Below are 56797 nucleotides of genomic sequence, written 5' to 3'. Positions count from 1 at the left end.
CGCACGTCGCCGGTCCGGGGCGGCGGGTTGTGTCCTACGGAGAGAACCGATTTTTCTACCCAGAATCGGGCATAGAAACCCACATCGGAAAACCTGTGCACACCTGGATATCTCAGGTACACCCGGGGGAGACTGTAAGTCTGGCGACGACAGTCCTTCCCCCCGTGGCCGAGGAGGGTTCCATGTCCCTGAGAGAGCACGAGAGAAGAATCCTCGCGGAGATCGAGCGGCAGCTCAGCGAGGAGGAACCGGACCTGGCCGGACGACTGGAGTCCTTCGGGTCGACGGACCCCGACGCTCCGGCCGACCCCGGTCTTGGCGGCTGGAAACCGTGGGTGGCGTGCGGCCTGATCGCCGCGGTCACCGCGGGCCTGCTCGTGATGCTGTTCGTACTCACCCCGAGCACACCGCAACCGTCCGCGCCCACGGCGCCGGTCGACACCTCACAGACCACCGGCGATCCGGCGCCCGAACCGGACCCCGTTCCGGACGGGCCCGAGGCCGTCGGCACCTCCTGACCGGTGTCCCGAGCCGGAGCGGCTGGGCGTCGCCCGGGACGCGTGACGGGCGGTGTGCGTCGGGTGCACACCGCCCGTCACGGGCCCCGGGTTCCGCGCGTCCGGCTCAGTCGCCGTGGCCGAGGATGACGGTCCAGTAGGGGCCGTCCTCGCCCTTCACCACACCCACGCCGATGTGCTCGGCCCCGCAGTCGGCGAGCACCTGGTTGTGGCCGCGGCGCGTCCAGGCCTCCACCGCCTCCTCGGCCGTCTCGAAGCCGCTGGCCACGATCTCGCCGGAGGGGTGCGCGTACCCCAGGCCGCGGGCGCGGTCCCTGGCCGACGAGTTGTCGAGGAACCCGCCGCCGGGGAACCCGCTGTCGCCGGCCTCGGCCTGGCTGTGCTCCCGGGCGGCCCGGGTGAGCAGCTCGTGGGCGCTCAGCTTCTCGCACCCGTACCCGGGCCTTTCGTCGTTCACCAGCCGCACGACCTCGGCCTCGGCCTCGGGCCAGGGATCGGCCGGGTCCTCCTGCGTCCACGGCGGGGGCCAGCCGCCTCCGGAGCCCGTCCCCTGGGACGCGGACGGGATCCCGCCGCCGGCGAACACGTCGCCGGGGTCGGCCGCGCCGGTCACACCGGCGCAGCACACGGCCGCCGCCGCCATCCCCACGAGGACACGGCCTCGAAGCAGGTTTCGCATGTCTTTCCACCTTCCGTGCGCGGGGGCGCGTGTACCGCGCCGCGCCCGCGCACACCAGGGGCGGACAGCCGTGAAGACCGTCCGCCCGCAACCTCGCGGGAACTCAGTTCGCCTTGCTGGTGGTCCTGTCCACCGTGGCTCCGTGCATGGAGGCGGTGTAGGTCACGTACTCGTAGAAGACCTCGCCGTCGTCGCCGACGCGGCTGTGGACCACGGTCATGGTGGCACCTTCGGCGCTGGCGCTGCCGAAGTCCTTCTCGAAGACCGTGTCGGCCATCGCGACCGAGGGCGCACCCAGCGCCAGGCCGAAGGCCACACCGGTCAGGGACAGCGCTCGTCGTAGTCGGACCATCGTCCTTCCCCTCCTCGGGTTGGGTCGGGTCACGCCCGCCGGGCGCGGCGGCCGACACGGCCGCCGCGCCCGACGGAAACGGGATGCCTAGTTCGCACCGCTCACGATGCTGTGGGAGGCGGCGCCGTCGTGGCCCGCCCAGGTGGCGCTCTTCTTGTAGAAGGAGCCGCCGCCGTCCCAGTGGTCGTCGCCCTTGCCGTCCTTGTGGCCGTGGCCGTGACCGTGGCCGTAGTCGCCGCCGTCGAAGGCGACAGCGGTCACGTTGTGGCTCGCGGCGCCCTCGGGGCCGGCGGCGCTGGACTCACCCGAGAAGAAGCTGTCCGCCATAGCGGTGGCCGGGGCGCCGAAGGCCAGGGCCGGAACGGCGACGGAGGCGAAGGCGATCCGAGTGAGAGTCTTGCGGTTCATCCTGTGTCCTTTCGAGGCGGACCGACGATCTGTCGGTCCGGTGGCGCCGATCCCCCCAGCTCGACCCTCGGGGGAACCGTTCTCCTGGCGCCATCCGTAGATCTGCCCCGGGCGCCCGTCCATTAACTCTTAGTAGTCACTAAATAGCTTAAAGTAATAATTGGTTGTTTTGGGTCGGATTTTTCCTGCTTGGGGAGAGCACATGCCCCGCAGCGGAGACAGGGGGCTACCGGTCCACGAAAGGACGAGGACGGGTTCGCGGCGTGTGGCGGAGCCAGGGAGCATGGTAGACGCAGGGAAACCGGTACCGACACCGGCCACGCCGTCCCGGGCGCGCGCCGTCGGACCGCTTCCGGCCAGGCTGCCGCGGGCCGCACCGTTTCCGGGGACGGGCCGCCGCACCGCTCCGGGGCCGCGGGCTCACATCCCCTCGCGGGCGCACCGCGCGTCGCGGGGGCGCCTCAACGCCGACGGCGCGCACCGGCGGGGCCGGTACGCGCCGTCGCGGCGGATCCGCCTCAGAGGGCGTTGGTGAAGCTGGCGGCCAGGGGACCGGCCACGGACGAGCCGCCGCCACCGCCCTCGACCACCACGGCGAAGGCCACGTCGCCCTTGAAGCCGACCATCCAGGCGTGGCTGGGAAGCTCCCCGTCCTCGTCGGCGTCCTCGGCGGTGCCGAACTCGGCCGTACCCGACTTGGCGTGCACCTCGCCCTGGAAGGGCACGTCCTCGGCGGTGCCCTCGGTGACGACCGCGCGCATCATCGTCCGCAGCGCCTCGGCCTGGGCGATCGCCCGGGGTTCGGGCAGACCCTCCTGGGCGGGTTCGGTCACCAGCACCGGGTGGCGCCAGGAACCGTCGGCGACCGCGGCGGGCACCGTGGACATGTGCAGCGGCGAGGTGAGGATCTGGCCCTGGCCGATGCTCTGGGCGCCCAGCATGGTGGCGCTGTCCACCGGCGGGAAGGACGGTTCGAGCGTGGGCACGCCGATGTCCAGCGGCGCGTTCATGCCGAACTGCTCGGCGCTGGCCTGGAGCGTGTCCGAGCTGAGCCGGTCGCCGACCTGCTCCACCAGTGCGGTGTTGCAGGAGGTCGCGAACGCCTCGGTCACCGTCTGGGCGCCGTACTCGGCGTCGCCCGCGTTGACGAACGGCCACCCGCCCAGGTCGTACTCCTTGGGGCAGTTCATGGTGGAGTCCATGCTCATCCCGTTGTCCAGCAGTGAGCTGTAGGAGATGATCTTGAACGACGAACCGGGCGGGTACTGGCCCTCGAAGGCCCGGTTGAACCCGCCGGGCACGTTCGCCGCGGCCAGGATCTCCCCGGTGGAGGGGCGCACCGCCACCAGACCCGCCGGGTCGGGGGAGCCGATGATGGCGTTGGAGGCCGCGTTCTGGACGGCCATGTCGATGCTGGTGGTGATGTCCTCGCCGTCGGCGCCGTCCAGGGTGGCCACCGTGTTCTCCTCGGTGGCCTCCAGGGAGTCGCTGTCCTCGGCGGCGGCCGCGTCGACCATGAGGATGGTCGTGGCGGCCTCTCCGGCCAGCCGCTCCTCGTAGGTGCGCTGGAGGCCGCTGACGCCCACGGTGTCACCGACGCTGTAGGCCGGGCCGAGCCGCTCGACGTCCTCCGCGGTGGCCTCGCCCAGGGAGCCCGCGATCATCTGGAGCGAACCGGAGACGTTGCCGCCGTCCAGGGCGGTGCCGTCGGCGGCCAGGATGTTGCCGCGCTCGCCCCACACGGCGGTGCGGGCCAGGACCTGCCCCTCGCCCAGGCCGGGGTAGGCGACCTCGGGGGAGAACTCCACCCACCACTCGCCGTCCTCGCGGACCAGGGGCAGTTCGCCCTCCCATCCCCAGTCGTCGGCGTTGGTCAGCGACACGGTGACCTCGTAGGGCGCGCTGCCGGTACCGCCGTCGGCGGTCACCGTGCCGACCTCCACCGCGATGGAGTCGACGCCCAGCCCGGAGTCGATCCCGCCGAGCACCGCGGCGGCGTCGCCGCCCCGGGTGACCGCGGCCAGGCGCTCGTAGTCCTGCGCCTCCCAGGCGGCCTCGTACTCGGCGGTGGCCTCCTGGGGTTCGGGCAGCGTCAGGACGTACCAGGACGCGCCGCCGCCGACGAGCAGCAGCACCACGACGGCGGAGAGCACGCCGATGAGCAGGCCGCGCCGCGACTTGCGGGGCGGGGGACCGGGGTCGTAGCCGTCGTCTCCGTAGCCGTCGGGCTCGTCCGGTCCGCCGGAGCCCGGGCCGCCGCCGTAGAGGTACTCGAAGCCGTCCGGGGATCCCTGGCCGCGCTGGGGCCCGGTCTCCCCGTGGCCGCCGTGGCCTCGCGCCGGGTCGTCTAGTTCGCCCGGGTAGGGGGTGTCGCCGTGGTGGACGGGCTGACCCGGGTAGGGGTCGTCGTCCCAGGTGTCGGTGCGGCCGTCCGCGGGACCGTGTCCGGCGGCGGGCTCGCGGACGCCGTGCCGGGAGGCCGGGGTGTCCTGCCAGGAGCCGTGCGCCTCGTCGTCCCGGGCCCCGTTCCAGCCGCCGGAGGGACCCTGCGCCGAGGGGTAGGGGGCGTTCCAGCCCTCGTCGGCGGGTCCCCCGTGCGGGGGCTCGTCCCAGGAGGCGGGGGCGGGGGCGGGAGCGTCCCAGGACCCGGCGGACCGTTCCGGGAAGTCGGGCTGCGGGGGAGTGCCGGGAACGGGCGCGGACGGGGCCGCCGGTTCCGGGGGATGGGGACGTCCGTGGCCGCCGGTGTCCGCGGGCGGGGGCCCCTGGGTGCGCTGGGGGATGCGGTAGGGGTTTGCGGGGCGCGAGGGGTGCGCCGGGGACTCGTGCGATGCTTCGGGCGGCCCGGAGGAATCCGGTTGCCGGGGGGACCGTTCGTCCACGCCTGACCGTCCTTCACTGGGGATGGCTGGAGATACCACGATGCCCCGCTCCCACCTCAGCGGGAACGGGGCACGAGGATGAGGGTCGGCATGGCGGTCGCCTCTCGGCGCGGGGCACAACGGGGCTCCTGGCCGTACGGTCACCCACCCGGAGGCGGGGCCGGACGCGGTATTCCGCGAAGGCAGTTGTTGAGGCCCGGGGGACACTTGCTACCACACCGACCAACAGTGACTCTAACCCATCGGGCCGGGCCGTTGTTCCGCTACCGGCAGATGCGGCGCATGCGCAATCTCACGGTAGCCGCGGGCGAAGCGGGGGAATGCGGTGGCCGGTCCCGCAGAGGGGCGCGGGACCGGCCGGGAAGCCCGCGAACCGGAGGCTACTCCTGGCGCGCGATGCTGGTCTGCTCGTCACGGGAGAGGAGCTTGAGGCGCTTGCGCCCGCGCTCGGCGCCCAGTTCCTCCTCGCGGGCCTCGATCCGCTGCCAGCCCTCCCACGTGGTGTAGTGGACGCCGCGCGCCTCCAGCAGGGCGCGGAAGGCGACGGGGTCGGGCTCGGAGGCCGGGGTGAGGTCCTCGCGGTCGGCCACCAGGTTGGTGACCGTCTCCAGGGCGTCGCCCTTGGTGTGGCCGATGAGGCCCACGGGGCCGCGCTTGATCCAGCCGGTGGCGTAGACGCCGTCCATCGGCTCCTCGTCCAGGTCCAGGACCCGGCCCTCGGCGTTGGGGACGACGCCGCGCTCCTCGTCGAAGGGCAGGTCGGCCAGGGGCGAGCCCAGGTAGCCGATGGCGCGGTAGACGGCCTGGACCTCGTGGTCGACGTACTCGCCGGTTCCCCGGACGCCGCCGTCGCCGGCCAGCTCCATGCGCTCGGTCCGCAAGCCCGTGACGCGGTCCTCGCCGAGCACGGCCACCGGGCTGTGCAGGAAGTGCAGGTGCAGGCGGCGCTCGGCGCCGCGCGGGTCGCGGATCGCCCAGTTCTGCAGGACCTTGACGTTGGTTTTGACCTGGTTGGAGTCCTCGCAGGCCTGGAGGCTCCCCTCGTCCATGTCGAAGTCCTCGGGGTAGACGATGACCTCGACGCCGGGCTGCTTGTCCAGCTCGCGCAGCTCCATGGGGGTGGCCTTGCACTGGGCGATGCCGCGGCGGGCGAAGACGTGGACGTCGGTGATCTGCTTGGCGCGCAGCCCCTCGTACACGTTGTCGGTGATGTCGGTCTCCAGCAGGTCCTCGGCGCTCTTGGCGAGGATGCGGGCGACGTCGACGGCGACGTTGCCCGCGCCGATCACGGCGACGCTGGTGCCCTCCACGTGCCAGGACGGTGACACGTCGGGGTGGGAGTCGTACCAGAAGACGAAGTCGGCGGCGCCGTGGCTGCCGGGCAGGTCGATGCCGGGGATGTTCAGCGGCCGGTCGCGGTCGCTGCCCGTGGCGAAGACGACCGCGTCGTAGTGGTGGCGCAGGTCCTCCAGCTTGAGGTCCACGCCGTACTCGACGTTGCCGTAGAAGGTGATCTCCGGCTTGTCCAGGATCTTGTGCAGCGCACCCTGGATCTGCTTGATCCGGGGGTGGTCCGGGGCGACGCCGTAGCGGACCAGGCCGTAGGGGGAGGGCAGCTTGTCGAGGATGTCGATGCTGACGGACGTGCCGCACGCGGACAGGGTCTCGTCCTTGGTGAGCAGGTCCGCGGCGTAAATCCCCGCGGGGCCCGCACCCACGATTCCCACTCGCAGTGGTCGCGTCATCGCACAGCTCCAAGTCTTCGCGCCAGAGTCGGACGCCATCAAAAGGTAAGGCTTGCCTAATCTATCCGGTGTTGGCACCGGGAAAACCTACTATAAAGGTAGAGAATTCCGCTCCCCGCCCCAGGACCGCGTGCCCGGCCCGGAGGCCCTGCAGGGCCTCCGGGCCGGGCAGGACCCGGTAGGACCAGGTCGGGGGGCTGTCGCCGGTGCCCCGAAAGGTCCCTCAACCAGAGGTCAACGCCCTGTCACCGGTTCCCCAGTTCCGAACGGGCTGTGAAGAAAGTCACCGCGCGCCGGGGCGGTTCGGCGTTCCGGGGGCCACCCGCGGGGGAGGGGGAGTCCGCTCCCCCGAAGAGCGACCCTACTTGCCCGAGGGCCGGGCCTGCTCCAGTTCGGCCTTGACCGAGGCGGCGAACCGGGGCACCTGCTCCTGCCCGGACAGCTTGGCGATGGCGGCCATGATGGCGTCGGTGGCCTCACGGCGCGGGCGCGCCCTGTCCGCCTGGCCCTCCCACGGCGACAGGTCCACCGGTTCGCCGAAGCGCACGCCCACGCGGTTGAGGGAGGGCACCCTGCGGCCGGGGGGCAGGATCCGCTCGGTCCCCGCCAGCGCCACCGGCACCACCGGGGCGCCCGTGGTCAGCGCCAGCCAGGCCAGGCCCGTCTGTCCGCGGTAGAGGCGGCCGTCGGGGGAGCGCGTCCCCTCGGGGAAGATCCCGAAGACCTCGCCGCTCTCCAGCACACCGAGGCTGTTGTCCATGGCCTCCTGGGCGCTCTGACCCGGGCGCCGGTCCACCGAGAGCTGGCCGATGGCCCGCAGCGCGCGGGTGAACAGCCGCCGGGGCAGGGTCCCCTCGTCGAAGAGCTCCTGCTTGGCGATGAAGCGCACCGGCCGGGGGCAGGCCACGCCGATGAAGAGCGGGTCGATCAGCGCCAGGTGGTTGACGGCCAGGATCACCGGACCGCGACGGGGGACGTGGTGCGCGCCCTCCACGCGCTGGGGCCACACCACGCGTGTGGCGGGCGCGATGACGGTCTTGGCCGCTCCGTACAGGGTCACTCGGTCGCCTCTTCTCGGGGTGGGGTGGGTCCGCGGTGCGGGGGTGACGGACGTGCGGAGGGCTCCCGTGTCCGTGTCTTCCGAGCTTATCGGGGCCGCGGGGCGGAGGGCGTGGCCGGAGGACGTGATCTGGGCCGGACGCGGGTGCCGTGGCGCCGGTCACAGGCGCTAGGCTATGGTCTAGACCTCTGGTGCAGGTCAGGGGTCTTTCTCCGGACGCGCGAGCGAGGAAGAACAGCCATGCCGAAACTGGTCGACGTCAGCCACCAGATCACCGACGGGATGACCACCTCTCCGGGCCTGCCGGAACCCGCCGTCGAGGAGCGCACCGCCGTCCCGGGCGCGGTTCCCGGCCACGGCACCAGCAGCGGCCGCGTCACGATGGTCGGTGCCACCGGCACCTACGTGGAGACGCCCGCCCACCGCTACCGGGACGGCGCCGACCTGGCCGACCTGGACCTGTCCCGCGTGGCCGACCTGCCCGGCGTGGTCGTCTCCACCGACTCCGCACGGGTCGGGCCGGAGGCCTTCTCCGGCCTGGACGTGCGCGGACGCGCCGTGCTGGTGCGCACCGGCTGGGACCGGCACTGGCGCACCGAGTCCTACGGCCACCCCGAGCACCCGTACCTGACCGAGGACGCGGCCAAGGTGCTCGTCGACGGCGGCGCCACCCTGGTGGGCATCGACGCGGTCGGCGTGGACGACCCCTCGCCCGCGGCCGAGGGCGCACGCCCGGCGCTGGCCGTCCTGCTCGCCGCCGGTGTCCCCGTCGTCTCGCACCTGTGCCTGCTCGACCAGCTCCCTGACGAGGGCTTCACCTTCTTCGCGGTGCCCGCCAAGATCCGCGGGATGGCCGCCTTCCCCGTGCGGGCCTTCGCCCTCGTCGACTGACCGGCCGCGCCCCCGGCGGCCGGGGGCGGGTCCGGGGCTGTGTCACAGGTCGGCGTCCAGGTCCTTCTGGGCTCGGCGGTGCTCGCGCTGGGCCCGCCGCTCGGCCTCCTGGCGCGCCGCGCGCTCGTCCTGGGCGACCGCGCTGGTCATCGCGTTGGACAGGGCCCGCAGCTCCATGTTGATCCTGGGGTAGGCGGGCAGCCGGGGGATCGCGCCCATGCGGGGCGTGCGGCGCTCCCGCATCGAGGAGATGAGCTCGCCGAAGGCCAGGTCCACCCGTTGCAGGGTGATGGCGCCCGACGACTCGGGCCTGTCCCGGGCCAGCGCCGACAGCGCCAGGTAGCCGGTGCGCTGGGTGGCCACCACCACCGGCCACAGCGGCAGCGTGGACGCCGCGCGCGGCGCGTCCCCGATCGCGCTGTCGTAGACCCCGCGCAGGTTGACCAGGGCCGCCCGCATGTCCCTGCGCAGCCGGTAGCGCCGTTCGGGGCCGATCTCCACGTCCTGGTCCAGGACCGCCATGATGCACTCGCGCGAGGTCTCCAGCACGCTCGTGATGGCCTGGGGCAGGCGGGTCGCCGACGCCCTGCGCCACAGCAGCAGCGATCCCAGCAGGCCGAACACCGAACCCACGACGGTGTCGATGATGCGCGACCCGGCCAGGTCGGTGATGGGGTCGGGCGCGGCGGTCCCGGCCAGCAGCAGCGCCATCGGCGTCACGAGGACCGAGGCGTAGAAGAAGTTGCGCCCCACCACCAGCTGGGTGAGCCCCTGGAACAGCGCGGCGAGCACGATGACCACGACCAGCGGCGGGTGCGCCGCGATCAGCGCGGCGCCGATGAACACGCCCACGAGGGTGCCCAGCGACCGCTGGAGTGCCCGGTTCATGGTCAGGACCACGCTGCCCGCCTGGAGGACGGCGGTCGCGGTCAGGCCCACCCAGTAGTAGTGGTCCAGGCCCAGCAGGAGGCTGAACGCGCCCGCCGCGGTCACCGTGATCCACATGCGCAGCGCGGTGGGGCGCACCAGCGAGTCCGAGCCCAGGCTGGAGCGCAGCGCGTCCCACAGCGCCGGATAGCGCTCGTCGTGCAGGGTCGCCGCGTGCTCGTCGTCATCGTGGGAGGAGCGGCGCGCGGCCTGCGCGGCCCGGGCCAGCTGGCCGTAGAGCCGGGCCTCCAGGGAGCGGGGGCGCAGGCCCCGGCGCAGCTCGTCGAGTTCGTCGGGATCGGGGCCGCGGGAGGGGTCGGCCACGGCCTGCGCCATGCGCTCGGCGAAGTCGGCGGCCTTCTCGGGGAGGGTCGTGGGGCGCGCCATGCACACCTGGGTGGTGGCCAGGTGCACGTCGGAGACCCAGCGCAGCAGGGAGCGCAGCCGGGCGGCCTCGGGGCTGGTGCGGTAGCCGCGGGTCTGGGCCAGCAGGACGATCCGCCAGGCGTCGGCCACCGCCACCGAGGCCTCGTGCTGGGCGTGGTCCAGGTCGGGGGTGCCCACGGCGCGCAGCAGGGAGCCGAGCTGGCGGTAGGCCCCGGCGACGGCGCGGTACTCGGGGTGTCGGGCGCGCACGGGCGCGCCCGACATCGACACCGACCAGCCGATGGCCGCGCCGAGGGCGGCCACCAGGGCGTGCAGGGGGACGTCGGCCAGGCCGCCGGGGGCGATGGTGGAGATCGCGCCGACCAGGACGAAGAACAGGGGGCCGGGCCTGTCCACCCGCCAGGCGGCGCACACCCACGTGGCGATCCCGGCGGTCAGGCCGATGGAGAACACGGGCGCCCAGGAGGCCAGAGCCGAGGCCAGGGAGCCGAGGGCGACGCTGGCGACGAAGCCCAGGCCGACCAGGGCCAGGGCCGCCGACCGGTAGACGTAGGGCGTCTTCTTCTCGTACAGGACGGTCATGGAGCCCAGGGCGGCCAGGGTGCCGACCTCGGAGCCGAACAGCCACGTGGCCAGGGCGAAGGAGAGCGACATGGACACGGCGGCCTTGACCGCGGTGGTCCACGCCCAGGCGCCGGGCTGGAGTCCGAACAGTGCCCGCAGGTCGACCCTGGGGTGGGGGCGTTCGCCCACCTCGACGCGTTCGGGTCCTGATCCTTCGCCGGGGGAACCACCCACGCTCATCGGTCCGGTGTCTCCAGTGGTTCCCAGATCTCGCACGATTCCCATCCTAGACCGGGGCGAACCGGTACTTAGGTGACTGACTGGACATCCGTAGGGGCAGGGCCGTTCAGAGCGGGCTGTTACGTGGTGGTGTGTTCCGCGTCCTGCCCGGCAGAGGGTGACTCGACGCGCTCCGCGCGCTGTTCGGCCAGTTCGGCTCGGGCCACGGCCCGGTCGCGCGCCTCCTCGGCCAGGGCCAGGCGCGCGGCGGCGGCCTCCCGCGACTCGGCCAGGGTGATCTCGGCGTTGCGGCGCTGGGCGTCGAGGTCGGCCGCCAGGCGCTCGCGGTCGGCGCGGAGCCGCTCCAGTTCGGCGGTGAGGCGTTCGCGCTCGGCGGCGGCCGCCGAGCGGTCCGACTCCAGGCGTTCGCGGGTCCGCTCCAGTTCGGCGTCGAAGCGGTCCCGTTCGGAGGCCAGGCTCCGGGCGGCCTCGTCCGCGCGCTCCTCGGCGGTCGCGGCACGGGCCCGGGCGCTCTCGGCGGCCAGGACGGCCTCGTCGCGCTGGCGGGCGTGCTCGGCGGTCTCGGCGCGCAGCCCCTCGGCCTCGGCGCGGGCGTGCTGGAGCCGCCGGGCCGCCTCGGCCCGCTCGTGCTCCAGCGCCTCGCGGGCCTGGGCGGCCTGTTCGACGATGCGGCGTTCGGCGGTGGCCAGCCCGGCGTTGGCCTCGGCGACGGCGGCGTCGCGTTCGAGCCGTGCCTGGTCTGCGAGCGTGCGCTGCCGGTCGCGCTCGGCCTCGGCGGCGTCCCGGGCGGCCAGGGCCTCCTCGGCGATGCGCTCGGCCTCCTGGGTGGCGGAGACGGCGGAGGCGGCGGCGTCCTCGGCCACGCGCCGGGCGCTCTCGGCCTCGCGGCGGCGGTTCTCGGCCTCCAGACGGGCGGCGTCGGCCTCGGCGGCGTGCCGGGCCCCGGCGAGGCGGGCGGCCTCCACCTGGGCCTCGGCCGCGGCCGGGTCGGTCATGGTGGAGAAGGCCTCGGTGGCCGCCTGGAGGGTGGCGGTGAGCTGCTCGCCCTGGACGGCGAAGCGGGTGAGCAGGTCGTCGGCGCGCAGGCGGGCGGAGGTGACCGGTTCGCTGCTGAAGGAGCTGAAGGAGGGGGAGGACGCGGGCCCGGCGGAGTCGGCGGAGGAGGGCTCCTGGGCGGCGCGGGCCAGCTCCTCCTGGCGTTCGGCCTCCTGGGTCTGGCGCTGGCGTTCCTTCCAGGCGCGCCAGCGGGTGTGCTCGGGAAGGTCGCAGTACTGCGGCGGGCGGCCGGGCGAGGAGGCGCGGGGCACGGGCCGGTCGCAGCCGGGGAAGTTGCAGGTGTTGGAGTCGGAGGCCACGGGGTGAGCGTAGCGGTTCGCCTGCGGGCGGTGCGGGGGTGTGTCGGTGACAGCGACCGGCTCCCGTGCGCTCTAGGGTCCCCGCGCGCTGGTGCCGCGCCCACGAAGGCTCGCCGGGCCCGCCCCACACACCGTGATCTTGTACCCATAGCGCGTCTCGACCGTCCAACCTCGCTATAAGTACAAGATCACCGCAGGTCAGGGCCCGTGCTTCACACCAGCGACGGTTCCGGCCGGTTCGCTAGTCGTGGGCGCCGAAGGCGTCCACGCGGCAGACCATCGTGGTCACGAAGGGCCGGAAGCCCTCCTCCTCCAGGAAGCGGATGTCCTCGGAGGCCGTGGCCAGCGCGGAGAACTCGATGTCGCGCACGCCCATGCCCGCGAGCTGGCGGCGCACCTCCTCCAGCAGCTTGGAGCCCACACCGCTTCCGGTGTACTCGGGGTCGATGGCGAAGGTCTGCACCACCGCGCCCCGCGCGCCGCGGTCCCAACTGCCCTGGGCGTTGTCGCGGATGGTGACCATCGCGTACCCGGCGAGGTCGCCGTTGCTCTCGGCGAGGATCGCCAGGGTCTCGGGGTCGGCGAGCCAGGCCGTGTACTGGGCGCGGCGGCGCCTCCAGGACTCGTCCAGGCTCACGGGGCCGATGATGTCCGCCAGGTGCGGGGCCGTCAGGGTGTGCTGCTGGTGGAGGGCGCCCCACAGGTCCGCGAGTTCCTCCACCTCGTGAGCTCCCAGGTAGCGGAAGCTGAGCACACCGACGTCGGACTGTCGAGGTTTGGTCATCAGCGAATTTTGCATGTTTTTCTCACCCGTTTCACCAGCATTGGGTGCTGATCCCCCCGGGACTGACCCGTGGTTGAGCTGTGAAACCGACTGTACGTGTCCGTATCGACCGGAACGTGCTCGACACGGAGAAAGAGGTGTCGGAGATTGCAAGAAGAGAAGAAGATCGGTTTTTTCTTTTGGTGGAGGTCTCGCTGACAGTGTGCATGGAATCACGCCCCTAACCTGTGCAACGCGTGCGAAACCACCCTGAAATCTGTACGTACTGCCATAAGTTGGAGGTCATGATCGACGTTCGGCGGCTCCAGCTCCTCCAGGCACTCGACCACCACCACACGGTGGCGGCGACCGCGGAGGCGCTCAACGTCACCCCGTCGGCGGTCTCCCAGCAACTCGCCGCCCTGGCCAAGGAGGCCGGGGTCCCCCTCGTCGAACGCAACGGCCGCCGTTTCCTGCTCACCGGGGCCGCCCGGGTCCTGCTCAAGCGCGCGCACGTCATCTTCGCGGAGATGGAGCGCGCCGCCGCGGACCTGGCCGAGTACGCCGAGGGCGACCGCGGCGTCGTCCGCATCGGCGCCTTCTCCACCGGCATCAGCGACCTCATCGCCCCGGCCCTGGCGCGCCTGCGCACGAGCCACCCGGACTGGTCCTTCGAGGTCGTCCAGGCCGACCCCGAGCACAGCGCCGAGATGGTGCGCTCGGGCCGCCTGGACATGGCGCTGACCATGTCCACCGGCCACCTGCCCGCCAGCGGCGACCCGGACTTTCGCGTCGACCCGGTCATGGTCGAGCTGTTCGACGCGATCCTGCCCTACCAGCACCCGCTGGCCGCGCGCACCAGCCTCCACCTGGCCGAGGACCTCTCCGACGAGGACTGGATCCTGTCCGCGCCCGGCACCGCCTGGCACGAGTGCGTGTCCGGCGCCGCCCACCAGGTGGGCTTCCAACCCCGCGTGGTGCACACCGTGGACGACTTCAGCGCCGTGTTCTCCCTGGTGCAGGCCGGGCTGGGCATCGCCCTGATGCCGCGCCTGGCCTGGACCGGCCTGAGCACGCCGCGGATCGTGGTGCGGGGCGTGCGCGAGAGCGCGCGCCGGCACATCGTCGCCCTCTCCCGCGCCGGCTCCTCGCCCGAGCCCCTGCTCACCGCCATGCGCGAGGCCGCCAGCAAGGTCCCGGTGCCGTCGGTGGGGCCCTTCGCCATCGCGGGCTGAGGCTCCCGGCCCCGCCGCGCCACCCGAGCCCCCCTCACTCCGTCCGCGGGCCCCGGTCCTGCCCGGCCACTCCGCCCAGCACGCTCGCGGCGGACTCCCGCAGGTACTCCGCCACCAGCCGGATGGGCTTCCACGCCCATCCGCCGGTGCGGCCCGCCAGGTAGACACGGCGGACCCCGCCGAGCTCGCCCAGGGGCGCGTGCGCCACCCCGCGCCGGGTCACCGCCGACAGCCGCGGCACCACGCCCACCCCCAGGCCCTCCGCCGCCAGCTCCTCGAACAGCTCCAGGTTGTCGATCCGGTGGACGATGCGCGGCGTGAACCCGGCCTCGGCGCACATGCGCTGCACCAGCGCCTCCTCGTCGTGGCGGTAGGGGCTGGCTATCCACGCCGCGTCCGTCAGCTCCCGCAGCCGCCGCCGGGTCAGGGTGCGGCTGTCGGCGCCCTCCGAGGGCTGGGCGAGCAGCAGGTCCTCGCTCCCGACCGGGTGCACCGTCAGTGTCCCCGGGAAATCCCGGGGAAGCAGGCTGTACTGGTACACCACCCCCAGGTCCGCCCGCCCGTCCTGGAGCAGCTCCAGCGCGTGCTCGGACTCGTGCTCGGTCAGGTGGATGTCGATCCCGGGATGGTCGCGCCGCAGACGGCGCAGCGCGGGCAGCACCAGGGGCGCCGCTGTGGTGTACATCACCAGGTCGACGCGGCCGACCGGCTCGCCCTCGCCGTCGAACTCCGCCCGCGCCGCCTCCACCCGCGCCAGGATGCCCACCGCGTGCTCGGCCAGCCGCCGCCCGGCCGGGGTCAGGCGCACCCGCCGCCCGTCGGGTGCGATCAGCGGGACGCCCGCCTCCCGCTCCAGGACGGCGAAGTGCTTGGAGACCGCCGACGTGCTCATGCCCGTGACCTCGGACACCGCGGCCATCGTGCCCAGCCGCTCCAGTTCGACCAGCAGGCGCAACCGGGTGAAATCCATCCACCGAAACTACATGGTCCGTCAACCAACGGTCCGTGGACAGAAACGAACCCCGTCGATGCAATGGTCGGGTGATCCGCTCTCTCGTTCCCTCGCTCCGCCATGCCCGCTTCGGGGTCCCCGCGCCGTTCATGCTGCTCATCGGCATGTTCACCCTGCACACCGGCAGCGCGCTGGCCGTCACCGCCTTCGCCCAGGCCAGCCCCGCCACCGTCACCTGGCTCCGCCTGACCTGGGCCGCGCTCCTGCTGCTGGCCCTGGGCGGTCGCTCCCTGTGGCGGGCCGTACGCGCGGCGACGAGGCGCGAACTGGGCGCCGTGGTGATCCTGGGCACAGCGAGCGCGGGGATGATGCTGTTCTACTCCGAGGCCACGGCGCGGATCGAACTCGGCACCGCCACCTCCATCGAGTTCCTCGGCACCCTCGTGGTGGCCGTGGCCGCCATGCGCCGCCGCCGCGAACTCGTGTGGATCCTCGCCGCGGTCGCGGGCGTGCTCTGCCTGACCCGCCCCTGGCAGGGCGAGCTCGACCTGGCCGGGGTCGGCTTCGCCCTGGCGGGCGCGGTCTGTGTGGTGGGCTACATCGTGCTGACCCAGCGGGTGGGCGCGGGGTTCGGCGCCGTGCACGGCCTGGCCCTGACCATGACCGTGGGCGCGGTGGTCAGCGCGCCGCTGGGCGTCCCCGGCCTGGTCGCCGACTTCGACCTCGACCTGGTGCTGTTCACCCTGCTCATCGCACTGCTGTTCCCGATGGTGCCGTTCCTGCTGGAGATGGTGGCCCTCCAGCGGATGAGCCGCACCGCCTACAGCACCTTCTCCAGCCTGGAGCCGGCGGTCGCCCTGGTGATGGGCCTGGTGGTCATCGGCCAGGCGCCCGCCCTCGTGCAGGTCGCGGGCATGGCCCTGGTGGTGGTCGCGGGCGCGGGGGCCGCCCGGGGCGACGGCTCCCAGAGGCCCGCCGTGCCCGAACGGGCGGCGGCGACCGCCGCCGACCCGCACCGGACCGACGGGGAGGTCGCGGCGGTGCCGGGCCGGGCGGCCTGAGGGAACCGCCCTCACTCGGCCTCGGGGACGCGGACGTGGGTTCCCGAGGCGATCTCGCGCAGCGCCAGCACGTGCTGGTCGAAGGCGGCCCGTCCCTCACCGGTCAGTGACAGGGAGGTGCGGGTGCGCCGCCCCACCGCGGCCTTGTGCACCTTCACGTAGCCCGCGTTCTCCAACACCGTGACCTGCTTGGACAGCACCGAGTCGGAGACCTCGACGGTGTCGCGCACGAAACGGAACTCCGCGCGGTCCACGGCGGCCAGCGCCGCCACGACCGAGAAGCGCACGGGGGAGTGGATCACCTCGTCCAGCCTGCCGCGGGGGTGCTCCATCAGGCGCTCCTGCCCTTGCGGATCGCCAGCCACCCCGCGACCAGCGGAGGGACCGCGCCCAGGGCGGCTCCGGAGACCCACCACACCGGGTCCCCGGGGAAGAAGCGGATGCCGACGAACAGCGTCACGCCGTAGACCGTCGCCCAGCCGAACACCGCCAGCCCGTGCAGTGCTCCGAACCGTCGCGGGGAGACCGGCTGGCGGGCCGCGAAGACCAGCAGAGCCGTCAGGATCACCATGAATCCCGTCGTAGCCGCGACTAGCGAGACCGGTGACGGGAACAGGCCGATCACCACCGTCAGGCCGAAGGTCGAAGCGGCGAACAGGGCTGAGAACACCATGTACCACCCGCCCCGCGAGCGCACCCGCGTCCCCACCGTCTCCGCCCGCTCCAGCGCGTCCAGCGCCTCGTTCCTGCGCATGTCGTTCTCCGTTCGCTCAACCTGTTGTCAGCATGGCACTCACTTTCCAACTTGGCAAGTGATTGCCCACCCGGAATGCGGTACTGGGACGCGCGCGCCAGCCCCGTCCCACAAGCGACATCCGTCACTCGCGCCACTTCGCCGCGTCGGTACGGAGCGTCTCCGGAATGCACTAGCTTGGTGCGAACCATGGCCGCGAAATCTGATCTCGAACTCCTCCGCGCCTACGAACCGGTGCTCATGTGCACCAAGGGGGAGCTCTTCTTCCCCACCGACGTGGACGCCTACGTACGCAACTGCAGCCTGTGGATCGAGGAGCCGGGCGGCGGCGAGAGCCGTCTCGTCCCGGCCGGGGAACTCACCCTCGACCGCCTCTCCCGGGCCGAGGAGAAGTGGCCCGGACGCCACAAGCACCTGCGCTTCGTCCAGGAGGAGACCCTGCGCGAGGAGGCCCGCCGCTACAAGGGCGTGGCCCGCACCGTCATCCCCAAGAGCGGCCGCCTGGCCGCCGTCGGAGTCCTGGGCCGGGTCCTGGACATCCTGATGAAGCTCTCCCTGCTCATCCGCGGGGCCGTCCCCGGCGGCCTCACCTTCGCCGCGGTGACCCGCTACCGCGAGCGCGTCGACAACGGCGGCGTCACCTACTACGGCCGCGTCACCCGCGAGGGCGGCTACACCATCCTCCAGTACTGGTTCTTCTACGCGATGAACGACTGGCGGACCATCTACGGCGGCGTCAACGACCACGAGGCCGACTGGGAGCGCGTCACCGTCTACGTGGTGCAAAACCCCGACGGCACCACCCGCCCCGTCTGGGTGGGCGCCTCCTCGCACGAGTACCACGGCGACGACCTGCGCCGCAGCTGGGAGGACCCCGACCTGCACCGGGACGGCGACCACCCCATCGTCTACGTCGGCGCGGGCTCGCACTCCCACCAGATGCTGCCCGGCGACTACCTCATCCAGGTCGACCCCTCCTTCCTGCGCGGCCCCATGCGCGCCTGGCGGTGGATCACCCACCGCATCTTCCGGGCCGACAGCGCCCTGAACCGGCACGGCATCGGCGTCCCCTTCGTCGACTACGCCCGCGGCGACGGCATGCGCCTGGGCCCCGGCGGCGACCGCGAGTGGTCGGCCGTCCTCATCGACGACGACACCTCCTGGCTGACCGGGTTCCGCGGCCTGTGGGGACGCGACACCGGCGACTTCTTCGACGGCGAGCGCGCCCCCAGCGGCCCGCGCTACGAACGCGACGGCACCATCCGCCGCTCCTGGGCCGACCCGCTGGCGTGGGTGGGCCTCCAGAAGGTCGCCCCCACCGAACCCGCCGCCCGCGCCGAGCTGCGCGCCCACGTGCGCGCCCTGGACGAGCGGCTGCGCGCCCTGGACGCCGACGTCATCAGCCGCCGCGACCGCCTGCGCCAGCTCCACTCGGCCCGCATCGTCCTGGAGCGCGAGGCCCACTCACGGCCCCGCGCCCGCGAGTACGCCGAGCGCATCGCCGCCCTGGAGATGGAGCTGGGCGAGGTCTACGAGACCCGAGTGCTGACCGCCGACGAGCGCGACACCCACCTGCGCGCACTGGCCGCGGACACGCCCCTGGTGCCCTCGCCCACCGGGCACCTCAAGGCCCCGCACCTGCCCTACTCCTCGGGGACGCAGCGCTCCACCCGCTTCCTGCACCTGTGGGTGGCCCTGAGCACCCCGCTCCTGCTGATCTCGCTCGCGCTGCCCATGTTCGTCCTGAACGGGCAGTACACCTTCTACGCGATGATCGGCGTGGTCGTGGTCTTCGCCGCCGTCGACTCCGTGGCCCGCCGCAAGTTCGTCCAGTACCTCATCGGGCTGGCGGTCATCGCGGTGGTCGTCGGACTCGTCGTGGGGATCGTGGCCGCGTTCGTGGTCAACTGGCGCATCGCCATCACCGTCCCCATCGCGGTGATCGTGGTGCTGCTGCTCGTGGTCAACGTCCGCGAACTCCTGCGCCGCTGACCCGCGCTGTCCCGCCCCGCGCTGGCGCCCACCGCCCGCGCGGGGCAGCATGTGTTCATGAGCGACGCGCTGTTCGACCGCCCGCCCGCGCAGGTGGCGCCCGGTGCCGTGCACGTGCCCGGGTGGCTGCGCCCCGAGGACCAGGCCGACCTGGTCCGGCGCTGCCGCGACTGGGCGCGCGGGCCCGCCGGGATGCGCCGCCACGCCATGCCGCGCGGCGGGGTGATGAGCGTGCGGACGGTCAGTCTGGGCTGGCACTGGTCGCCGGGGCCCAACCCCCACGCCGAACGGCGGGGCACGCGGGGCTCCGGTCCCTCCCGGCACCCGCAGTCCTACTCCTACGCACGGCTCCTGCCCGACGGCACACCCGTCCAGCCCTTCCCCGACCTGCTCGGAGACCTGGCCGCGCGGGCCGTGGAGGCCGCCTACGGCGCGCCTCCCGGACCGGGCGCCGACCCCTACGACGTCGCCCTGGTCAACTTCTACGACGCCGACGCGCGCATGGGCATGCACCAGGACCGCGACGAGCTCTCCCGCGAACCCGTGGTCTCCCTCAGCCTCGGCGACACCTGCGTGTTCCGCTTCGGCAACACCGAGACCCGCACCCGGCCCCACACCGACGTCGAACTGTGCAGCGGGGACCTGTTCGTCTTCGGCGGCCCCTCCCGCATGGCCTACCACGGCGTCCCCCGCACCCGGCCCGGCACCGCGCCGCCCGGCCTGGGCCTGGACGGGCGGCTCAACATCACGGTCCGCGCCTCGGGGCTGCGCGGCTGAGGCCCCCTGGAGCCCGGCACGGGCGCCGCGTCCCGTGCCCCGGCCCGCCCGCGCCCGCCGCGTGCAGGACGTCCCGGCCGACTGCCCCGCCCCGTTCGGGGCAGTCCCTCCAGGGAGCGCCTCCCCGCCGGTCCGGTGCCGGCGGGCGGGCGCGCCGTCCGACCACGCACAGGAGGGGCGACCACGTATGAGCGACTCCGCGCCGGAACGCATCATGGACCTGGGCCGCAGAAGGGCCGCGCTGCCCGAGCGCGGCTCGCCCGGCCCGGTCCGCGCGGTCCTCTACCGCGACGGGCGCCGCGAGCGCGAGGCCGACACCGTCGCCGAGGCCAGCAGCGCCGCCGAGCGCGACCCCGGCCTCATGGCCTGGGTCAGCATGACCGTCCCCGACCGCGACCAGCTCACCGAGGTCGCCCGCCTCTTCGGCCTGCCCTCCCTGGCCCTGGAGGACGCCATCGTCGCCCACCAGCGCCCCAAGGCCGAGGTCTACCGGGGCGTGCTCTTCCTCGTGCTGCGCCCGGCCCGCTACGACACCGTGCGCGAGTCGGTCGAGGTCGACGAGATCCACCTGTTCGCCGGACAGGACTTCGTGGTCACCATCGGCCACACCGAGCGGGTGGACTTCGAGAGCGTCCGCGACTTCCTGGAGGCCGAGCCCCGCGCCCTGGCGCACGGCACCCTGGCCGTGGTCCACGCCGTCCTGGACCTGGTCGTGGACGGCTACGCGCCCGTCGTTTCCGAACTCCAGGACGACATCGACGAGGCGGAGAACCAGGTCTTCGGCGGCGACTCCCGGGCCTCGCGGCGCACCTACCGCCTCGCCCGCGAGGTCATCCTGCTCTCACGCGCGGTGGAACCCCTCGGGGGCGTCCTGGACAGGCTCATGGGGCCGCTGGCCCACGACCCCGAACGCCCCGGGCCCCCGGACCCGGACCCGCAGCCGTTCGCGGACGCCCTCGTCGAGCCGGAGGGGACCCGGCCCCCGACGCGCCGCCGGGGCCTCGCCTCCGCCGACCCCTTCCGCATCCCCGCCGAACGGCGCGGCGAGCTGCACCACCGCCTGCGCGACGTCGCCGACCACGTCGCCGCCGTGCGCGAGCGCGTGGACGGCTTCCGCCAGCTGTTGCAGAACATCATGTCGGTCAACAGCGCCCTCATCGACCAGGCGCAGAACGAGGCGATGAAGAAGGTCTCCTCCTGGGGCGGCATCCTGGTCGTGCCCACCCTCATCTCCTCCGTCTACGGCATGAACATCTCCCCGGGCGGCGACTACCACTGGGCGTTCAGCTGGCCGCTGGCCCTGGCCCTCATGGCGCTGACGAGCCTGAGCCTCTACGTCGTCTTTCGTCGCAACGGTTGGCTCTGAGGGTTTGTTGACGGAGGTGGGGGTGACCTTCTCCTCTCCCTCAGGGGGAGGTGATTCCAGCGATCGCCTGCCTCTTCGGGCTGTCCTCCTCTGGCTCGGACAGGGTGGTGCGACATCACCATCCGCGTCTTGGGGCTGCGCGGCTGTCGCCACTTTTCGCATTCGGCCACAAGGTGACGTTGCGTGGTGCTGACTTCACAGCGACATTGTTTTCGTCGGTGTTCGAGCCAGTTCATGAGCAAGGGGGTGAAGAGGTGGGCAGAGCCCATCGGGGCCACCGAACCTGTCCCGCCCTCACAGCCGAGCAGACGAAGTCATCGGATGCCCAAGCCCACGCCGCCCGGGCCCTGTGGAATCTGCTGCACGAGTGGTGGACCATGGTTGGCGAGAACCGGTGGGTGTCCCTCACCGATGCCGACGCGGCCATCCGGCAGGCCCGTAAGGACATCGACTTCCTGGCGGTGCTGCCCGCGCAGGCCGCACAGGCGGTTCTCAGGACGTACTTCCAAGCATGGCGCACCTGCTGGGACGGCCACGCCGACGAACCCACGTTCAAGTCCCGCCCGCGCCCTGTGATGTCGGTGGACGTTCCTCAGGGGCGGGATTTGAACGTCCCACGTGTGCACCGCCGCTGGGGCATGGCCAACCCTCCTCAACCGGGTCGGGTGCGGTTCCGCTGGACTAGGGATCTGCCCGTGGGCAAGCGCGCCAACGCCGAGAACCGGATCACCGGGGCCCGGTTGGCCAAGGACTCGTTGGGTTGGCACATCGCTTTCCGCGTCCAGACCCTGGAGACCGAACCCGAGACCCGCACCGGCCCGGAGGTCGGCGGTGACGTCGGGGCCACCGTGCCCTTGACCCTGTCAGAGGGCAATCACCAAAACCACGGACGCCCCCACCGTACCGGGGATGGCACAGCCGACCAGGACAAGTGGCTGACCCCCACGGAGAAGGCCAAACTTCTGCGCCTGGAACGGCGGCCGCCCAGCGCAAACAGCACCACACTCCCGGCCAGCGCACATCGCGCCGGTTGCACCGCACCATCGCCCAGGAGGCGTGGGGACGGACGGTCACGATGCTGACGTACAAGCCCTCCCGACGCGGCGGGACCCTGGTCAAGGTCCCCGCCCCGGGTACGTCCCAGCGTTGCTCGGAGTGTGGCCTCACCACGCCCGGCAGTCGGGAGGACCAGGCCACGTTCGTGTGCAAGAGCCCAGGTTGTGGGTGGTCGGGTAACGCTGATGACCATGCGGCCCGCAACATCTTGCACCTGTACCGGATCGGCCTCGTGGTGGTCCCGGCTGCCGGGAGGGCAGTCGTCAGGCGCGCTCGTCGCGTCAACCCCGCCACCGCAAGGTAGGTGGGAATCTCCTGGCCTTGTCAAGAGAGCACTCCAACTTGTCTTCCGTCGCAACGGTTGGCTCTGAGAGTCTGTTGGCGGAGGTGGGAATGACGGGGGACGGATCCGCCGAGCGCGAGGTGCTGCGGCTCATGACCGGGCCGTGGGTGGCCCGGGCGGTGGCCACCGCGGTCGAACTGGGCGTGCTCGACCGCCTCGCCGGGGGCGCCGCCGACGCCGCGGCCCTGGCAGGTGAACTGGACCTGTACCCCGACCGGCTGGGGCGCCTGCTGCGCCTGCTCGCGGCCGTGGGGGTCGTGGAGCGCAGCGACGGGCGCTACCGGCCCACGGAGGTCGGGGCCGCCCTGCACAGGGACCACCCCTCGGGGATGGCCGACCTGGCGCTGCTCTACGACAGCGAGATGTTCACCGCCGCGTGGGCACGCCTGGGCGAGAGCGTGCGCACCGGCGGCACCGCCTTCGAGGCCGCCCACGGCACCGACGTGTTCACCCACCTGGAGCGCCACCCCGGCGACGCGGCGCGCTACACGGCCGGGATGGCCGCGGGCGGCCGGTTCTCCACCGCCGTCCCCGACGTCCACGACTTCACCGGCGCCCGTACGGTGGTCGACCTCGGGGGAGGGGACGGCGAGCTCCTGGCCACCGTCCTGGCCCGGGCGCCGCACGCGCGCGGGGTGCTCGTGGAGCGTCCGCCCGCGCTGGCCGCCGCCCGCGTCCGCCTCGGCGCGTTCGTCGAGGACGGGCGGTGCGAGCTGGTGGAGGGCGACTTCCTCCGGGGCGTGCCCCGGGGCGCCGACGTCTACCTGCTCAGCCGGGTCCTGCACAACTGGTCCGACGAGGACGCCCGCACCGTGCTGCGCCACTGCCGCGAGGCGATGGCCCCCGACGGGCTCGTGCTGATCGCCGAGCGCGTCCTGCCCGACGACGGCCTGCCCTGGCTGTCGACGGTGTTCGACGCGCACATGATGGTGATGACCACGGGGGCCGAGCGCACCGAGCACGAGTACGAGGCGCTGCTGCGCCCGGCCGGGCTGACCACCCGGGGGATCCGCGACCTGCCACTGGAGATGCGCCTGCTCGTGGCCGGGCCGGTGCGGGACAGCGCCTGAGAGCCGCCGCCCCCGCACCGCGTTCCACACCCCCTCCTGGCCACCCGCCGAAGGGCATGGGCGCCGGAGGCCGGCGCGTGCGCCATCGGGCCCTGGAAGAACCCCTGCGGGTCGCTGCGGAGCCCGGCCCGCGCGGAGAACAGTCCCATGTCCCCTGGTGCCCTTCTTCTCTCAGGTGTTCAGCAGGCGGTCGATCCGTCCCGCCTCGTGCCTGGCCGTGACGGCGTGCTCCTCGGAGGCCAGCAGCGACTCACGCCACTTCTCGGCGGCCTCGGCGATGTGGGCGTCCAGCCGCCGGACGGTCGCCTCGGCGGTGTCGCGGGCCTCGGCGCGCCTGGTCTGGTCGACCATCAGCGCGATCCCGGCGCCCACCGCGGTGGCCACGCACAGGAACCAGACCAGGCCGCTGGCCGACGCCAGCCCCAGCACCGCCAGCAGACCGGTCATGGCCAGGAGGCCCCACGCGTAGGTCCGGGCGGAGCCGGTGTCGCGCCAGCGCTCGCGCAGCTGGGTGCGGGCGCGCTCCAGCTCCCGGGGTTCGGCGCCGTGGGAGGAGAGCGTCACCCGCACGCCCTGCACCTGGAGGGTCGTGGAGTCCTCCACCGGCGCGGCGGCCTCGCGCACCAGCTCCTCGGCGCGCTCCATCACGGTCGGGCGCTGGAGGGCCAGGGCGAAGGTGCGGCGGCGGGGCGGTGCGTCCTGGCGGACCAGGTCGTCGCCGAGCAGGGAGGCGACGGTGCCCACGGTGTCGGTCCACCGCTGCGGCGGCCCGCCCTCGCCGCTGCTCTCGATGACCGCGCGCAGTTCACGGGCGCGGGCCAGGAGCGGGGCCTCCTCGGGGCTGCCCTCCTCCACGAGCAGGCGCAGGGTGTCGTCGAGGAACGCGGCGCTGACCTCGTCGGGGGCGAGCGCGGCGGGGGAGGCGTCCTCACCGTCGAGCTCGACGACGCGGGCGACGCCCTCGCGCAGCGCGGTGATCCGCCGCGCGGCCTCGGCGCGCTCGACGAGCCCTCCGGTCTTCTTCCCACGGGGGGCAGGGGAGGGGGAGGCTCCGGAGGCGTCCTCCGTCAGGGCGGACAGGCCCGCGGCGGCCGGAACGCCGACCTGCTCCTCGGACCAGGCGCGCAGCGTGGACAGCAGCAGGTGCTGGCGGGCGTCGTCGCCGAAGGAGCCGTCGGCCGTGAGCAGCCACAGGGCGCGCTGGCCCCGGGTCACCTCCTCGGTGGGGGAGGGCAGGCGGGGGAGCAGGTCGGCGGTCGCGGCGGTGTCCATGGCGCGGGCGTGGTCGGCGCTGGTCAGGGCGGTGGCCAGCGCCGCGAAGTGGCCCGCGCGCGTCGCGTCGCGCCGGGCGGCCTCGTCGAAGCGGACGCGGGCGGCGGCCGCGTCGCCCTCCATCAGGGCGTGCAGGCCGAGGGCGGCCGGGACCAGCCAGTAGTCGGGGACGTCCTCCAGGCCGGGGCGGGCGACGGGTACGCCGTCCAGCATCTGGAGGGTGCGGTGGCGGGCCAGGGCGGCTCCGTCGAACATCGCCAGGACGGCGCGCACGTCGCTGAGTTCGATGAAGGCGTCCAGGGAGGCGGAGACGCGGTCCAGCCTCTGTTCGAGGGTGCCCCGGACGTGGGACAGCTCCGAGCGTATCCTGCGGCGTTCGGTGGCCATCTGGTAGTAGGCCGAACCGAGACTCTCCTCCAGTTCCCGGATCTTCCGGTTCTGGGAGTAGTCGATCCAGTCGCTCATGGGGTCCTTTCACGCGCGGGGGAGGGGGTCGGCGGGGCAGGGGACGCCGTGCAGTGCGACGATACGGGAGGCCGTCCGGCTTGCGTGACGCCCCTGTGCCGCGGGCGGAACCGGGATCGGACAGGGGCGACGGGAGGAGGCTGCGCACCGGTGTTCCGCGTGCTCAGGGTGTTTGTTCGACTACTGAAGGATGATTGGTGTCGGAGGTCGCCTTCGGTAGGGTTGGGAGCGCTCCCAGGAAAGGAACGCCATGGAAGAGCCCACACTGCCCGCCAGCCTCCTCTTCGGCACCGCCACCGCCGCCTACCAGATCGAGGGCGGCGTACACGAGGGCGGACGGGGTCCCTCCATCTGGGACACCTACTGCCGGGTCCCGGGGCGCGTCGCCCGCGGTGAGAGCGGCGACGTCGCCTGCGACCACTACCACCGCTACGGCGAGGACGTCGCCCTGCTCGCCGACCTGGGCGTGGACCTGTACCGCTTCTCCGTGGCCTGGCCGCGCGTGCAGCCCACGGGCAAGGGCCGCCCCAACCCGGAGGGGCTGGCCTTCTACGACCGCCTCGTGGACACCATCCTGGGTGCGGGAATCGAGCCCGCCCTGACCCTCTACCACTGGGACCTGCCCCAGGCGCTGGAGGACGAGGGCGGCTGGCGGGTCCGCGACACCGCCTACCGCTTCGCGGAGTACTCCCGCATCGTCGCCGACCGCCTCGGCGACCGGGTCAACCGGTGGATCACCCTCAACGAACCCTTCTGCTCGGCCTTCGTCGGCCACGCCGTCGGCCGCCACGCCCCCGGCACCAGGGAGGGCACACCCGCCCTGGCCGCCGCGCACCACCTGCTGCTCGCCCACGGTATGGCCACCGGCGAACTGCGCGCGGCCGCCGCCGGGGAGGTCGGCATCACCCTCAACCCCGACCACTTCCTGCCCGCCACCGACTCCGAGGCCGACCGCGCCGCCGTGGAGCGGGCCCGCACCCTGCACAACCGCGTGTGGTTCGACCCCATCTTCGCCGGGACCTACCCCGACAACGAGGACGAGGTCTGGGAGGGGATGGCCGACGGCTCCTACCGCGCCGACGGCGACCTGCGCATCATCGGCCAGCCGCTGGACTTCCTCGGCGTCAACTTCTACCGGCCGATCATGTTGCGCGACGCCCCCCACAGCGAGGCCGACCCGGCCGCGCGCACCGCCGTGGACATCCGCACCGAACAGGTACAGGTCGAGGGCGTGCGGCACACGACCATGGGCTGGCCGGTGGTCCCGGCCACCTTCGCGGACCTGCTCATCGACCTGGACCGGCGCTACCCGAACCTGCCGCCCATCTTCATCACCGAGAACGGCTCGGCCGAGGACGACCAGCCCGACGAGACCGGCCGGGTGCGCGACACGGGCCGCATCGAGTACCTGCGCGACCACCTGGACGCCCTGGCCACGGCCATCGACGCGGGGGTGGACGTGCGCGGCTACTTCGTGTGGTCGCTGCTGGACAACTTCGAGTGGGCCTACGGTTACGACCGCCGCTTCGGGCTGGTCCGCGTCGACTACGAGCGCCTGGAGCGCCACCCCAAGGACAGCTACCACTGGTACCGCGACTTCCTGACCTCGCACCGCGCCCGCAGGGTCCAGGAACTCGCCACCCCGAGGGAGAGCTAGACGGTGTTTTTTGGGACCTCCGCTTCGCTTCGGCCCGTGTTCGGGCGCCCGAAGCACGGGAACCTTCGGTGTCTCCGGCGGGTTCGCTCGTGCCCACCCGTCGCCCGCCACCACCCTCAACGGACGCCTACGGCGCGGTTCTCCCACGGAAACCCGCCTCCACCACCTCCAGAACCCCGTGGGCGCCCGAACCAACCCCCCACAGGCTGAGGCCGGTTCAAAAAACAGACCCTAGTGCTCTGACCTGGAAGGTTCGCCGGTTCGGATGCCTTACAGGTTGTTCGTGTAGAAGCTGGTGAGTCGTTCGACGGCAGCGTCGACGTATTCGGGTTCGTCGTACATCTCGTAGTGGCCGGCGCCGTCGATCACCATGAGGTCGACGGGGTTGGGGGCCAGCTTCCACAGCTGCATGCCGGTGTCGTAGGAGCCGGTGTTGCCGATGCGTCCGGCGAGGATGACCTGGAGTGGCTGGGTCATGAGCCGATCGGCCAGGTGGAACGCGTCGTAGCCCAGCAGGAGGGAGTCGCTGCGCAAGAGGCGCCGGTTCGTGGAGTGTTCGTTGCCGCCGCGCTCGGTGCGGTAGTAGGTGACGGCTTGGATGGTGTCGATGTCGGTCAGGCCCGCTGTTGTGGCGTCCTCCAGGGTGGCGGGCAGCCAGTTCACGCGGGTCGTCTCGCCGGAGCGGGCCTCTTCGGTCCGTGCGTCCGCGAGGGCGTCGAGTGCTGCGGCCGGACCGTCGGGGGAGAAGCTGCGGAACGCGGCGCCGATGTTGACGGGGACGACCGTGCCGACCGCCTTGATGCGGTGGTCCGTGCGAGCGGTGTGCACGGTGTAGCCGCCACCGGCGCAGATGCCGAGGACGCCGATGCGCTGCGGGTCGATGCCGGGGGTCGTGGTGAGCACGTCGATGGCGTAGGAGATGTCCTCACCTCGGCGGTAGGGGTCTTCGAGGTCGCGGGGCTCGCCCTCGCTCTGACCCTGATGGGCGGGGTCGAGGACGAGCGCCGCGATGCCGCGGGCGGCGAGACGGGAGGCGTAATTGGCGCCGATCTGCTCCTTCACGCTGCTGCCCGGGGTGGAGAGCACCACGGCGCGCAGCGGTGCGCTGCTGCCGGCGTTGTCGGGCAGGTGGAGGTCCGCGGCGAGGCTGAGGGGACCGCGCGGGATCGTGAGGTGCTTAGGCATGCCTGGCTTCCTTCGTGAGATTGTTGTTCCATAGGAGTCCAGTACAAGTCAATGTATTGTACGATCTGAAACTAATACGAAACTGTACCATATGCACGGAGGGGTCGCATGTCAGTTGACGGGGCGCAGCTGTGGACGCTGAACCAGCGGCTGCTGGGCGTTGTGATGGATGCCTGTACGGGGGAGCTGGCCGAGCTCGGGTTGGAGACGAAGGAGTTTTTCGTCCTGGCCGAGGTGGAGGCATCGCCGTACCCGGCCGAGATCGCGACGGCACTGCTGCTCCCCAAAGCGAGCGTGACGGTCTACGTCCGCAACCTCGTCGCCAAGGGGTTCATCCGGCGCGAGATCGACGACGCGGACCTGCGGCGTCACCGGCTCGTACTAACCGCTGAGGGCACAGAGGCACGGGATCGTGCACTTGCGGCCCTCGCGGCGGAGTACGACCGCAGACTGGCGAGGATCACTCCGCGGGACCGCACCGAGCTGCAGCGCATCCTTCAGGAGATGCTCTCGCCCGCATGAGTCCATGGTCGCGAGCGGTTCGCCTGCACGGTGACCCCCTGCCTGCCAGTGCTGTGTGCGCACATGGACAAGCTCAGCCACTCCACCTCCAGCAATCGGATCGGACGTCACCGTGCATCCAACCGCCCGGACGACCGCCCCGGCGAACCTTCCCGGTCAGAGCACTAGCCGACCTCCGGCGCCTTCGCGCGGGGCAGGGGAGCACCACCGCGGTGGTGCTCCCCGATCCCGCCACCTGACGCGTCCGCGCGGGGCCGGCACCGCGCTCCGGCCCGGTCCGCCCCGGAGCGGGGGAGGGCCCCGCGCCGGGGCCACGTGTCCGAACTCCCCCAACGCCGTGTTGGAGAAAGTCTCCCCGCTGCGGCAGGCTGGGGGGGAGTTCGGTCGACGAGGGCTGTGGGGACAGATGGCGGAACAGGGATCGGGCACGGCGGCGCCGAGGGAGGCGGGGCAGGGCACGAGCGGCAGCCTGCGCGCCGCACAGCGCATGCTCCAGTTGCAGAACAGCCTGGTCGAGCTGCTGAGCGCCAAGCCCTTCAGCCAGATCACCTACAAGGAGATCACCGAGGGCGTGGACATCGACCGCTCCACCGTCTACCGGTACTACAACCACAAGAACCAGGTGCTCCAGGCCGCCGTGGACGTGCGGCTGGCCGCGTTCGCCTCCCGGCTCGACCTCACCTTCGGCCGCATGGAGAACATCGACGGCTACATGGGCCGCGTCGTGGACGCCTGGGTGGGACTGTGGCTGGAGTCGGGCGGGCTGCTCGCCGCCGCCTCCGGCCTGGGCTCCGAGCCCGGCCCGCAGCGCGACTGGTGGCGTGAGCGCACCGAACCGTGGGTGGAGGCCGTGCGCGAGGCGGTGGAGATCGCCCGCTTCGTGGAGGAGCTGCCCAAGGACGGCCGTCCCGCGCGCCCGCTCGCCGAGATGGTGGTGGGCCTGTGCCTGTCCACGTTCAACAACGAGCTGACCGTGGCGCACACCGCGGAGCACCGCGCGATGGTCCGGGACCTGCTCCTGGACGCCGTGCTGCGCACCATGGGCCGCACGGCGGCCGCCCTGTAGCGGGTTCCGGTTGAGGCGCCCGCGGCCGTGTGCGGCCTGGGACCGGAAGCGCCGCGGACCCGCCCGCTCGGCCGGTGCCGCCGCGGATCCGCCCAGGCCGGGCCGCGGACCGCGTTCAGGCGTGCTGGCGGGCGATGGCGCCGAACGCCCCCACGACCGCGCCGAGCGCGAACATCGACGCCTCGTCCTCGTCCATGTGGACCAGGCCCGCGGGGACGAGCACGCGGTAGGGCTTGGCCTCGCCCGGCAGGATCTCCAGGCCGTCGATGATCCCCTGTCCCTCCAGCATCAGAAGGGCTTCCTCAACCCTTCCGGTACGGTCACCACGGGACCAGATCGACATAGGTCACACCTCACTACGGCCGGGGCCGGGCAGTCCACTGTTCCCAGGGCCGGGAAACCCGGCCCTGTCGCGCTTCGGTAGTCGGCTCCGGTCTGCGCGGGGGAGTCCAGACCAGTGATACCACCGTGCGGCCCGGGGTATTCCGGCGTCCGCTCACACGCGTGCTGGCCGGAACCGGCCACCGTCGCGCGGTGTCGGACTCCCCGGGCCGGGGCGGTTCAGCGGGCGAACACGGTCATCTCCTCCCCGCGCACATCCATGGCGACGAGCCCGACCTCCTCGGCGGGCGGCTCCCCGCCCTCGGGCCCCTCGACGGAGAGCGCCTCGCCGCCCTCCGTGCTGCCGCTGGCGCCGCCCTCCGCGCTGATCCGGTCCGCCTCCCGGGAGGCCGCCGCCAGGTAGTGCCACCGACCGTCCTCAGCCTGCCACCACGTGCCCGCCGCCACCTGGCGGTCGAGGTTGCTGCACTCCCAGCCGCCCGCGCGCTCGCCCGCGACCACGGTGTCGGTGCCCCCGTCGGTGTCGGTCACCAGCACCGTGCGGGCCAGGTCGTCGCTGTCGTGGGCCCCGTAGCACACGCACACCCACCGGCCGGTGCCGCCGCCGGGCAGTTCCTGGCGGGCGAACTCCCAGGCCGTGGCCGTGCGGACCGGTTCGGCGGGTGCTTCCCCGGCGCAGGCCGCCAGCCCCCACAGCCCGAAGCCGCTGTCGGCGTCGAGCACCTCGTGCGGGCCCCGGCCGCTGACCCGGACGACGGCGGGGTCGGGGAACCGGTGCTCGTCCCCCGCCCCCAGAGCCCGCTCCACGGCGCCGGACGCGTCGTGCACGCCGACCGAGGACAGCAGGGCGGCGGCCTCCCCGGCGGACCGGCCCTCCACCCGCAGCAGCCCGTAGGCCGCCCGCGCCCGCGCGTCCAGACCGTCCAGCCCCTCCAGGAGCCGGGCTTCGCCGCCCGCGCCGTCCACGGGGGACAGGCACAGCCCCGCCGCGCCGCCTCTGAGGTGCCACCCGCGCGGGCTCAGGGAGCGGCGCAGCACACGACGGCGCACCCGCGGGTAGGCGTGGGGGCGCGGGTGGCGCCGCCCGCGCGGCAGGGCTCCGGTGACCGGCCGGTGCGCGTGTTCGAGCAGGCCGTGCGCGGGGCGGCCGCCGGACAGGGTCAGCAGGGACAGCAGCACCAGGTTCCGGTAGGGGTGCCGAGGGGCGTGGGGCTCGGACAGGGCGGGCATCAGGACTCCTCGGGGCGGTTCCGAGCGAGCCTAGGGACGCTGGGACCGCCGCACCCGGGAAACGCCGAAACCCGACGCCTATGCCCCAAGAGTCCCGTGTAACAGGTGTTTCCCGGATGGCGCCCGTCCGGGAGGGTGCTGCACAACGTCCTTCGGGGACCTCTCTGAGGCATCCCCGAAGGACGTCTCTCCCGGCTTTCCCCGCACACGGCTGAGGGGAGTGCCGGACGCCCTTCAGAGCGGTTCCAGGACGGTGTGGGAGGTTCCCGTCTCCCAAGAATCTCCCACTCCTGGGTGGGAGACGGGAGTCTTCCACCCGGCCGGACCAGGGGGCTTGCGCCTCGGCGCGGGAACCCTTCGCCACCGAGACGAGCAGACCGAAAAAGACTTTCCTCCTTGGTCACGTACCGTGATCAAGGAGGCCGTCCCGCCGTGCAGGTACCACTACAACGACGCCCTGCCCGTGTGGGCTTGGTCCTGCATGGTGCTGTGGCCGATCCCGGCTGGGACAGCTGTCTGGTCGCCGTAGTGCTGGGCAAAGCCGAGGCCGGATCTTCTGCTCGGCAGGGGAGCCTTCAGCGGCCTGCATACGCTCTGGGGGAATCGTCGGCTGGACCAGCTCAACCGAGGCGAGCCAGGGTTGCGTGACTCATCTAGGAGAAACGTCCACTCGGGGAGGAAATCGGGGTGCGCACCGACCCCTCTCAGCTGGGCATGGTCGCTCTCATTCACCACCGCCAGGAGGCCGACCACACCCGCATCGGCGTCTTCTTCGCCTGCGAGCAATGGTCGGGTCAGCCCTACAACCGCGAGCCCGACAAGTGCGCCGGACTCTCCTGGGCTGATCCCACCGGCCTACCGGCGAACGCCATCGACCACCCGGCCGAAGGCATCCGCGCCTGGGCCTCCCGCACGCGGTACACCGCACACGGGTGGTGACCACACTCCTCGGAGGGGCGGGGAGTTCCGACACCGATCTGGACGAAGCCCGGACACACACCCCGGCTCGGTCCTAACCTGCTGCTGGACCACAGCACATCCAACGGGGGCGAGGGTACAGCGATGGCGCGGACCGTACGGGTGGGCTCACGCGGCAGTCACCTGGCCAGGACCATGGTCGGCGAGCTCCTCGGTCAACTACGCACCGCCCACCCCGACGCGGCCTGGACCCGTCACACCATCATGACCACCGGTGACCTGGACCGCACCACCAGCCTGGCCGAACTGTCCGCCTCCGGCGCCGGCGTGTTCGCCTCCCAGGTCGAGGCAGCACTGCTGGCCGGGGAAATCGACGTGGCCGTCCACTCCCTCAAGGACCTGCCCACCACCCCCGCCCCCGGCACGATGCTTGCCGCAGTGCCCGCGCGCCACGACGTGCGCGACGCCCTGTGCGGCGCCACCCTGGACACCCTGCCCCAAGGTGCGCGGGTGGGCACCAGCGCCCCGCGCCGCATCGGCCAACTCCGCCACGCCCGCCCCGACGTGCGCCCCACACCCATCCGCGGCAATGTGCCCCCGCGCCTACACCAGATGCGCCAGAAGGGCTGGTCAGGGCTGCTCCTGGCCGCCGCGGGCCTGCGTAGGCTGGGCCTGTCCGACCAGATCACCCAGTTCCTCGACCCCTGGGAGTGGCCGCCCTCACCCGCCCAGGGAACACTCGGGGTGCAAATCCGCACCGGAGCCGAGGACGCCTGGCTCCAGGAGCTGTTATCGGTCGTGCACGACCCGGTAACCGACACCGCGGTGCGCGCCGAACGCGCCCTGCTCGCCGCCCTGGACGGTGGTTGCCACGTACCGATCGGCGCGACAGCGGTCGCCGGGGGCCCGTCGCTACGGCTGCTGGGCCAGGTCACCGCCGTCGACGGCAGCCGGGCGATACGAGCTGAGAAGACCGGCTCCACGCAAGGTCCCGAAGCCCTGGGAGCCCAGGTCGCCGACGAGCTGCGCGAGCGCGGCGCGACCGCCCTGCTCGAAGAGTTGCGCACCGCACCCCCGCCGCAGCGACCCTGACCCACCGAAGCGCACAAGCACCGGTCTGAGCTCAGGGGGCACACCCTGGTGTCGCAAGGTCACGGTAGGTTCGCGACCATGGACCACACCGAAAACCCCATCCCCCTCCCCGTGCGTCTGCTGGCCGTGAGCGGCAGCGCGGTGCTGCTCGCGACCGGCTGCGCCGACGGCCAGGCGGACGAGGAACCCCAGGACGCGGCAGTGCAACAGCCCCCAGCCACGCAAGAGGCCGCCGAGCCCACCGAGGACGGCACGCAGGCCGACGAGGAACCCGCGCAGATCGTCGTGGAGAGCGACACGCTCACCTACACCCTCCCCGCTGGTTGGGAGCCCGTGAACGTGGTCCCCACGCCCATGGAGATCGACTCCGAGCCCCTGCTGCACGCGTTGCGTCGTGAGGACGGCACGATCATCGCCTACACCAGTGAAACCCTCGCGGAGAAGTCCCCACCCGGCACCGCTGCGGCGACCGCCGTCTCCGCAGCCGCGATTCTCCCCGGCCTCTTCAGCGACCAGTTCGTGGGCCTCGAAGACCGCGGCAGCCAGCCCTACGACGTCCCGGGCAGTGTGGAGGCGGCGCGCGCCGACATGCGCTACTCCCAGGCCCACTCCGGAACGACCCTGGTCGTGGACACCGGCGACGCCGACTACACCATGCTGCACGTGGTCATCTGGGACGCCGAGGACCCCACCGAAGACGAGGTCAACGTCGAGGTCGTGGAGGAGATCCTCGCGGGCGTCGAGGCCGTCTGACACCACCGAGCCCCGCGGTCGCGGTGTCACACCGGCGGGCCGGGGGTGAGGGGCTGCCCCACCACCGGCTGGCCGGTGCGCGGGTCGATCTCGTAGAACCGGAGAACGCGCTCCTCCTGCTCCGGGTGGAGCGGGAAGGGCTGGTGGTGGGCTCGGTCGGGGGCGGCGAGCATCTCGGCGATCCAGCCGATCACCATGTACGGGAAACGCCGAAACCCGACGCGTATGCCCCAAGAGTCCCGTGTAACAGGCGTTGCACCCTGTCATTGGCGGGTCGTGCCCGTACGGCTGGGAGCGTGCGGCGCTGACTGGTCAGCGCTGTGGACTCACCACGGGAGATGCGCTCCCTCCCACGTCGTGAAGGTGCCGGAGGGCCCTTCAGGCCCGAGCCGAGCGACACGCACGATCTCACGAGCGGCGTCCTCGACCGTCTCCGTGCCCTCGAAGTTGACCAGCGCGGTGTTCGCGAACCCCGGCGAAACGAGGTTGACCTTGATGCCGGAGTCCCGGAGTTCGGTCATCATCGCCACCGTCACGGCGTTGAGCGCGGCTTTCGACGCCGCGTAGACCGGCTCGAAGAGCGAGTGGTGGGGGAGAGCCGGGTCGGTGACGGTCGTCAGAGAACCGAGCGCGCTCGTGACGTTGACGATGCGTGCGTCCGATGACAGGCGAAGCAGCGGGAGCACGGCCTGGTACACCGCCATGGGCCCGAAGACGTTCACCTCCCAGACAGCCCGCACCTCCTCCAGCGGGACCGTGCCCGCCGCTGACAGGGAGCGCAGCTCGGCCATGTCGGCACCCGACCGAGTCGTGGAGATGGCGGCGTTGTTGACGAGGAGGTCGAGTCGACCGGCCTCGTCGCGGAGCCGCTGGGCCGCCGAGGTGATCGATTCCGGATCCGTCACGTCGAGCTGAAGCGGGGTCGCGCCGGCTCCGATCTCGGCGGCGGCCGCCTTGCCGCGGGCGGCGTCGCGGGACCCGACGAACACCGTCGCCCCGTCGGCGGTCAGCTCCTTCGCGACCTGCTTGCCCATACCCTGGTTGGCTCCGGTCACCAGAGCGATTCGATTCGAGGACACGAGGACCTTCCTTGTTCGGGGTGGAACACATGGGCTGAGCGCCCGTACCTGTCGGCACGTGTCGCGCTCCCCAGCGACGATCCGTCACCGCCGCCAGCTCCGGGTAGGCCACCTGCATCCTGGGAGTGACAGGACCAGGCAGCCTCCCCGTCCGGCCGGGTACGATCCGGGGTGATGACAGGACGCGGATCCGACAGCCAGAACCCGTTGGGGGAGTACCTACGTGCCCGACGGGAGCTGGTGGCCCCCCGGGCGGTCGGCCTGCCCGAGGACTCCCGCCGCCGCGTTCCCGGGCTGCGCCGCGAGGAGGTCGCCCTGCTCGCGGGCATCAGCTCCGACTACTACCTGCGGCTGGAGCAGGGGCGTAACCGCAACCCCTCAGCCCAGGTGCTCGGGTCGATCGCGCGGGTGCTGCAACTGGACGAGCCCTCCACCCAGCACCTGCTCGGACTGAGCACCGCCCCGCGGCCTCCGCGTCGCGAACCCCGCGGGCGGGAGGCCCTCACTCCCCGGGTCCTCGACCTTCTCCGCACGGTCAACGCCCCGGCGTTCGTCGCCGGGCGATACACGGACGTGCTCGCGAGCAATCCTCTGGCACGCGCGCTCTCCCCGGAGCTGCGGCCGGGCGAGAACCTGCTGCGCACGGCCTTCCTCGACACGGACCATCGCCTGTACCTCGACCGGCGGGAGATGGTCGCGATGTTCCGCAAACGCGTGGGAACGGATCTGAGCGATCCACGAGTCGCGCAACTGGTGGAGGAGCTCTCTCAGGCGAGCACGGCCTTCCAGCAGGCCTGGGCGCGTCACGATGTCCGTCCACCTCGCGGCGGCCTCGTCCGCGTCGACCACCCCCAGGTCGGCACCATGGACCTGAACGTGTCCAAACTCGCCATCGACGACACTGACGAGCAGCTGCTCGTCGTCTACCACCCCGACCACGCACACCCGGAGAGCGCGGACCGCCTCACGCTCCTGGCCTCCCTGACAGCCGGGACGCCCTCCTCCCGGGCCAGGGTCGAAGACCGCTGAAGCTCGGTCGGGCTTCCCCCGGCCGCGCGCCGATGGTGGAACGGCGATCATCTTCGGGGCCGACGCCGGCTGCACCTGGGCCCGACGTCCACCGGTTTCCGTCCTTTGTGCCGGGAATATCCGCTCCCCGAACCTCGCCGGTCCGCGGCCTTTCCACCGTTGGGGCGGTTCGGGGGTGGAGGCCGCCGCGAACAGGGAAGCCGGGGGTGGGCGCAGCCCTTTCGGCCATGCCGTCGCACGGGCGTTTCCGACCGGCCCTGAACCTTCCTGGGGGAGTGGTCCGCGCGAGGGAAGGGCGTGTACACCTGTGCCCCAGGATGCCGTTGGGGTTGTCCGCCGGGGGCGTGCCGTTGGATGCTGGCGGCACCCACCGGACCGGCGCGGCTGGCTGGAGGGAGCGTGTCGGAGACGGAGCCGACGCCAGCGCTCCCGGGAACCCCGTGGCGGCCCCAGGGCCGTACCCGGGCGTCTCCGCGTCCACGCCAGCCGTGCCAACGAGCCCCGACCTTCCCCTGCGAACCCGAACGGACCACGGCCGACCGGGCCGCGTGCACACCTGCCAGGCGGCCCGGGTCGGCCCCAGGTCCGCGGTGCGTCCGAGCGGCGGAGCGCCGTGCCCCCGGCCGGGGCGGCACGGGTTTCGGCGACTACGAATCTACATAATAAAGATAGGGATTCCTTGTGTCATAACAAAGGGGGGCAAGGGATGGAAACGCGAATGAAAACGATCTTCGGTACCAGTTGCCACGAACCAGAAGAAGGGGGCGGTGATCGCGCGCCCTCCGTCCGGCGCGCATCCGGAGCGGCCCCGCTTCGGGGAACCGAACACCGCACGAATTTCCCGGACCGCTGGTCCTCCTTCCGCCGGGGTCCGTAAAATGGACCCGTGCGGGTGCGCCCGTACCGCCGGTGCGGGGCAGCGTGGACGGATGCCCCGCACCGGTCGCCCGTGCTGTCAGCGGGCCGGTCTCACGGGCGCCTCGCGCCGTGCAGGGCCCCAGGGGCGATCTGGAGCATCCAGTGCCCCCTGGCCGCCCAGCCCAGGAAGCGGCGCCTTCCGGTGGGAACCCCGGTCTCCTGCAGGGGGTCGCCCTCCACCACCTGGCGCAGTCCGGCCAACACCGGCTCCAGGCGTTCGCGCGTGTGGTGGGGCTGGTCGGGGGCGAGCCCCTCCATCCACGCCGTCACCTCGCGCTGTTCGGGCTCGGTGCACAGGGACAGGAAGAACACCGTCTGCCGCCAGGCGAAGGCCGCGTTCTTGACGTGGGGCATGGGCGGGGACACCCGGGGCAGGCTCTCCACGGTCCGCACGGTCAGGGCGTGGGCGCGCCGGGCCAGCTCCGCCCACCCGCACGCGGGCCGCGCCCCGGCCTCGACCAGGACGGCCAGGTTGTGCGTGGTGAGGATCTGCGCCTGTTCGATGACCGTGCCGTTGCCCGCCACGCCCCAGCGCGGGTCGCCCGCGCGCTCGCGGCACAGCCGGTCGAAGGCCGTGGCCCCGCCGCCGGGCCGGGGCGGTTCCTCCTCCAGGGCCAGGACCTGGGCGGGGTCGATGCCGTAGTACCGGGTGTAGAGGCCCTCGCCCAGCAGGGCGGCGGCCACCTTGGCGGCGCGCGTGAACTTGCGGGCGAACGTGCCCATGAAGATGTCGGCGGCCAGTTCCTCCACGAGCGGCAGACGCAGGTCCGCGGAGCGGGACAGGGCGGCCAGCTGGCTCACCATCGGGTTGGGCACGATCGTGCCGGGGAAGTGCGTGAGCACGGAGGAGCCCAGTGCGGGCAGCAGCTCGGCCACCGCCTCGCGGCGCGCCTCGGGACCGGAGCGGTGTGCCAGCAGCGCCTGCGTCCAGGGCAGTTCGTCCGCGCGGACCTGGCTCTCCAGGTTGAGCAGGAGCAGGGAGCGCCTGCGGCTGAACGCCCGGTGGTGGGCGGCGACCAGCCGGGCCAGCGCGGGGTCCGGGGCGGAGGCGGCCTCGGCCTCCGCGGTCAGGGCGGGCACGATCTCGGCCATCACCTCGGCGGAGGGCACCACGCCGAGTTCCACCAGGTCGTCCAGGGGAGCGGCGGTGGCCCTGCGGGCGACGTCGCCCAGGGTCCCGGGGATGGGCCAGCCCTCGGGTACGGCGCGCTCGCGGGCCTCCTCGGCGGAGGCGGGTGTGAGCAGCTGCGCCATGTGCGGGGTGCCGAAGGTCTGGGGGAGCGGGGCGAGCCGGGCGGCCAGCAGAGCGGCGAGCACGTCGTGGGTGGGGCGGGCGGCGTGCTCGGCCTGTCCGGCGCGCAGGGCGGTGTGCCGGTCGGAACCGGGCAGGCCGCGCTTGGCCACCATGGAGTCCACGGCGTGGCGGAGCAGGCCGCGGCGGCGGGGGGTGAGTTCCGCGTCGGGTTCGGCGACCGCCTCGCGCAGTGCGGCGAGCAGGATCGCGAGGTTCTCCTTGGGCTTGCGGTGCTTGGTGCACAGGGTGTGCTCGGCGGCCAGGCGCTCGTACTCGGTGAGCAGGGCGGCGCCGCGGCGGGTCCAGCCCGTGGGGCGGTGGGCGTCGGTCCTGCCGTCGCGGACGGTCTCCAGCCAGTGGGTGAGGATCCGGTCGGCGAAGGGGTTCCACACGGCCAGGGCCTCCTGCTGTGCCCGGGGCCGACTGGTGGCCGGGTTGCGGGCGGCGCGTTCGGCCAGGGCGTGGCGCGCGTCGCCGACGCTCTGGCGGAAGACCGTGTGGGCGGGCAGGTCCTGACGGGGCGCCGGGCGGGGGGTGAGGCACAGGGTGTCGGCGAGGGGTTCGACGGTGGCGAGCAGGCGCAGGGCGCCCTCGGTGTCGCCGTTGCGCAGCAGCCAGGCGGCGGCGAGCGGGACGGCCTGTTCGGGCAGGTCCAGTTCGTACCCGCCGCTGTCGAGCAGGGTGTTGAGGTCGGCCAGGCCCCGTTCGGTGAGGTGGTGGGCGTGGAGGGCGGCGCGCCGGGCGGGCAGGCCGTGGCGTCGGGCGAGTTCCTGTTCGTGGGGGCGCAGGGGGCCGCCCGCGGCGGGCAGGCCGGTGGCGAAGCCGCCGTGGACGACCTCGGGGGTGACCCAGGCGGGCAGGTCCTTGACGGGGGTGCGGGAGCCGATGGTGAGGGTGCCGTCGTCCATGCCGGTGACGACCCGTTCCCAGGAGTCGACGCGTGCGCGCGCGGCCTCGCGGACACGGGCGTCCTGGTGGGTGAGGGCGGTGGTGAGTTCCTTGGCCAGCCGTCCGGCGGCGTAGTCCCGGTCGGCGCGCAGGGGGGTGGTGTCGTCCATGCCAGCGTGGCGGGACCTGCCCCCGCACCCTCCCGGACCGAAGCCGGGCGCTCTCACTGTTTGAGCCACACGCTGTCCGGTCGGCCCGCGTGCTCCCGGTCCTGAGCGGGTGCTCCGGTGGGGGAGGTCGGCGTGCCGTGGTCCGGTCGTCGGCCGACGTGGCGGGTGCCGCCCCCGCGCCCTCCCGGTCTCAAGCCGGGTGCTCTGCTGTTGAGCTACACGTCGTTTGCGGGGCTCACGTTAGTGCTTCGGGGACGGGGGCCGAAAGTGTTTTTCGGGGGTGTGGGCGTCCGGGGCCCGGTGAGCCCCGGCGGGGCGGGGAAACGGTCTGACGGGTGCGGCCGTGTGGACGCACCCGTCACCAAGCCTGGTCGTGCTTCCCTAGCGGGTCTTGATCACGGCCGCGATGAGCCCGGTGGCGAGCATCATCGTCAGGCCCACGACCATGAGCACGAAGGCGATGGTTCCGACCATGGTGTTTCCTTAGTGTTCGTTGTTTCCGGGTGCTGTGCGCGGCGCCCGCCGCGCCGGGAGCGCCCGGAGGAGCCGGGAGCGGCGCCTACCTCTTCGGGGGATCACCCTATCCCGGCCCCGTGCCGGGGCCGCGCCGGGTGGCCGCTGTGACCAGCGTGGTCGTGGCCACGGTCGCGGGGTCGGGCGGTGGCGGCCGGTTCGCGGGGCGGGGTCAGCGTCCGGCCCAGGCGCGCTGGTAGGTCTGGACCAGCCAGCGGTCGGCCCAGGCGTGGTCGGGTTCGGCGGGCAGGTCGCAGGTCCGGCACAGCTCGCTCAGGCGGTGTTCCAGTTCGCGCGCCCGGGTCAGGGCCTCGTCGCGGCTGTGTTCGCCACGGCGCAGTTCGAGCAGCCAGGTCCGTTCGGGTTCGGGCATGGGCAGGGTGATGCGGCCGGTCTCCATCAGTTCCACGCCCTGGATGCCGAGACGGACCATGTGGTAGGCGAACTTGGTGTCGAAGCCGTGCCGGTCGACGAGTTCGGGGCGGTTGGTGTGCTTGCCGCCGCGGATCCCCTCCATGCGGTCGCGTTGGGCGCGCAGGTAGCCCAGGAAGCGCAGGCCCGCCCGGCGGGAGAGGAACCGTGCGGCGTTGGCGCGCAGGTCGTGTCCGGCGGGGGTGATGGTGACGATCTCGTTCGGGGGGACGAACAGGGGCAGCAGGACGGTGGGGTTGCCGTCCAGGGCCAGGCGCGTCCACTTGCGCAGGGAGTAGACGGTCAGGTCCAGGTCGCCGGGGCCGGAGCGGGTGTGTTCGGGGCGGGTGTGGTGGATGTACTGCTCGAAGGGGCGCAGGCCGATGACGTACTCGGGCGGTTCGACGCAGATGCCCATCTCGTCGCGGTCGGCCTGGCCGGTCAGGGCGAGGCCGTGGGCCTCGGAGCCCACCTGGCACCGCAGGACGGTTCCCTCGTGCGCGATCCGCGCGAACTCGGGGCTGGAGTGCTTCACCTGCGGCTCCATTCTTCTGGGTGCTGGGTGCTGGGTGCTGGGTGCTGGGTGCTGGGTGCTGGGTGCTGGGTGGTGCTCGGGCGCGGTCGTCGGGGCGCTGCCTGGCACGTTATCCGCCGGGGGTCCGGGGCACGAGTGCTTTTCGGCGGGCGGTGCCGGTCGCTGTCCGGTTGCTTCGGGAGGCCTGGGCGGGCCGGTGCCGTCGTCGGGGGACACGCCCCGGGGAGCTTGCCGGTGGGCACCGGGATCCCTTTACTTGTCCGAGTACGCCCCTTTTCTCCCCAGAACGAGCGTAGAAGGCAGGCCCGTGCCCCCCGAGACCCCTGAGGCTTCCGCCACCCGGATCGACACCTCCGTCCCCCACAACGCCCGGATCTGGAACTACTGGCTGGGCGGCCGGGACAACTACCCGGTGGACCGGGAGATGGGCGAGCAGATCCGCTCCTTCTTCCCCGAGATCGTGGACAACGCGGTCGCCGACCGCGGCTTCCTCGTCCGCGCCGTGACCCACCTGGCGCGCGAGGAGGGCGTCCGGCAGTTCCTGGACATCGGCACCGGGCTTCCCACCCACAACAACACCCACGAGGTGGCCCAGTCGGTGGCGCCCGACGCGAAGGTCGTCTACGTCGACAACGACCCGCTGGTGCTGACCCACGCCCGCGCACTGCTCACCGGCAGCGACCAGGGGGCCGCCGACTACGTCGACGCCGACCTGCGCGACCCGCGGGCCATCCTGCGGGAGGCCTCCCGGACCCTGGACCTGGAGCGGCCGGTGGCGCTGATGCTGCTGGGCGTGGTCAACTTCGTCGCCGACGACGCCGAGGTCCGCTCGATCCTGGACCGGCTCCTGGAGGCCCTGGCGCCGGGCAGCTTCCTGGTCCTGTCCCACCCCACCGACGACATCGACCGCGAACGCGCCCACCAGGTGGCCGCGGCCTGGAACGAGCGCGGCACCCCCAAGCTCACCATCCGCACGGCCGAGCGGATCAGCGGGCTCTTCGACGGGCTGGAACTGCTGGAGCCGGGCGTGGTCTCCTGCTCCCTGTGGCGTTCGGCCCCCGCCGAGGTGGGCGGGGCGCGTCCGGTGGCCGAGTACTGCGGCGTGGCCCGCAAGGCCTGACCCCCGCCCCCCCTGTCAGCCGGGCGCACCGCGACGCCCGGCTGAGGGAGGGTCGCCGCGGCGTCGCGCGGCGGAGGCCGGCCGCGCGGAACCCCGGCTCAGTCGGCGCGGGCGATGGCGATGGTCGCCCCGAGCCGGTGCCCGGCCTCGTAGAACATGTACTGCACGCCTCCGTCGGAGCCGAACGAGGGCGCCGCGCTGCGGCCCGAGTCCGGCGGCCCGGCCATGGGGGTGTGCACCGTGCCCAGGTGGCGGCGCAGGCCGAAGTCGCGCCCCACCTCGGTCAGGCGGATGTCGCCCAGGTTGGTGTGGTAGGCGACGTAGGTGCTGCCCCCGCGCTCGACCACGTGCGGGCCCGACAGGTCCGACACCCCCACCTCGGCGTGGTCCACGAGCGGGTCGGGATCGAAGTCGAACGTGATCCCGTCCGCCGACCACCCCCACCCGATGGAGCGGTGGTTGCTGGTGCTGTTGCGCATGAAGACCATGACGTAGCGCGCGCCCCGGTCGGGCAGCCGGTACTCGAAGACGCGCGCGTAGGAGGCCTCGGTGGTGCCCGGCACCATCGCCGTGGTCAGCACCTCGCCCTCGTAGGTGAAGCTGACGCCGTCGCGTGAGCGGGCCAGCCGCGTCGTGGTGTTCTCCCCGTGGAAGTACAGCCACATCTCGCGGCGTTCGGAGTTCCACATCACGTGTGGTGAGGACACGTGGCTGACGTCGTAGTGCGGGGCCCACGCGTTGGCCACGACGGGGTTGCGCGGGTACTCGGTGAAGGGCCCGTCCGGGCTGTCGGCGTAGGCCAGGCAGATGCCGCCGGGCCTCTCGTGCGGGGCGTAGTAGAGCAGGAAGCGGCCGGGCGCGTCGGGCAGGCGGCCCACGGTTCCGCGCAGGCAGGGGAAGATCAGCTCCCCGGTGGGGTTGTAGTCCAGTTCGGCGGTGTCGAGCGCCTCGCGCAGGAACCGGTAGGTCGGCAGGACGTCGGCCGCCGCGGTGCCGCCGGCGGTGGTGGCCGGGGTCGCGGTCGTGGCACCCGCCGAGGTCGGGGCCAGCAGTCCCGGGGCCAGCAGGGCGCCCGCCGCGGCCGCTCCGGCGCCCCGCAGGAGTGTGCGGCGGTCGGGGACGGAGAGGGGGCGGGGGTGAGCGTCGTCGGACATGACGGTTCCCTTCCGGAGCGGGTCGGGGGGAGGCTCCGAGGCCCAGAGTCTTCACCAGCGCCGATACGTCGGTCAAGGTTCTAATACGTATTAACGAAAGATCCTGTCCCGGGGTGGAAATCCGCCCGTCATCCTCTTGACATACGCCGTGGCGCGGCTCACAGTCGTCAACTAATGCGCATTAACACGGCATGCAAGAGGAGAAACAGGTGACGGAAGTCAGGAGGGCGGGGCCGAGGCGACGCCCCCGCCAGTCCGACATCGCGCGGGTGGCCGGGGTCTCCCAGGCCACGGTCTCGCTGGTGTTGCGGGGTACCCCCACCGGGATGTCCCTGGCCCGTGAGACCCGCCAGCGGGTGCTCGACGCCGCGGAGGAGCTGGGCTACGTGCCCGACCCGGTCGCCACCCGGCTGGCCTCGGCCAGCAACGCGATGCTGGGGCTGTACACCTTCAGCACCACCTTCCCCACCGACGTGGCGCACTCCTACTACCCGGTCCTGGTCGGGGTGGAGGAGGAGGCCGCGGCCCAGGGCCAGGACCTCATCCTGTTCACCGGGTCCGCGCGCGCCGCCGCCAGCGCCGACGACCCGGCCGCGGTGCGGCGGGTGCGGGTGGCCGACGGCTGCCTGTTCTTCGGCCGCCACGTGCCCGACGAACCCATCCGGCGCCTGGCCGAGGACGGCTTCCCCTTCGTCTACATCGGCCGCCGCGACGAGCCCGGTGTGCCCTACGTGGGCGCCGACTACGTCTCGGCCTCGGCCCAGGTGGTGGCGCGCCTGGCGGGCCTGGGCCACCGCGAGCTGCGCTACCTGCGCGAGCACGACCAGGCCCCGGCCTCGACCGACCGCGAGGAGGGCGTGCTGCGCGGCGCCCGCGCGGCCGGGATCGACACCGCGCGCCTGGTGGTGCGCACCGACGGCTCGGACCTGGACGAACTGCTGCGGCGCTGGCTGGCCGAGGGCGTGACCGCCGTCGTGGTCGAGCAGACCGACACCGGCGCCGCCCTGGACGGCCTGGCCGCCGCGGTGGACCGGGCCGGTCTGCGCTGCCCGGACGAGCTTTCCCTGGCCCTGCTGGGCGCGCCGACCGGGACCCGGGGCCGCGCCCCGGGCGGCGGCGCGGCCTACGGCGGCTTCGACGTGCCCCTGCGCGCGATGGGCCGCGACGCGGTCCGTCTGCTGCTGGAACTGATCGCGGGCGCCCACGGGGAGACCCCCCGGCGCCTGCTGCCCTGCGAGCCGGTGGAGGGCGGCACCGTCGCCGCGCCCCGGACACGACACACCTGAGAAAGGCCCTCATGACCGAGACCAGCACAGAGATCCTCGTCGTCGGCGGGGGACTGGGCGGCGTGGCCGCGGCCCTGGCCGCCGCCGACTCCGGCCGCCGCGTGGTGCTGACCGAGGAGACCGACTGGATCGGCGGGCAGCTCACCGCGCAGGCGGTACCGCCCGACGAGAACCCGTGGATCGAGCGCTTCGGCTCCACCGCGTCCTACCGGCGCCTGCGTGAGGGCATCCGCGACCACTACCGCCGCGCCTACCCGCTGCGGGCCGAGGCCGCCTCCTCGCTCACCCTCAACCCCGGCGCGGGCCGGGTCAGCAAGCTGTGCCACGAGCCCCGCGTGGCCCTGGCGGTGCTGGAGGAGATGGTGGGCCCGCACCGTGCGGCCGGTCGCCTGACCGTCCTGCTGCGCCACCGGCCGGTGGCCGCGCACACCGACGGCGACCGGGTGAGCGCGGTGGAGCTGGAGGACGAGCAGGGGCGCCGCCACACCGTGGGCGCCGCCTACGTCCTGGACGCCACCGAGAACGGCGACCTGCTGCCGATGGCGGGCCTGGACCACGTCACCGGCGCCGAGGCCCGCTCCGAGCACGGTGAGCCGCACGCCCCCGAGGTGGCCGACCCGGCCAACCTCCAGGGCATCACCTACTGCTTCGCCATGTCGCACCACGACGGCGAGGACCACACCATCGAGCGCCCGGCGATGTACGACTTCTGGCGCTCCTACACGCCCGAGTTCTGGCCGGGGCCGCTGCTGGGCTTCTCGGCCCCCGACCCGCGCACCCTGGAGCCGGTGGCGCGCACCTTCGTGCCCAACCCCGACACCGACCCGCTCGCGGTGGCCGCCGACCAGAGCGCGGACGCGGGCGACAAGGAGCTGTGGGGCTTCCGGCGCATCCTGGCCCGGCGCATGCACCTGCCCGGGGCCTTCGACTCCGACATCACCCTGGCCAACTGGCCGCTCAACGACTACTGGCTCAAGCCCGCCCTGGAGATCGAGGGGCTGGTGGACGCCCAGGCCGTCCGCGAGGCCCACGAGGAGGCCCGCCAGCTGTCGTTGTCGGTGCTGTACTGGCTCCAGACCGAGGCGCCCCGCGCCGACGGCGGCACCGGCTTCCCCGGGCTCAAGCCCCGGCCCGACGTCACCGGCGCGGAGTTGGGCCTGGCCAAGGCCGCCTACGTGCGCGAGTCCCGGCGCGTCCGGGCGGTCACCACCGTCACCGAGCACGACGTGTCCCTGGACCTGCTGGGCCCGCACGGCATCGTGCGCCGCCACGACTCGGTGGGCGTGGGCAGCTACCGCATCGACCTGCACCCCTCCACGGGCGGCGACAACTACGTGGACGTGGCCAGTGTCCCGTTCGAGATCCCGCTGGGCGCCCTGCTGCCCGAGCGGGAGACCAACCTGCTGCCCGCCGCCAAGAACATCGGCACCACCCACATCACCAACGGCTGCTTCCGGCTGCACCCGGTGGAGTGGAACATCGGCGAGGCCGCCGGGCGGCTGGCCGCCTTCGCCCTGGAGCACGGCACCACGCCGCACGCCGTGCGCGCCAAGGACGAACTGCTGGAGGCCTTCACCTCCGTGCTGGACCGCACCGGTGTCGAGCGCCACTGGCCCGACGTGCGCGGCTACTGACCCCTTCCGCACCGGGGGCGGGCGGTCGCGCCCCTGCGGGCCTCCGCTTCGCTTCGGTCCGGACGTCCGCCCCCGACCCCGCGCAGTCCCATCCCGCGCAGTCCCATCCCGCACAGTCCCACCCCGCACAGTCCCACCCCGCACAACCCCACTCCCCACCGACCGACTCCCCACAGAAGGGGTGACCATGAGCGACGCGACCCCAACCCCGTCCCCGGGCCCCGGTTCCAGTCCCGGTCCCGTGCGCATCGGCATCGACGTCGGCGGGACCTTCACCGACGCCGTGGCCGTCAGCGCCACCACCTACGCCCTGTTGGGCCAGGTCAAGGTGCCCACCAGCCACGACCACGCCGACGGCGTGGCCCACGGCATCATGACCGCGCTGGAACGCCTGCTCGGCGACATCGGCGTGCGCGCCGAGGACGTGGGCTTCCTCGCCCACGGCACCACCCAGGCCACCAACGCCCTGCTGGAGGGCGACGTGGCCACCATCGGCATCGTCGGCGTCGGCAGCGGCTACGACGCCTTCGCCACCCGCAGGCTGCGCTCCCTGGGCAAGCTCAAGTTGGACTCGGGTCACCCGCTGCCCGTGCGCTACGCCGCGCTGCGCGAACCCGACCGGCAGGACGCGGCCCTGGCCAGCGTCGACCAGGTGGTCGCCGAGGGAGCCGAGGTCGTCGTCGCCGTCGAACCCTTCAGTGTGGACGACCCCCGCGGTGAGCTGGCCGTACTGGAGGCCGCCCGCGCCCGCGGGGTTCCGGTCACAGCCACCCACGAGATCACCCAGCTCTACGGCCTGGGCAAGCGCGCCCGCACCGCGGCGCTCAACGCCGGGGTCATGCCCCGGATGCTCCAGACCGCCGACCTGGTCGAGCGCAGCATCCACAAGGCCGGGGTCACCGCCCCGCTCATGGTCATGCGCTGCGACGGAGGCGTGATGTCGCTGCCCGAGATGCGCCACCGGCCCCTGCTCACCGTGCTCTCCGGCCCCGCCGCGGGGGTGGCGGGCGCCCTGATGGGCGAGAAGGTCAGCGAGGGCGTGTTCCTGGAGACCGGCGGCACCTCCACCGACATCAGCGTCATCCGGCGCGGGCGGGTCCAGATCCGCCACGCCCGCCTGGGCGGCAGGGAGACCTACCTGTCGGCGCTGGACGTGCGCACCGTCGGCATCGGCGGGGGCTCCCTCGTCCGGGTCGGCGGGGGAGAGGGCCCCGGCCGGGCGAGCCTGACCGACGTGGGGCCGCGCAGCGCCCACATCGCCGGGCTGCCCTACGCCTGCTTCGCCGGACCGGAGGAGCTGGAGGGCGCCCGCCTGGTCCGGATCAGCCCCATGTCCTCCGACCCGGGCGACCACGCCGTCCTGGAGAGCGGCGGGCGGCGCTTCGCCCTGACCGTGACCTGCGCGGCCAACGCCGCCGGGCTCGTCCCCGAGGGCGACTACGCCCGCGCCGACGCCCGTGCGGCCCGCGCCGCCCTCGCCCCGCTGGCCCGGGCCCTGGGAGTGGAGGTGGAGGAGGCCGCCCGCGCGGTGCTGCACAAGGCCACCGAGCGCGTGGCCGCGGTCGTGGACGAGATGGTGGGCGACTACGGGCTGGACCGGCAGGTGTGCGCCCTGGTCGGCGGGGGCGGCGGCGCGGCCACCGTCACCCCCTACCTGGGCCAGCGCACCGGGCTGGACGCGCGCATCGCCGCGCACAGCGAGGTCATCAGCCCCCTGGGCGTGGCGCTGGCGCTGGTGCGCGAGTCGGTGGAGCGCATCATCCCCGGCGCGACCCACGCCGACGTGCTCGCGGTGCGCGCCGAGGCCGAGCAGGCGGTGCTGCGCCAGGGCGCCGACCCGGCGGGGATCGAGGTGGACGTCACCGTCGACCCCCAGCGCAACCTGGTGGCGGCCGTGGCCACGGGCGCCACCGAGCTGCGCACCAGGGACCGCGCCGCCACCGCGGATGCCGAGGCCGGGGCGCGCGCCGCGGCCGCGGTCAGTCTGGGCGCCGAACCGGACGAGCTCACCGCGTACGCGGCCAACGGCCAGTACCGGGTGTTCGGGCTGGTGCGCAGACCCGGGGGACCGCTGGGGCGCTTCGCCCGCGAACGCACCCACGTTCGGGTGGTGGACGCCGAAGGGGTGGTGCGCCTGCACAGCGCCGACGCCCAGGTGGACACGCTGGTGGCCGCCGAGGCCGAGGGGAGGCTCAAGGACCTGGTGGCCGAGCGCACCGCCTACGGCGACGGCGGGGCGCTGCCCCCGGCGGTGTGGCTGCTGCTGGGGCCCAAGTTCGCCGACCTGTCGGGGGTGCTGGACCCGGGGCACCTGGTCGCGCTGGCCTCGGCGGAGATCGCCAGGCGCGCCCCCGACGAGACGGTCATCGCGGTCATGGAGAAGCGGCGGTGAGCGCGCACACGCCGCCGGGCGCGGTCCACGCCGACCTCGCGCAGGAGTACGCGCGCATCGGCGCCGCCTCCGACGAGGAGCTGGCCGCCGACCTGCTCGCCCTGACCGCCACCCACGAGGGACGCGACCGCGACCTGCTGCTGTCCTGGGCCGCCACGGCGCTGCGCTTCGGCGAGCGCATGGCCGACGAGGACGCCGGAGCGGCCGGGAACCCCGGGGTCGCTGGGCCTTCCGGGCCCGCTGGGACGGTGGGCAGCAGAGGGGCCGGGGCAGGCGCCACGAGCACCCCAGCCGCCCCAGGCGTTACGGGTTCCTCGGGTGCGGTGAGCGCTCCAAGCCTCATGGGTCCTTCGGGCCTGCGTGTGGAGGAGCGGGCCACCGGCGGGCTGCGTCCGGGCGAGGTCCTGCTCGCCGAGTACCTGCACCGCGCCTCCGGAGACCGGGTGGTCGTCTACACCGACGCCCTCGACCACGCCCACCGCGTGGCCCGCGACGCCGGGTGGGGGCGCGATCTCACCCGCGCGGCCCTGCGCGAGACCGCGCTGGCCCACGAACACGCCCACCGGATGCTGCACGCCGGACGAGGCCGCGCGCTGCGGCGCGAACTCGACCACGTCCTGGTGCGGCTGGGGCCGCTGCGCCTGCGCGGCCACGTGGTCGGTGCCGACGAGATCGCCGCGCACGCCTACGCCCGCCGCCGCGCGGGGCTGCGCCGCAGCCCGATCGCGCTCACCGCGGCCATCGCCGCCACCCTTGCCCACCGGGGCGCGGGCCACGACCGGCCCGCCCCGCGAACCTCCCCCGGAGAACGCCCGTGACCGCCTTCGCAATCCTCCTCGCCATGGCGGTGGGCGTCGGCCTGATGCTGACGCGCCGCCTGCCCACCGCCTTCGCCCTCGTCCTGCTCTCCGTCGCGATCGCGCTCATCGCGGGTGCTCCGCTCATGGGGGAGGAGGGCAGCGTCACCGGGACGGTCATCCAGGAGGGCGCCCCGCGCCTGGCCGCGACCATGATCGCCATCCTCCTGGGCAGCTGGCTGGGCACGCTGATGTCCGAGGCGGGGATCGCCTCCACCCTCGTGCGCAAGATCGTGGAGTTCGGCGGGGATCGCCCCTCGCTGGTCGCCGTCGGCGTCTTCGTCGTCGCGATCCTGTGCGGCAGCATCACCGGGTCGGCGCCCGCGGCCATGCTCGCCGGCGTGGTGGGCATCCCCGCGATGATCGCGGTCGGGGTCACCCCCACCGTCGCGGCCGGAACCGTGCTGGTGGGCATCGCCGCCGGGCTGCCGCTGGAGCTGATCAACTGGCAGTTCCTGTCCGACGCCATCGGGGTGCCGGTCTCCACCGTCCAGCACTTCCAGCTGCGCCTGTTCCCGATCGCGCTGGTGGGCGGACTCGCCTACATCCTCGTCGAGATGCGCCGCAAGGGCGCCCGGCACACCTGGGCGGTGCGGGTCCCGGCCGGAGCAGGGGGAACCGGTTCCGGGGCCGCCGGGACAACGCCGCCGAGCCGCCGTCAGCGGGCCGCCGAGCGGCGCAGGCGGCGCGGGGACGCGCCCTGGTACGCGCTGGTCACGCCGCTGGTGCCGATCGTGCTGGCGCTGGGGCTGCACGTGCCCATCGTGCCCTCGCTGCTGGCCGGTGTGGTCTTCGCGCTGCTGACGGCCGTGCCCTGGCGCGAGATGTCCTCCACCGCGCTGCGCACGCTCTACCAGGCCTTCGACGTGGCAGCGCCGCCCATCGTGCTGTTCATCGCGATCGGCATGCTGCTGGCGGCGGTGAACCTGCCCGGGGCCGTCTCGGCTCTCACCCCGGTGGTGACCGCGATCAGTCCGAGCAACCCGTGGCTGTTCGTGCTGGTCTTCGCCGTGCTGGTGCCGCTGGCCCTGTACCGGGGGCCGATGAACATCTTCGGTCTGGGCGCGGGTGTGGCCGGGGTGCTCATCTCCGGCGGCATCTACCCGGCCCCGGCGGTGCTGGGGCTGATGGCCTCCTACGGCCAGGTGCTGGGGGTGTCGGACCCCACCAGCACGCAGACGGTGTGGAGCGCGCAGTACGCGGGGGTGCGCCCGGAGCGGTCGATGCTCTCGACGCTGCCCTACACGTGGGTGATCGCCATCGCCGGTCTGGTGCTGACGGTGTTCCTGTACCTGATGTGACGCCGGTGGGGCCCAACAGGCGTGAGCTGGGCCCGCGAGAGCACGGCGGACGGTCCCGTGGAGGTGGCGCGGGGCCGTCCGCCGCGCTGTGCGCCGCGCCGACGCCGGGCCTTCACACGACGGAAATATTGGCCTTACCAATCCATTGACGCCCGCGACCTGCGACTTGTACGCTCTCTCACATTGGTCAGGCCAATCAGGAGGTGCGGTGGACACGAACTTCGACGCCCTGGTCGAGGCGCTGGCGCCGGAGGCCAAGGCCGCCGGTACCGAGTCGCGCCTGATGACGGAGCGGGAGCTGGCCGAGCGGCTGGGCACGAGCCGGGCCACGGTCCGGGAGAACCTCGGCAGCCTGGAGATGCTCGGCATGGTGCGCCGCACCCAGGGGGCGGGGACGTTCTTCACCAGGCCCGACGCCTCCTTCGTCCAGTTCCTGTTCGGCCTCATGTCCAAGTTCGGCCACATCGACGACGCCAGCGTCGAACGCGCCCGGGAGATGATGGAGGTCGCCGTGGTCCAGGAGGCCGCCGACCGGGCCGACGAGGAGGACGTGCGCGTGCTGCGCGGCCACGTCGAGGACATGGTCCGGGCCACCGCCGCGGGTGACGCCGAGGCCGGGCACGAGGCCGACTACGCCTTCCACAAGAAACTGTTCCAGATCGCCGACAACCCGGTGATCGAGTTCTTCGTCGACGGCATGAGCCTGGCGCTCAGGGACGTCCTCGCCCACAAGCGTGCCCTGGCCCTGGACATCGAGGCCCGCGCCGCCGAGGACGACGCCACGGGGCCCCGCAGGACGGACACTGTCCACACGCCCATCGTCGACGCCGTCGAGGCGCACGACCGCAGCGCCGCCGCGGCCGCGATGGTGGAGCACTTCACCCTGTGGCGCCGCATCACCGAGGGTGCCGCGCCCGCCGACGGGCACTGAGGGACCGGCAGACGTGCTGCCGGTGTGACGCCTGGGGTCCTGACCTGCGGCGAAACGGGGGGCGCGTCCCGCTCCGGTCCCTGCGTTCACGGACACCGACCGGCCCGAAACATCCCCCGCGGGGGAGAAGGAAGACACATGGACACCACACCAGTTCCACAGCCATGCCCGAAAACGGCCGTGATGTTCGTCGGCGTCGGCGCCATCGGCCTGCCCATGGCCCTCCAGGTCGCCGCGGCCGGGCACACCGTGGTCGGCGTGGACCCCTCGCCGCACCGCCGCGAGGAGGCCCGGGCCCAGGGCCTGCGCACCCAGCCCGACACCGCGGGCGTCGGTGAGGCCGACGTCGTCATCGTCATGGTCGCCACCCCCGACCAGCTGCGCGCCGCGGTCACCGCCCCGGGCGGCGCCCTGGAGACCATGCGCGCCGACTCGGTGCTCGTGGTCATGAGCACCGTCGGACCCGGCCCCGTGCGCGAGGTCGCCGACCGCGCCCGCGAGCGCGGGGTGCGGCTGCTGGACGTGCCGGTCACCGGAGGTGTGGCCGGGGCCCGCCGCGCGGCCCTGACCCTGTTCGCCTCCGGCGACCCCGGGGCCCTCGAACGGTGCAGACCCGTGCTGGAGGCGATGGGCACGGTGCGCGACTGCGGCGACCAGGCCGGGCGCGGACAGTCCTACAAGGTCGTCAATCAGCTCCTGTGCTCGGTGCACATCGCGGCCGCGGCCGAGTCCCTGGCCCTGGCCGAACGCCTCGGACTCGACCCCGCCGACGTGCTGGAGGCCGTCGGCGGCGGCGCCGGAGGCTCCTGGATGCTCGGCGACCGCGGCCCGCGCATGCTGCCGGACGGCCCCGACGAGATCACCAGCACCATCGGCATCTTCGTCAAGGACTCCGGGCTGGTCGCCGACACCGCCGAGGAGGCCGGGTTCTCCGCACCACTCCTCCTGGCCGCCCGCGACGCCTACACCAGGGCCGCCGAGGCCGGTCTGATCGACCACGACGACTCCCAGGTCATCCGGGTCTACCGGGACTGACCCCGCCGGGCCCCGCCGGGTCCGTGCCCTCCCCCTCACCTCCCCCGTCCCCGCGCGGCGCCGACGGTCCGCTCACCATGCCCGGAACACGCCTTCGGGGGAGGTGCGCGGGGACCCGCGCCGCCACGACAGAGAGAACCCGAGCATGGACGCCCTCGTACTCGCACTGATCGCCCTGGGGGCGATCGGCGCGCTACTCGTCCTCATCATCCGCTTCAACGTCCCCGCCTTCGTCGCGCTCCTGCTGGTCAGCGTCGGCACCGCCCTGGCCACGGGCATGCCCTTCGAGGACGTGGTGCCCACCATCGTGGAGGGGCTGGGCGGGACCCTGGGCAACGTGGCCCTCCTGGTGGGGCTGGGCGCCATGCTCGGCGCCATCGTCGAGCACTCCGGCGGAGCGGACGCGCTCTCCGAGCGCTTCAGCGCGCTGCTCGGCCCGGCCAGGGTGGGCGTGGCGCTGCTGATCGCCTCCTCGGTGATCGCGGTGCCGATCTTCTTCGACGTCGCCTTCATCGTCCTGGTCCCGATCATCTACGCCTTCTCGCGGGCGGCCCGCCTGTCCTCGCCCATGCGCATCGGCCTGCCCATCGCCGGGCTGATGCTCTTCATCCACGTGGTGCTGCCGCCCCACCCCGGCATCGTCGGCAGTTCCGTGCTCACCGGGGCCGACATGGGCCTGGTGACCCTCCTGGGCGCCGCGCTCATCCTCCCGGTGGGCGTGGTCGCCCACTACACGGCGAAGCTGCTCAACCGGCGCGCGTACGCCATGCTGCCCTCCACCGCGGAACTGTACGAGCAGAACACCGGCGAACCCGGATCCGGCGGCACGAACGACGCGGGGTCCTCCGGCATCGTGGGTGGTGCGGGTTCTCCGGTCGGCACGGAGCCCGCCGGCGGCGCCGACGGCACCGGATCCTCCGGCGCGACCAAGGTCTCCGCCCGCCCCCGGGTGGAGCCGCAGCGCCCGCCCAGCGCCGCCGCGGTGATCACGGTCATCGCCGTGCCCATCCTCATGATCGGCCTCCAGACCGTCGCCGCACTGTTCCTGGAGGAGGGATCCGTGTCCCTGCGCCTCCTGAGCATGGTCGGGGCCCCGCCCTTCGCGCTGCTCACCGGCTGCCTGCTGGCCCTGTACCTGCTGGGCGTGCGCCGCGGCTGGTCGATGCGCTCGGTCGGCTCGGTCATGGACGCCGCGCTCGCCCCGGCGGCGGTGGTCGTGTTCGTGACCGGCGCGGGCGGCGCGTTCGCCGGGGTGCTCACCGCCAGCGGCATCGGCGAGGTGCTCTCCGGGAGCATGCTCGGCCTGGGACTGCCCCTGCTGCTCCTGGCCTTCTGCCTGGCCGCACTGCTGCGGGCGGCCCAGGGCTCGGCCACCGTCTCGGCCCTGACCACCTCCGGGCTCCTGGCCGAGGCCATCTCCTCGGGTGGGTACAGCGGCCTGGAGGTCGCCCTGATCAATCTCGCCATCGGCTGCGGCGCCATCTGCCTGTCCCACGTCAACGACTCGGGCTTCTGGATCGTCTCGCGCTACCTGGGCCTGTCAGTGCGCGACGCGCTGCGCACCTGGAGCGTGCTCGTCACGGCCCTGGGCACGAGCGGGTTCGCCCTCGTCGGCCTGACCTGGGCCCTGGTCTGAGCCCCGCGTCCCGGAACGGGACGCGCCGCCCCCCGCACCACACCCTTCGCACACCGAGGAAGGTCCGTATGAACCAGACCGCCACCCGACCCGGAGGCGGCGTCGACACCGCCAGGCTGGAGCGGCTGCGCGCCGCCGCCTACCGCATCCGGCTCAACGCACTCACCCAGGCCCAGGTCCAGGGGCAGGGCTACATCGGCCAGGCCCTCGGGTTCGCCGACGTGCTCGCCGCCCTGTACGCCGACCACCTGCGGCTGCGGCCCGACGAGCCGGGCTGGGAGGGGCGCGACCGCTGCCTGCTCAGCATCGGCCACTACGCCATCGCCCTGTACGCCGCCCTGGCCGAGGCGGGGGTCATCCCCGAGGAGGAGCTGACCACCTACGCCACCGACGACTCGCGCCTGCCGATGTCGGGCATGGCGACCTACACGCCGGGGATGGAGATCTCCGGCGGCTCCCTGGGCCACGGGCTGGGGATCGCGGTGGGCGTCGGGCTGGGACTGCGCCGCAAGGGCAACCCCGCCCGCGTGTACAACCTGCTCTCCGACGGCGAGCTGAGCGAGGGCTCCACGTGGGAGGCGGTGCAGGCCGCCGCCCACCACCGCCTGGACAACGTGACCGCGATCGTGGACATGAACCGCCAGGTGGCCGACGGGCCCGCCCAGGAGGTCATGGGCACCGAGCCCGCCGACGAGAAGCTGCGCGTCAGCGGATGGCACACCCTGCGGGTGGACGGCAACGACGTGGCCGCCGTCGCCGCGGCCCTGGACGAGCTGCGGGCGCACCGCGGCTCGCCCACCGCGCTGGTGTGCGACACCAGGATCGGCGCGGGGGTGCCGATGCTGGAGAGCAGGGAGAAGCTGCACTTCATGCGGGTGGCCGAGGACGAGTGGCAGACCGCGCGCGAGCAGCTGCGCCAGGGATACGAGGGGTACACGGCATGAGCACCACCATCAGCAGCAGCGCCAGCACCGGTAGCACCGGCAGTGGTGGCGGTAGCGGCAGCGGCAAAAGGCTGACGTCGGACGCCATGATCGCCTCGATCGCGGAGGAGGGCGCGCGCACCGTCCAGGCGCCCCTGGGGCACGCGCTGGTGCGCGCCGCGCGCGAGGACGAGCGCGTCGTGGGGCTGTCGGCGGACCTGGCCAAGTACACCGACATGCACGTCTTCCGCGACGCCATGCCCGACCGCTTCCACCAGATGGGCATGGCCGAACAGGTGATGATGGGCGCCGCCGCCGGGTTGGCGATGGAGGGCTTCGTGCCCTTCGCCTCCACCTACTCGGTCTTCGCCACCCGCCGCGCCTACGACTTCCTGTGCCTGGACATCGCCGAGCCGGGGCTCAACGTCAACGTCGTCGCGGCGCTGCCCGGCCTGACCACCGGCTACGGCCCCAGCCACCAGGCGACCGAGGACGTCGCCCTGCTGCGGGGTATCCCCGGGATGGTGATCGTGGACCCGTGCGACTCGGTGGACATCGAGCAGGCGGTTCCCCAGTTGATCGCGCACGAGGGGCCGACCTACACCCGCATTCTGCGCGGCGCGGTGCCCACGGTGCTGGACGAGTACGACTACGAGTTCCAGCTGGGCAAGGCCGCGCTCCTGCGCGGCGGCGACGACGTCCTGTTCGTCTCCTCGGGGATGATGACCGAGCGCGCGCTGCGCGCCGCCGCGGAGCTGGAGGCCGACCGGATCGGCGTCGCGGTCCTGCACGTGCCCACCATCAAGCCGCTGGACGTGGAGGCGGTCCTGGAGCAGGTGGGGCGGGACCGCAAGGTGTTCGTGCTGGAGAACCACTCGGTCGTGGGCGGGCTGTTCGAGTCGGTGGCCTCGGTGCTGGTCCAGCGCGGGGTGGCCCGCCGGGTGGAGCACATCGGACTGCCGGACGAGTTCCTGGACGCGGGGGCGCTGCCCACCCTCTACGACCGCTACGGCGTGTCCGTGCCCAGGATCGTGGAGAGGGTGCGCGCCTCGCTGTGACGGGCCGAGCTGGGGTGGGCCGAGCTGGGGCGGGCTGAACTGGGGCAGGCCGAGCTGGGGCGGGCTGAACTGGAACCGAACGAGGTGCAAGGTGACGTGACGAGACGCAACGATGCATGAGGTGATGTGACGGAACGGGCCTCGGCCGAGGAAGAGAGCCGGGGCCCGCGAAGGTGTGGCGGGAGACCTCTACGGGGTGGGGGTTCCCGCCGCACTCGCTCGGGGGGGCGGGCCCTCCTCCCGCCGTACCGCTTCGGGGGAGCGGGCAGAGGTGGCTGTTGCGGCTGCTGTGTTGGCACCAACGGCGGGAGCGGCTCGGGGAGGGCGTTCAACGCTTGCTGTGCGCGCGTGGTCGCTCGCTCCTGCGGCACCGGCTGCCGCGAGGTGGCTTGGGAGGGCGACCAGCGCTTGGCGTTCGGGGATGGTGGGCCTCTGCTGCGTCGGCACCAAAGGCGAGCGGTCCCTCCGGCCTTGGGCAGCGGTACCGGCCCCGGTGGTGGGGGTGGGCGACGGTGGCAGCGACGACGGTGGGCGTTGGGCCCGGGTTGCGTGTCGGGCGCGGGCATGCCAGGGCTCGGCACGGCCGGGGGTCATTCCCGGGGCGGTGGGTCCGGGTCCCCGTCGGACGGGTGGCCCCGTCCTTGTCCTCGGTGTTGGTGTGTGCGCAGTTCGCGTTGGTACTTGGCCCGGTTGTGCGGGCCGCACAACGGTTGCAAGTTGGCTACCACCGTGCGCCCTCCTCGGGAGAACGAGG

The 56797-nt window shown here is 72.9% G+C and carries 49 protein-coding genes, 2 tRNA genes and 1 pseudogene; 28 read left to right on the top strand and 24 right to left on the bottom strand.

The window, feature by feature from the left end; genetic code table 11:
- Positions 1-182 precede the first annotated feature (182 nt).
- Positions 183-518, top strand: a complete 336-nt coding sequence (locus FYW99_RS28250) for a DUF3040 domain-containing protein (protein ID WP_150255048.1) — start codon at positions 183-185, stop codon at positions 516-518.
- A 106-nt stretch (positions 519-624) separates the two neighbouring features.
- Here FYW99_RS28250 and FYW99_RS28245 read toward each other — a convergent pair whose 3' ends face one another.
- From FYW99_RS28245 to FYW99_RS28220, 6 genes are all read right to left on the bottom strand, one after another.
- Positions 625-1197, bottom strand: coding sequence for a CAP domain-containing protein (locus FYW99_RS28245; protein ID WP_223839701.1), 573 nt, complete (start codon positions 1195-1197; stop codon positions 625-627).
- Positions 1198-1300: 103 nt separating this feature from the next.
- Positions 1301-1549, bottom strand: coding sequence for a hypothetical protein (locus FYW99_RS28240; RefSeq protein WP_150255047.1), 249 nt, complete (start codon positions 1547-1549; stop codon positions 1301-1303).
- Between the two features lie 87 nt (positions 1550-1636).
- Complete coding sequence (locus FYW99_RS28235; protein WP_150255046.1) at positions 1637-1957, bottom strand: hypothetical protein; 321 nt, start codon at positions 1955-1957, stop codon at positions 1637-1639.
- 518 nt (positions 1958-2475) lie between these two features.
- The gene (locus FYW99_RS28230; protein ID WP_150255045.1) at positions 2476-4839 is read right to left on the bottom strand and encodes a penicillin-binding transpeptidase domain-containing protein; all 2364 of its coding nucleotides are present in this window, start codon (positions 4837-4839) and stop codon (positions 2476-2478) included.
- A gap of 380 nt (positions 4840-5219) precedes the next feature.
- The gene (locus FYW99_RS28225; RefSeq protein WP_150255078.1) at positions 5220-6566 is read right to left on the bottom strand and encodes an FAD-dependent oxidoreductase; all 1347 of its coding nucleotides are present in this window, start codon (positions 6564-6566) and stop codon (positions 5220-5222) included.
- A gap of 379 nt (positions 6567-6945) precedes the next feature.
- Positions 6946-7644, bottom strand: a complete 699-nt coding sequence (locus FYW99_RS28220; RefSeq protein ID WP_150255044.1) for a lysophospholipid acyltransferase family protein — start codon at positions 7642-7644, stop codon at positions 6946-6948.
- Positions 7645-7884: 240 nt separating this feature from the next.
- Between FYW99_RS28220 and FYW99_RS28215 the strand changes: the two genes are divergently transcribed.
- Positions 7885-8535, top strand: a complete 651-nt coding sequence (locus FYW99_RS28215; RefSeq protein ID WP_150255043.1) for a cyclase family protein — start codon at positions 7885-7887, stop codon at positions 8533-8535.
- A 42-nt stretch (positions 8536-8577) separates the two neighbouring features.
- Here the strand turns inward: FYW99_RS28215 and FYW99_RS28210 are convergent, their stop codons facing one another.
- The 3 genes from FYW99_RS28210 to FYW99_RS28200 form a co-directional block, all read right to left on the bottom strand.
- Positions 8578-10653 carry an FUSC family protein gene (locus tag FYW99_RS28210; RefSeq protein ID WP_150255077.1) on the bottom strand — a complete coding sequence of 692 codons (2076 nt, stop codon included), beginning with the start codon at positions 10651-10653 and terminating at the stop codon, positions 8578-8580.
- Positions 10654-10772: 119 nt separating this feature from the next.
- Positions 10773-12008, bottom strand: a complete 1236-nt coding sequence (locus FYW99_RS28205) for a coiled-coil domain-containing protein (RefSeq protein WP_150255042.1) — start codon at positions 12006-12008, stop codon at positions 10773-10775.
- Between the two features lie 241 nt (positions 12009-12249).
- The gene (locus FYW99_RS28200) at positions 12250-12792 is read right to left on the bottom strand and encodes a GNAT family N-acetyltransferase (RefSeq protein ID WP_150255041.1); all 543 of its coding nucleotides are present in this window, start codon (positions 12790-12792) and stop codon (positions 12250-12252) included.
- Between the two features lie 284 nt (positions 12793-13076).
- Here FYW99_RS28200 and FYW99_RS28195 point away from each other — a divergent pair, with 284 nt between their 5' ends.
- Positions 13077-14006: a LysR family transcriptional regulator gene (locus tag FYW99_RS28195; RefSeq protein ID WP_061083437.1), complete on the top strand. Its 930-nt coding sequence runs from the start codon at positions 13077-13079 to the stop codon at positions 14004-14006.
- Positions 14007-14040: 34 nt separating this feature from the next.
- On the opposite strand, the gene FYW99_RS28190 is transcribed toward FYW99_RS28195, so the two are convergent.
- Positions 14041-14976 carry a LysR family transcriptional regulator gene (locus FYW99_RS28190; protein ID WP_150255040.1) on the bottom strand — a complete coding sequence of 312 codons (936 nt, stop codon included), beginning with the start codon at positions 14974-14976 and terminating at the stop codon, positions 14041-14043.
- 71 nt (positions 14977-15047) lie between these two features.
- Between FYW99_RS28190 and FYW99_RS28185 the strand changes: the two genes are divergently transcribed.
- Entirely contained in the window at positions 15048-16019 is a 972-nt protein-coding gene (locus FYW99_RS28185; RefSeq protein ID WP_150255039.1) for an EamA family transporter, read from the top strand.
- Between the two features lie 11 nt (positions 16020-16030).
- Here the strand turns inward: FYW99_RS28185 and FYW99_RS28180 are convergent, their stop codons facing one another.
- Both FYW99_RS28180 and FYW99_RS28175 read right to left on the bottom strand, forming a co-directional pair.
- The gene (locus tag FYW99_RS28180; RefSeq protein ID WP_150255038.1) at positions 16031-16351 is read right to left on the bottom strand and encodes a winged helix-turn-helix domain-containing protein; all 321 of its coding nucleotides are present in this window, start codon (positions 16349-16351) and stop codon (positions 16031-16033) included.
- Complete coding sequence (locus FYW99_RS28175) at positions 16351-16773, bottom strand: hypothetical protein (protein WP_150255037.1); 423 nt, start codon at positions 16771-16773, stop codon at positions 16351-16353. Before FYW99_RS28175 ends, FYW99_RS28180 begins: the two co-directional genes overlap by 1 nt.
- 189 nt (positions 16774-16962) lie before the next feature.
- On the opposite strand from FYW99_RS28175, the gene FYW99_RS28170 reads away from it, so the two are divergent.
- The 6 genes from FYW99_RS28170 (at position 16963) to FYW99_RS28150 (ending at position 23377) form a co-directional block, all read left to right on the top strand.
- Positions 16963-18765: a hypothetical protein gene (locus FYW99_RS28170; RefSeq protein ID WP_150255036.1), complete on the top strand. Its 1803-nt coding sequence runs from the start codon at positions 16963-16965 to the stop codon at positions 18763-18765.
- 57 nt (positions 18766-18822) lie between these two features.
- Positions 18823-19542: an alpha-ketoglutarate-dependent dioxygenase AlkB family protein gene (locus FYW99_RS28165; protein WP_150255035.1), complete on the top strand. Its 720-nt coding sequence runs from the start codon at positions 18823-18825 to the stop codon at positions 19540-19542.
- Between the two features lie 187 nt (positions 19543-19729).
- A complete protein-coding gene (locus tag FYW99_RS28160) occupies positions 19730-20908 on the top strand; it encodes a magnesium and cobalt transport protein CorA (RefSeq protein ID WP_150255034.1) in 1179 nt (392 codons plus the stop codon).
- Positions 20909-20958: 50 nt separating this feature from the next.
- The gene (locus FYW99_RS32635; RefSeq protein ID WP_223839700.1) at positions 20959-21990 is read left to right on the top strand and encodes a hypothetical protein; all 1032 of its coding nucleotides are present in this window, start codon (positions 20959-20961) and stop codon (positions 21988-21990) included.
- Positions 21984-22268, top strand: a complete 285-nt coding sequence (locus tag FYW99_RS33125; RefSeq protein WP_394350383.1) for a zinc ribbon domain-containing protein — start codon at positions 21984-21986, stop codon at positions 22266-22268. The genes FYW99_RS32635 and FYW99_RS33125 overlap by 7 nt, the downstream gene beginning before the upstream one ends.
- 89 nt (positions 22269-22357) lie before the next feature.
- Positions 22358-23377: a methyltransferase gene (locus tag FYW99_RS28150; RefSeq protein ID WP_150255033.1), complete on the top strand. Its 1020-nt coding sequence runs from the start codon at positions 22358-22360 to the stop codon at positions 23375-23377.
- Positions 23378-23548: 171 nt separating this feature from the next.
- Here FYW99_RS28150 and FYW99_RS28145 read toward each other — a convergent pair whose 3' ends face one another.
- Positions 23549-25114, bottom strand: a complete 1566-nt coding sequence (locus FYW99_RS28145) for a hypothetical protein (RefSeq protein WP_150255032.1) — start codon at positions 25112-25114, stop codon at positions 23549-23551.
- 250 nt (positions 25115-25364) lie between these two features.
- Here FYW99_RS28145 and FYW99_RS28140 point away from each other — a divergent pair, with 250 nt between their 5' ends.
- Positions 25365-26771: a GH1 family beta-glucosidase gene (locus FYW99_RS28140; RefSeq protein WP_150255031.1), complete on the top strand. Its 1407-nt coding sequence runs from the start codon at positions 25365-25367 to the stop codon at positions 26769-26771.
- 270 nt (positions 26772-27041) lie between these two features.
- Here FYW99_RS28140 and FYW99_RS28135 read toward each other — a convergent pair whose 3' ends face one another.
- A complete protein-coding gene (locus FYW99_RS28135) occupies positions 27042-27956 on the bottom strand; it encodes an alpha/beta hydrolase (RefSeq protein ID WP_150255030.1) in 915 nt (304 codons plus the stop codon).
- Positions 27957-28064: 108 nt separating this feature from the next.
- Between FYW99_RS28135 and FYW99_RS28130 the strand changes: the two genes are divergently transcribed.
- A complete protein-coding gene (locus FYW99_RS28130) occupies positions 28065-28478 on the top strand; it encodes a MarR family winged helix-turn-helix transcriptional regulator (protein WP_017567935.1) in 414 nt (137 codons plus the stop codon).
- A gap of 487 nt (positions 28479-28965) precedes the next feature.
- Positions 28966-29544, top strand: coding sequence for a TetR/AcrR family transcriptional regulator (locus FYW99_RS28125; RefSeq protein WP_150255076.1), 579 nt, complete (start codon positions 28966-28968; stop codon positions 29542-29544).
- 115 nt (positions 29545-29659) lie between these two features.
- Here the strand turns inward: FYW99_RS28125 and FYW99_RS28120 are convergent, their stop codons facing one another.
- Together FYW99_RS28120 and FYW99_RS28115 are read right to left on the bottom strand one after the other, a co-directional pair.
- Positions 29660-29833: a hypothetical protein gene (locus FYW99_RS28120; protein ID WP_017566809.1), complete on the bottom strand. Its 174-nt coding sequence runs from the start codon at positions 29831-29833 to the stop codon at positions 29660-29662.
- 272 nt (positions 29834-30105) lie between these two features.
- Positions 30106-31116, bottom strand: a complete 1011-nt coding sequence (locus FYW99_RS28115; protein ID WP_150255029.1) for a hypothetical protein — start codon at positions 31114-31116, stop codon at positions 30106-30108.
- 687 nt (positions 31117-31803) lie between these two features.
- Here FYW99_RS28115 and FYW99_RS28110 point away from each other — a divergent pair.
- The 3 genes from FYW99_RS28110 to FYW99_RS28100 all read left to right on the top strand — a co-directional run bounded on the left by FYW99_RS28110 (position 31804) and on the right by FYW99_RS28100 (position 33879).
- Positions 31804-32055 (top strand): NUDIX hydrolase, encoded by a 252-nt coding sequence (locus FYW99_RS28110; protein WP_150255028.1) that lies wholly within the window; start codon positions 31804-31806, stop codon positions 32053-32055.
- A 123-nt stretch (positions 32056-32178) separates the two neighbouring features.
- Complete coding sequence (gene hemC / locus FYW99_RS28105; protein WP_150255027.1) at positions 32179-33126, top strand: hydroxymethylbilane synthase; 948 nt, start codon at positions 32179-32181, stop codon at positions 33124-33126.
- A gap of 78 nt (positions 33127-33204) precedes the next feature.
- Entirely contained in the window at positions 33205-33879 is a 675-nt protein-coding gene (locus tag FYW99_RS28100) for a hypothetical protein (protein ID WP_150255026.1), read from the top strand.
- Between the two features lie 26 nt (positions 33880-33905).
- Here the strand turns inward: FYW99_RS28100 and FYW99_RS32005 are convergent, their stop codons facing one another.
- Positions 33906-34076 (bottom strand): hypothetical protein, encoded by a 171-nt coding sequence (locus FYW99_RS32005; protein ID WP_190394843.1) that lies wholly within the window; start codon positions 34074-34076, stop codon positions 33906-33908.
- Between the two features lie 129 nt (positions 34077-34205).
- Complete coding sequence (locus tag FYW99_RS28095) at positions 34206-34958, bottom strand: SDR family NAD(P)-dependent oxidoreductase (RefSeq protein ID WP_150255025.1); 753 nt, start codon at positions 34956-34958, stop codon at positions 34206-34208.
- Positions 34959-35132: 174 nt separating this feature from the next.
- Between FYW99_RS28095 and FYW99_RS28090 the strand changes: the two genes are divergently transcribed.
- Positions 35133-35987, top strand: coding sequence for a helix-turn-helix domain-containing protein (locus FYW99_RS28090; protein WP_150255024.1), 855 nt, complete (start codon positions 35133-35135; stop codon positions 35985-35987).
- A 969-nt stretch (positions 35988-36956) separates the two neighbouring features.
- Here the strand turns inward: FYW99_RS28090 and FYW99_RS28085 are convergent.
- The 4 genes from FYW99_RS28085 to FYW99_RS28070 all read right to left on the bottom strand — a co-directional run bounded on the left by FYW99_RS28085 (position 36957) and on the right by FYW99_RS28070 (position 40716).
- A complete protein-coding gene (locus FYW99_RS28085; RefSeq protein WP_150255023.1) occupies positions 36957-39257 on the bottom strand; it encodes a transcriptional regulator in 2301 nt (766 codons plus the stop codon).
- A 1-nt stretch (position 39258) separates the two neighbouring features.
- Positions 39259-39332, bottom strand: a tRNA-Arg gene (locus FYW99_RS28080).
- 78 nt (positions 39333-39410) lie between these two features.
- Positions 39411-39482 (bottom strand) — tRNA-Ser (locus FYW99_RS28075).
- Between the two features lie 460 nt (positions 39483-39942).
- The gene (locus tag FYW99_RS28070) at positions 39943-40716 is read right to left on the bottom strand and encodes a nucleotidyltransferase domain-containing protein (RefSeq protein WP_150255022.1); all 774 of its coding nucleotides are present in this window, start codon (positions 40714-40716) and stop codon (positions 39943-39945) included.
- 307 nt (positions 40717-41023) lie between these two features.
- Between FYW99_RS28070 and FYW99_RS28060 the strand changes: the two genes are divergently transcribed.
- On the top strand, positions 41024-41836 hold the full coding sequence (locus FYW99_RS28060; protein WP_150255020.1) for an SAM-dependent methyltransferase: 813 nt from the start codon (positions 41024-41026) through the stop codon (positions 41834-41836).
- Between the two features lie 98 nt (positions 41837-41934).
- Here the strand turns inward: FYW99_RS28060 and FYW99_RS28055 are convergent, their stop codons facing one another.
- Positions 41935-42990, bottom strand: a complete 1056-nt coding sequence (locus tag FYW99_RS28055; RefSeq protein WP_150255019.1) for a glycoside hydrolase family protein — start codon at positions 42988-42990, stop codon at positions 41935-41937.
- Between the two features lie 209 nt (positions 42991-43199).
- Between FYW99_RS28055 and FYW99_RS28050 the strand changes: the two genes are divergently transcribed.
- The 10 genes from FYW99_RS28050 (at position 43200) to FYW99_RS28005 (ending at position 56043) form a co-directional block, all read left to right on the top strand.
- Positions 43200-44276 (top strand): LacI family DNA-binding transcriptional regulator, encoded by a 1077-nt coding sequence (locus tag FYW99_RS28050; RefSeq protein WP_150255018.1) that lies wholly within the window; start codon positions 43200-43202, stop codon positions 44274-44276.
- Between the two features lie 11 nt (positions 44277-44287).
- Positions 44288-45910 carry an FAD-dependent oxidoreductase gene (locus FYW99_RS28045; RefSeq protein ID WP_150255017.1) on the top strand — a complete coding sequence of 541 codons (1623 nt, stop codon included), beginning with the start codon at positions 44288-44290 and terminating at the stop codon, positions 45908-45910.
- Positions 45911-46097: 187 nt separating this feature from the next.
- Positions 46098-48302 (top strand): hydantoinase/oxoprolinase family protein, encoded by a 2205-nt coding sequence (locus tag FYW99_RS28040; RefSeq protein WP_190394842.1) that lies wholly within the window; start codon positions 46098-46100, stop codon positions 48300-48302.
- Complete coding sequence (locus FYW99_RS28035) at positions 48299-49120, top strand: hypothetical protein (RefSeq protein ID WP_223839692.1); 822 nt, start codon at positions 48299-48301, stop codon at positions 49118-49120. The genes FYW99_RS28040 and FYW99_RS28035 overlap by 4 nt, the downstream gene beginning before the upstream one ends.
- A complete protein-coding gene (locus FYW99_RS28030; RefSeq protein ID WP_150255016.1) occupies positions 49117-50460 on the top strand; it encodes a transporter in 1344 nt (447 codons plus the stop codon). Before FYW99_RS28035 ends, FYW99_RS28030 begins: the two co-directional genes overlap by 4 nt.
- Positions 50461-50668: 208 nt before the next feature.
- Complete coding sequence (locus tag FYW99_RS28025) at positions 50669-51391, top strand: FadR/GntR family transcriptional regulator (protein ID WP_150255015.1); 723 nt, start codon at positions 50669-50671, stop codon at positions 51389-51391.
- Between the two features lie 138 nt (positions 51392-51529).
- Positions 51530-52426: an NAD(P)-dependent oxidoreductase gene (locus FYW99_RS28020; protein WP_150255014.1), complete on the top strand. Its 897-nt coding sequence runs from the start codon at positions 51530-51532 to the stop codon at positions 52424-52426.
- Between the two features lie 145 nt (positions 52427-52571).
- Positions 52572-54062: a GntT/GntP/DsdX family permease gene (locus FYW99_RS28015; protein ID WP_150255013.1), complete on the top strand. Its 1491-nt coding sequence runs from the start codon at positions 52572-52574 to the stop codon at positions 54060-54062.
- A 68-nt stretch (positions 54063-54130) separates the two neighbouring features.
- Complete coding sequence (locus tag FYW99_RS28010; protein WP_150255012.1) at positions 54131-55006, top strand: transketolase; 876 nt, start codon at positions 54131-54133, stop codon at positions 55004-55006.
- Positions 55003-56043: a transketolase family protein gene (locus FYW99_RS28005; RefSeq protein WP_190394841.1), complete on the top strand. Its 1041-nt coding sequence runs from the start codon at positions 55003-55005 to the stop codon at positions 56041-56043. The genes FYW99_RS28010 and FYW99_RS28005 overlap by 4 nt, the downstream gene beginning before the upstream one ends.
- 590 nt (positions 56044-56633) lie before the next feature.
- On the opposite strand, the pseudogene FYW99_RS32625 reads toward FYW99_RS28005, so the two are convergent.
- Positions 56634-56797 (bottom strand): annotated as a pseudogene (locus FYW99_RS32625) (HNH endonuclease); the annotation flags it as partial.

The sequence above is a fragment of the Nocardiopsis deserti genome (genome assembly GCF_008638355.1).
GTDB classification, from domain to species: Bacteria; Actinomycetota; Actinomycetes; order Streptosporangiales; family Streptosporangiaceae; genus Nocardiopsis; species Nocardiopsis alborubida.
Note: the sequence above shows the minus strand (reverse complement) of the source record. Positions and strands in the feature narration are given on the sequence as shown.

Excerpts from the sequence above, each read along its gene's own strand:
- FYW99_RS28250 (WP_150255048.1), top strand. The coding sequence starts at position 183 with ATGTCCCTGAGAGAGCACGAGAGAAGAATCCTCGCGGAGATCGAGCGG.
- FYW99_RS28245 (WP_223839701.1), bottom strand. The coding sequence starts at position 1,197 with ATGCGAAACCTGCTTCGAGGCCGTGTCCTCGTGGGGATGGCGGCGGCG.
- FYW99_RS28240 (WP_150255047.1), bottom strand. The coding sequence starts at position 1,549 with ATGGTCCGACTACGACGAGCGCTGTCCCTGACCGGTGTGGCCTTCGGC.
- FYW99_RS28235 (WP_150255046.1), bottom strand. The coding sequence starts at position 1,957 with ATGAACCGCAAGACTCTCACTCGGATCGCCTTCGCCTCCGTCGCCGTT.
- FYW99_RS28215 (WP_150255043.1), top strand. The coding sequence starts at position 7,885 with ATGCCGAAACTGGTCGACGTCAGCCACCAGATCACCGACGGGATGACC.
- FYW99_RS28210 (WP_150255077.1), bottom strand. The coding sequence starts at position 10,653 with ATGAGCGTGGGTGGTTCCCCCGGCGAAGGATCAGGACCCGAACGCGTC.
- FYW99_RS28200 (WP_150255041.1), bottom strand. The coding sequence starts at position 12,792 with ATGACCAAACCTCGACAGTCCGACGTCGGTGTGCTCAGCTTCCGCTAC.
- FYW99_RS28195 (WP_061083437.1), top strand. The coding sequence starts at position 13,077 with ATGATCGACGTTCGGCGGCTCCAGCTCCTCCAGGCACTCGACCACCAC.
- FYW99_RS28190 (WP_150255040.1), bottom strand. The coding sequence starts at position 14,976 with ATGGATTTCACCCGGTTGCGCCTGCTGGTCGAACTGGAGCGGCTGGGC.
- FYW99_RS28180 (WP_150255038.1), bottom strand. The coding sequence starts at position 16,351 with ATGGAGCACCCCCGCGGCAGGCTGGACGAGGTGATCCACTCCCCCGTG.
- FYW99_RS28175 (WP_150255037.1), bottom strand. The coding sequence starts at position 16,773 with ATGCGCAGGAACGAGGCGCTGGACGCGCTGGAGCGGGCGGAGACGGTG.
- FYW99_RS28170 (WP_150255036.1), top strand. The coding sequence starts at position 16,963 with ATGGCCGCGAAATCTGATCTCGAACTCCTCCGCGCCTACGAACCGGTG.
- FYW99_RS28165 (WP_150255035.1), top strand. The coding sequence starts at position 18,823 with ATGAGCGACGCGCTGTTCGACCGCCCGCCCGCGCAGGTGGCGCCCGGT.
- FYW99_RS28160 (WP_150255034.1), top strand. The coding sequence starts at position 19,730 with ATGAGCGACTCCGCGCCGGAACGCATCATGGACCTGGGCCGCAGAAGG.
- FYW99_RS33125 (WP_394350383.1), top strand. The coding sequence starts at position 21,984 with ATGCTGACGTACAAGCCCTCCCGACGCGGCGGGACCCTGGTCAAGGTC.
- FYW99_RS28150 (WP_150255033.1), top strand. The coding sequence starts at position 22,358 with ATGACGGGGGACGGATCCGCCGAGCGCGAGGTGCTGCGGCTCATGACC.
- FYW99_RS28145 (WP_150255032.1), bottom strand. The coding sequence starts at position 25,114 with ATGAGCGACTGGATCGACTACTCCCAGAACCGGAAGATCCGGGAACTG.
- FYW99_RS28140 (WP_150255031.1), top strand. The coding sequence starts at position 25,365 with ATGGAAGAGCCCACACTGCCCGCCAGCCTCCTCTTCGGCACCGCCACC.
- FYW99_RS28135 (WP_150255030.1), bottom strand. The coding sequence starts at position 27,956 with ATGCCTAAGCACCTCACGATCCCGCGCGGTCCCCTCAGCCTCGCCGCG.
- FYW99_RS28130 (WP_017567935.1), top strand. The coding sequence starts at position 28,065 with ATGTCAGTTGACGGGGCGCAGCTGTGGACGCTGAACCAGCGGCTGCTG.
- FYW99_RS28125 (WP_150255076.1), top strand. The coding sequence starts at position 28,966 with ATGCTCCAGTTGCAGAACAGCCTGGTCGAGCTGCTGAGCGCCAAGCCC.
- FYW99_RS28120 (WP_017566809.1), bottom strand. The coding sequence starts at position 29,833 with ATGCTGGAGGGACAGGGGATCATCGACGGCCTGGAGATCCTGCCGGGC.
- FYW99_RS28115 (WP_150255029.1), bottom strand. The coding sequence starts at position 31,116 with ATGCCCGCCCTGTCCGAGCCCCACGCCCCTCGGCACCCCTACCGGAAC.
- hemC (WP_150255027.1), top strand. The coding sequence starts at position 32,179 with ATGGCGCGGACCGTACGGGTGGGCTCACGCGGCAGTCACCTGGCCAGG.
- FYW99_RS28100 (WP_150255026.1), top strand. The coding sequence starts at position 33,205 with ATGGACCACACCGAAAACCCCATCCCCCTCCCCGTGCGTCTGCTGGCC.
- FYW99_RS32005 (WP_190394843.1), bottom strand. The coding sequence starts at position 34,076 with ATGGTGATCGGCTGGATCGCCGAGATGCTCGCCGCCCCCGACCGAGCC.
- FYW99_RS28090 (WP_150255024.1), top strand. The coding sequence starts at position 35,133 with ATGACAGGACGCGGATCCGACAGCCAGAACCCGTTGGGGGAGTACCTA.
- FYW99_RS28085 (WP_150255023.1), bottom strand. The coding sequence starts at position 39,257 with ATGGACGACACCACCCCCCTGCGCGCCGACCGGGACTACGCCGCCGGA.
- FYW99_RS28055 (WP_150255019.1), bottom strand. The coding sequence starts at position 42,990 with ATGTCCGACGACGCTCACCCCCGCCCCCTCTCCGTCCCCGACCGCCGC.
- FYW99_RS28045 (WP_150255017.1), top strand. The coding sequence starts at position 44,288 with ATGACCGAGACCAGCACAGAGATCCTCGTCGTCGGCGGGGGACTGGGC.
- FYW99_RS28040 (WP_190394842.1), top strand. The coding sequence starts at position 46,098 with ATGAGCGACGCGACCCCAACCCCGTCCCCGGGCCCCGGTTCCAGTCCC.
- FYW99_RS28020 (WP_150255014.1), top strand. The coding sequence starts at position 51,530 with ATGGACACCACACCAGTTCCACAGCCATGCCCGAAAACGGCCGTGATG.
- FYW99_RS28015 (WP_150255013.1), top strand. The coding sequence starts at position 52,572 with ATGGACGCCCTCGTACTCGCACTGATCGCCCTGGGGGCGATCGGCGCG.
- FYW99_RS28010 (WP_150255012.1), top strand. The coding sequence starts at position 54,131 with ATGAACCAGACCGCCACCCGACCCGGAGGCGGCGTCGACACCGCCAGG.
- FYW99_RS28005 (WP_190394841.1), top strand. The coding sequence starts at position 55,003 with ATGAGCACCACCATCAGCAGCAGCGCCAGCACCGGTAGCACCGGCAGT.